The sequence below is a fragment of the Staphylococcus sp. HMSC056G08 genome, assembly GCF_001812305.1.
In the GTDB taxonomy this organism is placed as follows: domain Bacteria; phylum Bacillota; class Bacilli; order Staphylococcales; family Staphylococcaceae; genus Staphylococcus; species Staphylococcus simulans.
In genome coordinates this window covers 115343-173013 of sequence record NZ_KV808525.1, presented here as the reverse complement: position 1 = coordinate 173013, position 57671 = coordinate 115343, and the positions used below count along the sequence as shown (strand labels likewise).

The following is a 57671-nucleotide window of genomic DNA, read 5'->3' as shown; positions in this document are numbered from 1 at the left end:
AGAAAGTGCTGAAGCTGGCGTAGATGTCTTCCGTATTTTCGACTCGTTGAACTGGTTAGACCAAATGAAAGTAGCGAATGAAGCGGTTCAAGAAGCGGGTAAAATCTCTGAAGGTACAATTTGTTATACAGGGGATATTTTAGATCCGCAACGCTCTAATATTTACACATTAGATTACTATGTGAACCTTGCGAAGGAATTGGAAAAAGAAGGATTCCATATTCTTGCGATTAAAGACATGGCTGGTTTATTAAAACCTAAAGCTGCTTTTGAATTAATCGGAGAATTAAAAGCTGCAGTTGATTTACCAATCCACTTGCATACACATGATACAAGCGGTAACGGTATTTTAACGTATAAACAAGCTGCAGATGCAGGTGTAGACGTCATTGATACAGCAGTATCATCTATGAGTGGTTTAACAAGTCAACCAAGTGCGAACTCATTGTACTATGCTTTAAATGGCTTTGGTCGTGATGCACGTACAGATATCAATGGTCTTGAACGTTTAGGTCAATATTGGGATACAGTACGTCATTACTATAGTGACTTCGAAAGTGATTTCAAATCACCGAACACAGAAATTTACCAATATGAAATGCCTGGCGGCCAATACTCAAACTTAAACCAACAAGCGAAAAGTTTAGGCTTAGGCAATAGATTCCATGAAGTTAAAGATATGTATCGTCGCGTAAACTTCTTATTTGGAGACATTGTTAAAGTAACACCATCTTCAAAAGTAGTCGGCGATATGGCGTTATACATGGTACAAAATGATTTAACAGAAGAAGATGTCTTAAAAGACGGTTACAAACTCGACTTCCCTGAATCAGTGGTCTCATTCTTCAAAGGTGAAATCGGTCAACCAACAGACGGCTTCAATAAAGAACTTCAAAAAGTTGTGTTGAAAGGTCAAAAACCATTAACAGAGCGTCCAGGTGAATACCTTGAAGATATCGACTTTGAAGCGTTACGTGAAGAACTTCAAGCAAAACAAGAAAAACCTGTCACTGAACAAGATTTAATCAGTTATGCGATTTATCCTAAAGTTTATGAACAATACATCGCTACGAAAGAACAATTCGGTAATGTGTCATTATTAGATACGCCGACATTCTTCTTCGGTATGCGTACAGGTGAAACAGTTGAAGTGGAAATCGATAAAGGTAAAACGTTGATTATCACATTAGAAGCAATTACTGAACCAGATGATAAAGGTGTCAGAACAATCTTCTTCATCATGAACGGTCAAACACGTCAAATTAAAATTCAAGATGAAAATGTGAAAACGAATGCGACAGTAAAACCAAAAGCAGACAAAGCTAACCCTAACCATATCGGTGCACAAATGCCTGGTACAGTGTCAGAAGTTAAGGTTGCAGTGGGTGACCACGTAGAAAGCGGACAAGCACTTTTGATTACTGAAGCAATGAAAATGGAAACAACAGTACAAGCACCATTCAACGGTACAGTAAAACAAGTTACTGTCACAAATGGTGAAGGTATTCAAACAGGCGACTTATTAGTGGAATTAGAAAAAGATGAATAATCGTTAAAATATGCCGGAAGCTGATACTCTCTTCAGTTTCCGGTATTTCTATTCTTGAGAAGCCTATTTATAGTAAAAGTGATTAAGAAGTTTGGATGAAACAACAAAAAATAACCGCTGAACAGTGATGTTTGTTCAACGGTTATTTGTATTAATAAGCGTTATTTTTAACTTTTTCAACACGTTTTGTACGCAGCATCAATAAGATGAAGTAGGCGATTAAACCGAATTCAAATGTGATAATTAATGCGTGTAGTAAAGCGATGAATAAATTCACGCTTGTGAAGATTGATAAAGCACCTGTGATAATTTGCAGTACGATTAAAAGTAATGCTGCTGTGTAACCGTATCGGATGGTACGGTTTTCGTGATAGTGTCTGATTGCATAGTTAAATGCAAGGAACACACTGATTGTAGCGATAAGTGCTAATAATCTATGCATGAATTGTACCCAGTCTTGTTCTGTATGTGGAATCAAGTCTGCGAATGGTAATGGCCATGAACCATAAGATAATGATGAATCTGTATGACGTACTAAAGCACCTGTGTAAATGCCGACATATAAACAAATCGCCATTGTCCAAGTATAGATTCTAAGTTTAGGATCTATGTGTACTTTGTTCGCTTCGTATTTTTTATCTACATCGAAGATGATTAATGTCAATACGAAAACAGATGAGAAGCTGATTAATGAGATACCAAAGTGCAATGCAAGCACGTAATCATTTTGTTGCCAAAGCACTGCTGCAGCTCCGACTAATGCTTGGATAAGCAAGAAACCGACACTGATAATTGCCAGTGGTTTAACTTCTTTGATATACCCGATATTCTTCCAAGCTGTAATGACCAACCATAATACAACGATTAATGATAAAGCAGATGTTGCTCTGTGACTGAGCTCGATAATTGTACTAATAGGTAAGTTTTGCGGTAATAAAGCACCATGACATAACGGCCATGATGATCCGCAACCATCGGCTGAACCTGTTTTTGTTACAAGTGCGCCACCTAATTGAACCCATGCCATAATAACTGTTGCAAGAACAGCTAACCATCTAAGGTTACGTTTTTTAAACAATTTAAAACACCCCACTGATTAATTGACATAGATAAAGGCAGAGGAAAGGAGGGATTTGTACGAACAAGTATGTAAGACGAATCCGAATTCCATGCCTCAAGCCTATTTGTCATTTGATAAATTGTAAATATTTATAAACATTATATCAATAATGGCTATAAATTTTAATAGCATGTGGATTGAAAATGTGTCACAAAAATGACGATTTTTTGAAAATTAGTGTTGTCGCTAAAGTGTCACAAATTTGTCTTATTTAGCCTAGTCAACTATTACTTTTTGCTATATCATTGTATTATATGAATATTTTAAGGAGGGGCATTATGGATAAAGGACATACTTTGTCGCAAGCTTCTGGTCGTGTAACCCTTAAAGAACTGAAAGCAATTATTAAAATGGGGCTCGTTCAAGGGAACTTAATTCCTGCCTTCACAGGGGCATGGCTAGCGATTGTATTAACGAATCACTCCTTCCTATCATCTATACCGCAAATTCTGTTGATGATGATCGGTTCAACGCTCATCATGGGGGGCGCATGTGCACTCAATAACTATTATGACCAAGATATTGACAGCATTATGCCAAGCAAACAGTCAAGACCGACAGTTAATAACAGAATTTCAAATAAAAATTTATTGATTTTAAGTTTCGGAATGATGGTTCTAGGAGAAATCTTATTATTTATCCTAAATATACCATCAGGTGTCATTGGTTTAATGGGCATTATCGGCTACGTGTCATTTTATTCAATTTGGTCTAAACGCCACACAACTTGGAATACTGTTATCGGGAGCTTCCCAGGTGCAGTACCGCCTTTAATCGGCTGGACAGCAATTGAAGGCCAACTAAGCTTAACAGCAATTGCGTTATTCTTAGTGGTATTTTGTTGGCAACCGATTCATTTCTATGCCTTAGCTATTAAACGTCAAGACGAATATGCTTTAGCTAAAGTTCCTATGTTACCATCTGTTAGAGGTTTTAACCGTACACGTGTAGGTATGCTTTTATGGTTAGTCGCATTATTACCTTTACCATTATTATTTACAAATTTAGGTACGGTATTCGTTGTATTGGCAACACTTCTGAACTTAGGTTGGATGTATCTTGGCTTAACAAGCTTCAAGAAGAACTTCAATCAAAAGAAATGGGCTACGTTAATGTTTGTTTACTCACTAAACTATTTAGTGCTATTCTTTGCATTAGCAGTCGTAATTTCTTTAATCAATATGATTTAAATAAATTGAAGATAGGATGAGATTTATGAGTCTACCTATATTGCCGACGATAAGTACAAGCTGTATTCAAATTTGTGCGGCGTTAGTTATTGTTGGATGGTACTTGATTAAAAAACGTAAAATTGAAGCGCATAAGAAAGTAATGTTGACTGCAGCATTCTTCGCATTAACATTCTTTATCATTTATGCAAGTAGAACATTCTTTATCGGGAACACTGCTTTCGGTGGACCTGCATGGTTAAAAGGATATTACCATTTCTTCTTGATTTTCCACATCGCGTTATCAACGGTGGGTGGATTAATGGGATTATTCCAAATCATCACAGCGTTTAAAGACAAATTTAATCTTCACCGCAAGGTTGGACCTTGGGCAGCGATTATTTGGATTTTTACAGCGTTCACAGGTATTATCGTGTACATCTTGTTATATGTTATGTACCCAGGTGGAGAAACAACTTCATTATTTAAAGCAACTTTCGGCTTTTAAAATGTAAAACATCGACTGATGACGTTATCTGTTGTCAGTCGATGTTTTTACATAAAGACTATCCTTGCGAGTGTGCGTGTGAAACGTGTACAATGATAATTACTTAACATTGAGGTGGGCGGAGAATGAGGAATTTAATTATTAAAGTTATAGGCGTCTTGCTTCTCATAACTTTTCTTATCTATTTATTTTATTCGCCATGGCTGAAATTTGATGTGTTGGAAAATCCAAACAAGAAATCGTCGACAAAAATTGAACAAACACAGAAAAAAGGGCCGGAGACTGAAAATCCAAAACCTAAGTCAGGAATTGGAACATGGGTCAACAATGACATCAGCGGTTTGACGAAGAAATTCGGTCAAGCTGATCGTGTCTATGCATACGCAAATGACTATAAAAACTATGTCTTCAGAGTACAGAATCAATATTATATTGTGACGGCTAAGAATAATATCATTAAATCAGTCTATGCGACAGGAACGAAGGCGGATATTGAACCTATCAATATCTCTGAAGATGCTTCGAGTATTTTTGAAAACACGAGTATTAACCCAGAACCCCGTATTAAAGCTAACGGTAAGTCTTATGATATAGAACTTTCTGATGAAGATATGAAAACACAAATGCTGATAAAATATGGTGATGTGTATGCGCAAGTGTATATCGACCAACAAACCAATAAAGTGGTTGGTGTAAGATTCCTTGATGCTAATGCACTTGTCATGTTTAATCCATATCAAATGACACAAACATCAAATGAAAAAACTGTTAAAAATCAACATAAAGATGTCCCATACGAACAAAACGTCAACCAGTTAATGACGCTTTATGAAGTTACCAATCAAATCAGAAGCTTGAAGGGGCTTAAACCGTTCAAAGTAAATAATGATTTGAGTCACATCGCTTCAGTAAACTTATACGAAAGTACAAACAACAAAAATGTTGAATTTACTGAAGGTGCTTTGAAACAACAACTAGATGATCGTAATATAAAATTTGAAGCCGTAGGACAAAACGTTGGTTATGACTTTAATGACGTACCGACACTCTTGCATAGCTGGTTGAATTCAGACATTCACCGTTCTCGTTTATTGAATACACAATATACTGAAATGGGCGGAGATGTTATGGATGGCTACTATACATTAATATTTATTGGAGACTGATGGAAGGTGACAATATGATTAATTCTGAAATCATTGAGGTTTTAGATGGTGTAGATGAAGTCAGTGAAATGATTTTAAACTCAGAGATTTACCAAGAATATATAGCAGCACGTCAAGCAATGAACGAAGATGAAGCAGCGCAAACGCATTATCAAACGTTTATGAAATATAAAGAACGTTATGATGAAGTGATGCGTTTTGGTAAATATCATCCAGATTATCAATCAGTGACACGTGCAACGCGTAAAAGTAAACGAGCATATGACATGGTCCCATCTGTGATGGCGTATAAACAAAAAGAAACTGAACTTCAAAATTTAGTGGATGAAGTCATCACAATTATCGCAACTTCTATTTCAGATAATGTGAAAATTGAAGTAGGGAATCCATTCTTTAGAACAGATATGCATGGATGCAGTACAGGCGGAACATGCCAATGCCAAATCCACGCTTAATATAAAACACAAAGCAACACCCGCTACATAAGCTATAAAGCCGATGGTAGCGGGTGTTGCTTTGTTTATTAATTATTATAATTTGAGTGATCAGTCATATTAATGTTGAGCTTGGTTTTGACGATATTGGAATGCAAGGTCAGGTCTGTCAGTGACAATAGTATGTGTGCCTTTGTTAAATAGGTCACTCATTAAATCAATACTGTTGACACCGTAATAACCTGGAACGATATTACGAGAATTCAACCAATTGATTAATCGTTTTGAAGTAAGTGGCACACCATGATAACTTGTCGGCATTTGGAAAGTGTTGGCTTGCGCTTCAAACATATTGCCTAAGCCGCTGAAGAATTTAACGATACCTACAGTGACTTCTTCTTGGCTTGCGCCTACCGCAACTGTTCCTAATGCTAATTCAGAAAATCTAGCAATTTGTTCCTGATAGAAACTCGTCACTAATACGCGATCTTGTGCGTTATGACGTACGATAGATTTGTATAATAGTTCTGGTGCAATCGTACCTTCATAAGAGTCTGGACTATCTTTTAAATCCACATTAATGAGCATATCAGGATATAATTCTAACAATTGATCAAATGTCAGGATTTTCGCATCTGGGTGGTCACGATAAGGCGTCTCTTTATTGATGTCTTTAAAATGATAACCTGCATCCAGCTTTTGCAGTTCATCTAAGCGATGTTCACGTACTTTGCCTGAACCGTTAGTAGTACGGTCGACTGTGGCATCGTGAAAGACAATCAATTGTTCATCACTTGTGACCCGTACATCTGTTTCGAAACCATCCACTTCGTAAGATGCCGCTGTATCAAATGCGAGTTTTGTTTGTTCCGGACGTAATGCCATGCCGCCGCGATGGGCGAAGATATAATGGGGCTTACGTGTAAAGAATGCTGGAATAGGTTGAGGTTCTGGTTGTCCTTTTAATTTTGACAAAAAGATAAGTCCGCTGAATATACCGGCAGCACCTGCTACACTGTTTCTGATAAGTCTACTTATTTTTACCATGAAATTTCCTCCTCGTAGTTTATGAAGCTAACCAAAAGTGATATCTAAGAAGCGTGAATGCTTAGTGATACAGGGGTTTGGTTATTTCAAATTTAGTTCAGTCGTGATACTATAGATTAAAGTAATGGAGTGATCAAAATGACAGAAATCATACCAAGAACCAGTTTAATTATATACCTTAAACATATGAAGCATGAACGTCATATTAGAAAATACGGTCATATTGTCAATAGTAATCGTAATCGCAAATATGTCATCATGTATATCAATGAAAATGATGCCGATCATATTGTCAACCGACTCATGAAATTAAAGTATGTGCGTCACATTGAAGGTTCTCCTTATAAATATTTAAAGAAAACGTATGAAAAAGAAAAATACGAAATCAATTAATAGTTACACTACTGTATCAACCAATATAACCCTTATGTTATGACATTAAACGTTATTGTAATGGCGGTATCCAATGATATAAGCGTAAGACACCGACTAAATAGTTGAAATAGAGTTCTAAATCATGAAACTCGTCTGAAGATTTAACATCTAATTCGTTTAACGGTAATTGATAATCTTCAGCGAAGCCGCGAATCATTGCTGACTTTTTATTATCCTCTGGATGAGGGTAAGGAAAAGCATTCAACATGATATACATGGCTTGGAAGTAATTTCCTTCAGTCGGATTCATGATAATCGCTGCAGAACTTAAACCTTTGTCTGAACTTGGACTGTTAAAGAACACAATGCGATTAATGCGTTCATGATTATATTGAATAAGTGTTTTGAACTCAAATAAATCGGTGAGTCCTTCACCGAGTACAATAAAAGATTGTTTCATTTTGGGAATAGCCTCCTTATTACCCAAATTATATTATAGAACAAGAGGGGAAGTGAAGTATTAGATGAGAGTGATATCAGGCCAACATAAAAGTAAACCTCTAGAAAGTCTGCAAGGGCGTAATACACGTCCGACAACAGATAAAGTAAAAGAAAGTATCTTTAATACCTTGCATGATGTATCAGGTATCGGTTTGGATTTGTTTGCGGGAAGCGGTGCTTTAGGTATAGAAGCATTGTCTCGTGGTATGGACGAAATGATTTTTGTAGATCAAAATTTTAAAGCAGTCAAAGTAATCAAAGCAAATTTAAACAGCTTAGATTTGATGAAACAAGCAGAAGTCTATAAAAATAATGCTGACCGTGCCTTGAAAGCGTTAGCTAAACGAGACATTCAATTTGATTTAATCTTCTTAGACCCGCCTTATGATAAAGGATTAATTGATAAAGCATTAGCACAAATCGAAGAGTTTAACTTATTGAAGAAAAGTGGTATCATCGTTTGTGAGTTTAACCATAAAGAAAACATTGATACGCACTCTTTTGAAGTGATTAAACGTTATCATTATGGCTTAACGGATACTATGTTATTAGAAAAAGGAGAACATGATGGCTGAAACAAAAGCAGTAATACCAGGTAGTTTCGATCCAATTACATATGGGCATTTGGATATTATTGAACGTGTGGCACACCGTTTTGATGAAATCCACATCTGTGTATTGAAAAACCGTAATAAGTCAGGGACTTTTACTGTGGAAGAACGCATCGCTTTAATTGAAGAATCTGTCGCAAATATCCCGAACGTACAAGTGCACCAATTCAATGGTTTACTTGTAGATTTTTGTGATAAAATCGGCGCAAAAACAATTATTCGAGGATTACGTGCAGTCAGCGACTTTGAATACGAATTGCGTTTAACATCTATGAACAAGAAGTTGAATAGTGATGTCGAAACATTATATATGATGACAAGCACGAACTATTCATTCATCAGTTCTAGTGTAGTTAAAGAAGTAGCGCAATATAAAGCGGATATTTCTGAGTTTGTACCGCCTCCTGTAGAAAAAGCATTAAAAGAAAAATTCGGAAACTAATAAAACACGTTTCAACGTCTATTTGTATCATACAAAAGGTGTTGAAACGTGTTTTTTATTTGATATTAAATGTTTTGTAGTTATTGATTTAACTTTTCATAAGCACCGATGGCAACAGCTAAATCAAAGTAAGCTGCACCGACACATTTAAAGACAGTGATGGCATCATTATTTTTACGATATAGAGTCCCTTGTTGTGAAAGTGTTTTGAGTTCATCATTGATTTCTTCGAAAGTGAATGTTTTATTTTCATTCGCTTCAATCAATTCTCCTGACTCTTCTTTAGCTCCTTCAAGATCATCTACAACGACACTTTCTGCTTGCGTGAAAATATTTGCATCTAGTTCTTTCATATCCGGTTGGTAAGAGCCAATACCGTTGATATGTGTGCCAGGTTGTACATCTTCAGCGTTAAAGACAGGCTGTGTGGAAGGTGTTTGGCAGTTGATAATATCTGCTTGTTTGACCAGTTTTGATACATCTTCTAATACTTGAACATTTAAATCTGGATAATCTTTTAAAATACGTGTTTTAAAGTCTTGTGCTTTTTCTGTTGTACGGTTGTAAAGCAAGACTGTGTCAATAGGGCGGACCTCGATATTACCTAAGAATTGTTCGTAAGCCATACCACCTGTCCCAATCATACCTAATGTTGTCGCATCTTCACGGCTCATATATTTAGTCGCAATACCGCTCAGTGCACCAGTTCTCAATCTAGTCAGGTAACTGCCATCTAACATCGCTTTCGTTTCACCATTTTTAAGATTAGTAATCACGATTTGTGCTTGTGTAGTAGGTAGTTGCTGTTTTGGATTCTCTGGTGTGATAGATGTAATTTTGATTGTGCCGAGTTGTTTGGCTAAGTCAACACAAGGCATGTATAACATAGATTTTGCACCATCACCTGTAGGAATCACCGTGCGTGGTGCAGTTTTGATTTGGTTCAGCTTATTGAAACTTTCTTCAATCGCTGTAATCGCATCTTTCATATGATAACGTTCTTTTACTTCCGATTCTGAATAAACTTGCATGTTGATTTACCCCCTTATTGTGACTGTACCCTAATTACAGGTGTATTGAAATCATCAGCGGTTTGACCAGACAGTGCATTATAAATTTCAGTTGCTTTGATTTCTGGTTCAAAATAACTTGCGGTCGCTTTATTAACGTTCGTAATAAAGTGACGATCTGGAAAATCTTTCTTCAATTGTTTTAAGTACGCTTGTCCTTTTTCATTCATACCTAAGATGCGTACAGCGTCAATTTCATTTTGTTTATTTGCTTGTTTAAAGTTTAACAAGCAGTTCATTAACATACGCTGAATACGGGTATACGTATAGCGCTTAGTTTTAAGCAGCTGCATCAATTGATCGAAGTTGTGTGCAGATTGGATTTTTTCTTTTAAACGATACTCAAACCCTTCACTAACCGTATGCATCTCACGTAGTTCTTCAAGAGAGGCGCGTAATAATGTAAATTTCAGATAAGGGAACACTTCATCTAACGTTAATTGCGGTGATGTATACAAGTGTTTAACTGATGATGGAACTACTGTTTCAAAGCTTGCATCATTGTTTTTGAGCGCCTTTCTGATTGCGCTGCCGCTTGCGAAAGTTTGGTTGTCTATGGTTTGGTTATGATGGTTCGTTTGGTGTCGTTGTAATGTCAAAGGTGTGATGTGTGCTGCATAGTGTTGAATAGCTTGTACATAAGAGAGACCTAAGATATTATTAGGTGTCTGCAGTAAAGCAGGTTCATCTAATAATTCATGGATGATTCTAGGGTAACTTTTCCCTTCGTGCAGCTTTGTTTGAAATTCTGGATGTTCTTCGATATGGTTGAGTTGCATGGCAACATGTTCGAAATCTTTGATCCTGCCGGATTCACTTCCGAACACGAGTGCATCACAATTAAGATAGTCAGCAACTTTGACACCCATTTCTGCGAAGTATTCTCCAGCAGATAACGCTGCATAAGCAGGAAGCTCAACGACAAGGTCGCAAGCAGAGAGTGCCAATTGTGTGCGTAAAAATTTGTTGTAGATTGCGGGTTCTCCGCGCATCACAAATTGACCGCTCATAATAGCTACAGTGATATCTGCATCAGCGATTTGACGTGCTTGTTCTGCATGGTAGACATGCCCGTTATGGAAGGGGTTATACTCTGTAATCAGTGCAGCGCATTTCATTTGCAATCCGTCCTTTCAGAATTCATTATGATTATTGTATCAAAAAGTCAAGATGTTAAGAAAAAATCTTGACAACTTAACGCTAGAAAGTTAAAATAAATTTTGTGCTTGTTAGAGGTGAAGCCATATGAAATGGTCAATAACGCAATTAAGAAAATATCAAGGTCAGCCTTTTGAATTTGATCAAACAGTAAATTATAATCATTTAATTGATAAATTAGGACTTATAGATTTATCTGATATCCGAGTGAAGGGCAAACTTGATGTCAAATCAAATGAAGTTGTCGCTGATATCCACTTAACTGGTGCGTACACGATGGAAGATGCGCGTACATTAAAACCGGTTGAAGTGCCGATTGATGTGGAAACAACAGAAATATTTGATTTAGAAGGTCATGAGTTTAGTGATAGTGAAGAAGATGATGAACATTATCATCTTGCTACAAACGGAATGATTGATTTACGTGATATCGCAGAAGAGCTTGTCATCATAGAAAAGCCTATCCGAGCAGTGGCTGAAGACAGCAGTTTAGAAGACATGCTGCAGAGCGGTCAAGGTTGGGAAGTTATTGACGAAGACGAATTAGAAGAAAGTGAACAAGCAGAAGAAATCTCTTCTAAGAAAGTCGATCCAAGGCTTCAAAAATTGCAACAATTTTATGATGAAAAGCAATAGAAGTTGATGTACAATAGATAGTATTGTTATTAACATCTTAATCGCACAGTAACAAAGATTTTTGTGTTTGAAATTTAAGGAGGATTAAATCATGGCAGTACCAAAAAGAAGAACATCTAAAACTAGAAAAAATAAACGTCGTACTCACTTTAAATTATCAGTACCAGGTATGACTGAATGCCCTAACTGTGGTGAATACAAATTATCTCACCGCGTTTGTAAAAACTGTGGTTCTTACAACGGTGAAGAAGTCGTTTCAAAATAATTGATGAATAATGAGACCCATCGTATATAACGGTAGGTCTCATTTTTGTTTATGAGAAGCAACATGATAAAATAAGGAAAAATCGTAAATGAGGTAACCGACTATGGAACAAATTACGTCACCGCAAAATACGAAGGTGAAACAAGCGAATAAATTAAAGAAGAAAAAAGAACGAGATAAAACAGGACTGTTGTTGGTAGAAGGGACACATTTGATTGAAGAAGCGGTTCAAAGCCAATTATCAGTAAAGCAACTCTTTGTCGTTGAACCTGAACGCTTTGATGCACAATTAATTGAAGCTGCTGAAGAAGCGTTCCATATAAACTTCAAAGTAGCAGAAAGTTTGTCAGGAACTGTGACACCTCAAGGTATCTTTGCGGTCATTGAAAAACCAGAGGTTGCTTCACGTATCGCAGAGGCTAAACAAGTATTACTGCTTGATCGTATTCAAGATCCAGGTAATCTTGGTACGTTGATTCGTACAGCTGATGCAGCTGCGTTGGATTTGATTGTCTTGTCACCAGGAACAGCCGACGCGTATCAAGATAAAGTATTACGCTCAAGCCAAGGCAGTGTCTTCCATTTACCGATTGTCACTCAGCCGATTGAGGAATTTATTAATCAATTTGATGGGCCGGTATACGGCACTGCATTAGAAGATGCGGTGAATTTTAATGAAGAGGATGCACAATCATCTTTCGCGTTATTGCTTGGTAACGAAGGTCAAGGTGTCGATCCAGCATTATTAAGTCACACGACGAAACGTTTAACAATTCCGATGTACGGGACTGCTGAAAGTCTAAATGTAGCGATTGCAGGCAGTATCTTAATCTATAAATTAAAAGGTTGACCGGTCGGAAGGGATTACTTATAATTAAATGTGATTCAGAGTTTGAGCAGATGACTCAAACAGATAAATTAATACTTTGCCTATAAAAAGACGTAAATTATCAGAAGCAGACTGTTTAGGGAGAATAACCGTGACTGAAAGTTATTCCAGAATGCGATAATTTTTTTTCACCTTTTTGGCAACTTAAAGAAATTTAAGTCGGTTCATCACCGTTATCTATGATAAATCAAGTGTATGCGTATGCATAAATTTGGGTGGTACCACGGAAGACTTCGTCCCATATCTCAGGGATAGAAGTCTTTTTTTATTGGCAATATTATTTAGGAGGGGCAGATATGATTCAAACTGAAGAAATGAATCAGCTGAAATCAGAAGCTTTGGCCGATGTGTCACAAGCGTCAGATGAGAAAGCGTTACAAGATGTTAAAGTTAAATACTTAGGTAAAAAAGGTTCTGTTTCAGGTTTAATGAAACAAATGAAAGATTTATCAAATGAAGAAAAACCAAAATTCGGACAAGCAGTCAATGAAGTACGCCAAGCGATTGAACAAGCAATTGCTGAACGTAAAAAAGTGCTTGAACAAGAACGTTTAAATAAACAATTAGAAGAAGAAACAATTGATGTGACTTTACCAAGTCGCCAAATCAAACAAGGTGCAGCGCACCCATTAACACGTACGATTCAAGAAATTGAAGATTTATTCTTAGGTTTAGGTTATGAAATCGTGAATGGTTATGAAGTAGAACAAGATTACTATAACTTCGAAGCATTAAACTTACCGAAATCACACCCAGCACGTGATATGCAAGATACATTCTATATCACAGAAGAAACGTTAATGCGTACACATACCTCACCTGTACAAGCACGTACACTTGAGAAACGTAACGGCCAAGGGCCAGTTAAAATTATTTGTCCTGGTAAAGTATATCGTCGTGACTCAGATGATGCGACACACAGTCACCAATTCACACAAATTGAAGGCTTAGTTGTGGCAGAAAATATTAAAATGAGTGACTTGAAAGGTACGCTTGAACTTGTGGCGAAAAAATTATTCGGTGAAGAACGTGAAATCCGTTTGCGTCCAAGTTACTTCCCATTCACTGAACCTTCAGTAGAAGTCGATGTGTCTTGCTTCAAATGTGGCGGTAAAGGCTGTAACGTATGTAAAGGTTCAGGTTGGATTGAAATCTTAGGTGCCGGAATGGTGCATCCGAATGTTTTAGAAATGGCTGGTTTCGATTCTTCTAAATACACTGGATTCGCATTCGGTATGGGTCCTGACCGTATCGCAATGTTGAAATACGGTATTGAAGATATTCGTTACTTCTATACAAATGATGTCCGTTTCTTAGATCAATTCAAAGCTGTTGAAGATAGAGGTGAAGCATAATGTTTGTATCAAAAGAATGGTTAGAATCTTTAGTTGCGGTTAATGAACCGATTCAATCATTAGCTGAACGTATCACACGTACAGGAATTGAAGTCGATGACATCATTGATTACACAGCTGAAATTAAAAAATTAGTCGTAGGTTATGTGGAAAGTAAAACACAACATCCGAACGCAGATAAATTGAATATTTGTAAAGTGGATATCGGTGAAGAAGAACCCGTACAAATCGTATGTGGTGCACCTAATGTTGATGCTGGACAATATGTGATTGTCGCAACTGTTGGCGGTCGTTTACCAGGCGGCGTTAAAATTAAACGTGCGAAATTACGTGGTGAAGTTTCTGAAGGTATGATTTGTTCACTTCAAGAAATCGGCGTTCAAAGCAACGTGGTACCTAAAGCATTTGAAGAAGGAATTTATAACTTCCCGAATGAAGTTAAACCAGGTACTGATGCATTAGAAGCATTATACTTAAATGATCAAGTAATGGAATTCGACTTAACACCGAACCGTGCGGATGCATTAAGTATGGTAGGTGCTGCCTATGAAACATCAGCACTTTATGGTGCTCCGTTAACATTACCAGAAACACAACCTGACACGACTGAAACTTCAGCATCTGAAGAAATTTCAGTAACAGTTGAAAATCCAGATAAAACACCTTATTACAGTGCACGTGTCGTTAAAAACGTTAAAATCGGCCCATCTCCAATGTGGATGCAAGCACGATTAATGAAAGCCGGTATTCGTCCGATTAATAATGTCGTAGATATTTCAAACTATGTGTTATTAGAATACGGCCAACCACTTCATATGTTTGACCAAGATCATATCGGGTCTGACAAAATTGTCGTGCGCCAAGCTCAAGAAGGCGAAAAAATGACAACGTTAGATGATACAGAACGTGAATTATTAGCGTCAGATATCGTTATCACAAACGGCAAAGAACCGATTGCGCTTGGTGGTGTGATGGGTGGAGACTTCTCTGAAGTTACTGAACAAACACAAAATGTCGTGGTTGAAGGTGCAATCTTCGATCCTGTCAGCATTCGTCATACATCACGTCGTCTTAACTTACGTAGTGAATCTTCAAGCCGATTCGAAAAAGGAATTGCGACTGAATTTGTAGACCAAGCTGTTGACCGTGCATGTTACTTATTAGAACATTACGCACAAGGTGAAGTATTATCAGATCGGGTCGCATCAGGTGACTTAGGCGAATTTATTACACCGATTGAAATTACAGTTGATAAAATTAATAATACAATCGGTTCAGAAATGACAGTTGAAGCGATTGTGAAATCATTAAGTCAACTTGGTTTCAAAACTGAAAATAATGAAGGTAACTTAACAGTCTATGTTCCTTCACGTCGTAGAGATGTCAAAATCAAAGAAGACTTAATCGAAGAGGTGGCACGTATTTATGGTTATGATGAAATTCCATCAACATTACCAGTCTTCGAACAAGTTACAAGCGGTCAATTGACAGACCGTCAATCAAAAACACGTATTTTAAAACGTACATTAGAAGGTGCAGGCTTAAGTGAAGCAATTACGTATTCATTAGTAGACCGTGCACGTGGTAAAGCATTCTCAGTGAGTGACAAACCAAACATTGAATTGTTAATGCCGATGAGTGAAGCACACGCAGTATTACGTCAAAGTTTATTACCACATTTAATTGATGCGGTGGCTTATAACGTGGCACGTAAAAACACAAATGTATTCTTATATGAAATCGGTCGCGTCTTCTTTGCGAATGGCAAAGGTGAATTACCAGATGAGGTTGAATACTTAAGTGGTATTTTAACTGGTGAATATAGCAGCAACCAATGGCAAGGTAAAAAAGAATTAACAGATTTCTATCTTGCGAAAGGTGTCTTAGATGCAGTTGCGGAAAAATTAGATGTTACATTTGATTACGAGGCAACGCAAATGGATGGTTTACATCCAGGACGTACGGCAAATGTTTTATTAAATGGCGAAGTCATCGGCTTTATCGGTGAATTACACCCGCAATTAGCTGAAGAAAATGATTTAAAACAACGTACGTATGTCTTTGAATTAAACTACGATAAATTGATGAATGTTTCTGTGGGTTACATCAATTATGAACAAATCCCTAAATATCCTGGTGTAACGAGAGATATCGCATTAGAAGTAGATACAACAGTGTCAGCTGCTGAACTTATTAGCACAATCAAAGCACATGGCGGTAAAATCTTACAAGATGCGCAAGTTTTTGATGTCTATGAAGGCGAACATATGGAAGCTGGTAAGAAATCAGTTGCGATCCGTATCTCTTATTTAGATACAGAAAATACGTTAACAGACGAACAAGTGACAGCGGTTCATGATGAAATCGTGAATGCGTTAACTGCAGAAGGTGCAGTGATTCGTTAATTCGGTTCAATTAAAGAAAATAAAATATTAAAAAACAAGCTCTTTCTACACAAATCATGTGTGGAAGGAGCTTGTTTCATTTTATTTATATATAAAGTGTAAGCAATCTGTTAAGGTGATTAGTTGTTTAATTGTTTTTTACGATAAAGGTCTAAGGCTTTGCCTCTATTTTTAAAGTCAGCTTTTGATATAGAGTCTAATGTCTCTGTACCGTATTTATCAATTAAACGAGCCGCAAATAAATCTACTGTTTGACTTGCCCCTTTTGGAATCGTTTGGTTTATTTTTTTGCCCATATGTTCCATATGTTTCACGAAAGCATATCGGGAAAGGATACTTGCGGCTGCGATGGCTAAAGATTTGGATTCACCTTTTGTTTCGAAACAAGTTTTGTCTGGATAAGGCATAGCTGTCAGTGCGTAATTTTGATAAACACCGCGTACCGCAAATTGGTCAATTACAATATAGTCTAAAGGGAAGTTTTGTGCTTCGATACGGTCTACCACGTTTTCAATGGCATGATTATGCAAAACAGCTTTCATTTTAACTTGTGACCAGCCGAGTTGTTTTTGTTCATTATATCTTTTGTTATCTAATGTTTGTAGTGAGTAGGGAAGGAATGTCACTAATTGCTTAGCTAATTCAACAATTTTATCATCTGATAATTTTTTAGAATCATCGACACCTAACGTTTTTAATACTTCGACATGTTCTTTTGACACATAAGCCGCACAAACAGTAAGCGGACCGAAATAGTCGCCGCTGCCTGCTTCATCACTGCCGATACAGTTGGATGTATTGAATGGATAATCACTGGAATTGATGATTGTTGTTTTCTTCTTCTTTGAGGGTGCTTTAGACGTTGAGGCAGCATTACCTAGTAATTGTTGTGAAACTGCTTCTGCTTGAGTGCCTTGAAACATGACTTTGTCGGAATTATAAATATGAATTGTTGTACCTTGATATTTTGCGCGTGCGCGTGAGCCTTTGGGAAGATTCGTTGTGTCTGCGTTGATTTTGCTAAGTAATTGTTGAATTTGTTCTTCTGTTAATTTTAATACGACGTTCGCCATAGGGATGCTCCTTACTTGTAGTAGTATTCTTATTTTACTATAGGTGCCTGTCGCAATAAAAGGTTATATATTACAGTCTGTTTACATAACATTGGCAAAAAGCGTACACTACTTACATAATAAATGGCACTCGTGTATAATGGTTCGTGATGAATAAATAGAGTGGTTTTCAACAAATCAGTGTGAAAATCAGTTACGATTAATATAAGAGATACACTCATCAGTTGTCGTGGTGAATGAGTGAAAATAAGCAAGATTGGAGTTATCAAATTGGGCGAATTTAAAAATAGAATCAATGTTACGATTAATAACAAAAATTATACAATAGTCGGCGAAGATAATCCTGAGCATATACGTTATGTTGCGCATCTAGTAGATGAAAAAATTCAAGAATTAGGTCGTAAGAGTGCAGGGTTAGATACCACACGTAAAGCAGTATTAACTGCGGTTAACATTATGCATGAAAAGGTGTTATTAGAAGAAGAAAACCGTCGTTTGACACAAGAGTTGAATCGTTTAAAGCATGATGAACAGTAGGGTCTGCCTATGCTGCTAAATTTCTTTATCTTTTTTGTCTTTATTTTGATTGCCGCTATGGGATTTCGCAGAGGATTTTGGTGGAGTCTGCTTCATTTTATAAGTACGGTCGCTGCGTTTATCTTTGCGGCATTATGGTACGCACCGATTGCGAAGCAGTTAGAATTATATGTTCCGTTTCCTAAAACGAAAGCAGCGCAAACACATTATTTTATACAATATGATGATATTCATCTGCGCTTTGAAAATATTGTCGCGTTTATCATGATATTTCTAATCAGCAAGTTTATTTTATACCTTATTTTATCTGCGTTTGATAAAATAATGGTAACACAACCCATATCTATCTTGAATCGAAGTTTCGGTGTACTGCTTAGCTTGATCAGCTCTGTGGTCATTGTCTTGCTCGTATTATACTTATGCAGCTTATATCCGAGCTTTTCGATTCAGCAGCAATTTGCACAATCGATTATCGCAAATTTGATACTCTTTCATACCCCATATCTGTCATCATTTGTGATGGCATTATAATTCAATGAATACAAAGACTAAACAAAGAGGAGGCTGACACATTCGCCAATCTGTTACAGATATACGAATGCCATCAAGTTCCTCTTTTTAATTGGAGTGAATAAAGTGAGTCAACATATTACAAAGAAAGATGTTGTGCGTTTATTAGAGAAGATTGCCACTTACATGGAGTTAAAAGGTGAAAATACATTCAAAGTGTCTGCTTATCGTAAAGCAGCGCAAAGTTTAGAAACAGATGAACGTACGATGGATGAAATTGAAGATGTCACAAAGCTTAAAAACATCGGTAAAGGTGTTGGCGAAGTTATCAATGAATATTTAGCAGCAGGTGAATCTGAAACACTTAAAGCATTAGAAGAAGAAGTGCCTGAAGGTTTAGTGCCATTATTGAAGATTCCAGGTCTTGGCAGTAAAAAGATTCATAAACTTTATAAAGAGCTTGGCATTACGAATAAAGAAGAGCTTGCACGTGCCTGTGAAAATAAAGAAGTCAGTGCGTTAAGTGGTTTCGGTAAAAAGACTGAAGAAAATATCTTAGCGGGTGTCAAAGCGCTAAGTGCACGTAAAGAACGTTATCCTATTAACTTATTGATTAAATTGAATCAAGAAATTGAAGAATATTTAGAGACGATTGATGCGTTAGAACAATATCATGTCGCAGGCAGTTTCCGCAGAGTGAAGGAAATGAGTAAAGATTTAGACTATATTATGAGTACAAATGATCCTGAGACTGTGCAACAAGCCTTATTAAAGGTGCCGCATAAAGTCAAAGATGTGGCAGTAGGATTAACGAAAGTATCGGTAGAAGTTGAATTTGAAGATGAAACAATTGAAATCGACTTCAGAATTGTTGAACCAAGCGCATATTATCATACACTGCAACATTTTACTGGATCAAAAGATCATAATATCCGTATTCGTCAACTTGCGAAAGCACGCGGTGAAAAAGTCAGTGAATATGGCATTGAACAGCCAGATGGTTCTTTGCTGCAATTAGACAGTGAAGCAGCTATCTATGAACATTTCGGACATGAATGGATTGCGCCGCCAATGCGTGTAGACGGCAGTGAATTTGACCGAGACTTATCTAATATTGTGACTTTAGATGATATTAAAGGCGATGTGCACATGCATACAACCATGAGTGACGGTGCCTTTAGTTTGCGTGAAATGATTGAAGCTAATATTCAAAAAGGCTATGAATATATGGTTATTACAGATCATTCACGTAGTTTACGTGTAGCACATGGTTTAGAAATTGAGCGTTTATTACGTCAAAATGAAGAAATTAAAGCGATGAATGAGGAATATGATGAAATTGATATTTACTCTGGAACTGAAATGGATATTTTAGCAGATGGTACATTAGATTATCCAGATGAGATATTAGCTCAGCTTGATTATGTTATCGCATCGATTCATCAAAGCTTTAATCAAACGGAAGAACAAATTATGCATCGCTTAGAACAAGCATGCCGTAATCCTTATGTGCGTCATATTGCACATCCAACAGGACGTATTATCGGTCGCCGTGACGGCTATAAAGTTAATATGGATCGATTATTCGAGATAGCGAAAGAAACAGGCACCATTTTAGAAATCAATGCGAATCCATTACGTTTAGATTTAAGTGCAGAAGCGTTACGTCATCATCAAGATATTATGGTAACCATCAATACGGATGCACACCATATCGATAATTTAGAGTTGATGAAGTATGGTATCGCGACCGCGCAAAAAGCTTTTATTGATAAATCACGTGTGTTGAACACTATGAGCAGAGAAGATTTCAAATCATTTATAGAAAATAATAAAAAGCTAAAGAAATAGAGGGATGTCAGTGAGACAGAAGACATTAGATGTGCTTGATTTCGATAAAATCAAAGCACTTGTAGAAAAAGAAGCTGTCAGTGACTTAGGACGAGAAAAAGCAGCGTCAATGTCACCAGCTTCTGATTATCAAACTGTTGTTCATCAAATAGATGAAACAGACGAAATATCTCAAATTTATAATAAGCATCGTTTACCGAGTTTGAGTGGTTTATCTAAAGTGTCACCGCTTATTCATCGTGCGAAAATCGGCAGTATGTTGAACGTACGTGAATTGAACCAGATTAAGCGTTTGATTCAAGTTCAAAATCAATATAAAACATTCTACAGTCAACTCTTAGAAGAAGAGGAAGCTATCAATTATCCGATTTTAGATGAGCGTATGACTCAATTGCCGATTCTTTCGGATTTGTATCAAGAAATTAAACAAAAATGTGATGCTTATGATTTATTTGATGATGCAAGCTATGAACTTCAAAGTATCAGAAGTCGCATTCATAGTACGTCACAACGCATTAAACAAAACTTAGACCGTGTGGTTAAAAGTCAATCGAACCAAAAGAAATTATCAGATTCGATTATTACAGTCAGAAATGATAGACATGTAATTCCAGTAAAAGCGGAATATCGTCAAGATTTCAATGGTATCGTTCATGACCAATCATCTTCAGGTCAAACGTTATATATTGAACCTTCTGCTGTGGTAGAAATGAATAACAAGATCAGTCGACTCCGTAATGATGAGAAAGCAGAAGTCGAACGTATTTTGACGGAGTTGACGTTAGAAGTTGCTGGTGAAGCGGATGCTTGTTTAATTGCAGAGTCTGTAATGGGACAAATCGACTTCTTAACTGCGAAAGCACGATACGGCAGTTCTATTAAAGGTACAAAACCTGAATTTACAGAAGAACGTAAGGTGTATTTACCAAAAGCATTCCATCCATTATTAGATCCAAAAACGGTTGTTGCGAATACTATTGAATTTGTAGATGGCATTCAAACTGTGATTATTACGGGTCCGAATACTGGTGGTAAAACTGTCACATTGAAAACGTTAGGTTTAATCATCGTGATGGCACAATCAGGTTTATTAATTCCAACATTAGACGGTAGTAAGCTTGGTGTCTTTGATAATGTTTATTGTGATATCGGTGATGAACAATCGATTGAACAATCATTATCAACGTTCTCTTCTCATATGAAGAATATTGTAGAGATTTTAAAACATGCAGATCACAACAGTGTGATTCTCTTTGACGAACTTGGTGCTGGTACAGACCCAAGTGAAGGGGCAGCACTCGCAATGAGTATTTTAGATAATGTACAAAAACGCGGTGCATTAGTGATGGCTACGACACACTATCCTGAATTAAAAGCGTATAGTTATAACCGCGATGGTGTCATGAATGCCAGTGTGGAATTCGATGTGAATACGCTCAGCCCAACGTATAAATTATTAATGGGTGTGCCTGGACGTTCAAATGCCTTTGAAATTTCAAGTAAACTCGGTTTAAACGGCAAAATTATTCGTGATGCGAAAGCGATGATTGGACAAGATGAGCAAGAAATCAATAATATGATTGCTTCACTAGAGAAGAATACGAAACGTGTAGATAATCAACGTATTGAATTAGAACAATTATTACGAGAAGCACAAGATTTACACCGTCAATTGAGTCAGAAATATGATCAATATCAAAATTACGAAAAACAATTGATGGATGAAGCGAAAACGAAAGCCAATCAACGTGTTAAAGCTGCGACAAAAGAAGCAGAAGAAATTATTTCAGATTTACGTCAGTTAAGAGATGAGAAAAACGCTGATGTGAAAGAGCACGAGTTGATTGAAAAACGTAAACACTTAGATGAGCAATACGAAGCAACTGACCTTAAACAAAATGTGAAGAAGAAAAAATGGGATGAGATTAAAGCTGGCGACGAAGTCAAAGTCTTAACCTATGGTCAAAAAGGTGAAGTGCTTGAAATCTTGGATGATGAAGAAGCAGTGGTTCAAATGGGCATCATTAAAATGAAATTACCGATTGCCGACTTAGAGAAGAAACAAAAGACACAAGAACCACAAACGAAAATGGTATCACGTTCGAACCGTTCTCCAGTGAAAATGGAGTTAGACTTAAGAGGTTATCGTTATGATGAAGCGGTAACAGCTTTAGATCAGTACCTAGATCAAGCCATGCTCAGCAACTACGAGAATGTTTATATTATTCACGGGAAGGGAACAGGAGCATTGCAGAAGGCAGTGCAACAACATTTGAAACGACATAAAAATATTGCCTCTTACCGCACGGGTACACCAAGTGAAGGTGGCTTCGGTGTAACAGTTGCGACGTTGAAATAATACGATTATGAAAATAATATGAAGAAATATAAAAAAGAATGTGGTTATGAGCAAAGCCGATGCAATTACAAATCGTATCTGATATACTTTGTTCATCATTAAAATTCCTAAGGAGGAACGATATTTATGGCATTAATTAAAGTTACTGATTCAGACTTTAACGAACAAGTTCAAAATGGTGTTAAATTAGTAGATTTCTGGGCAACTTGGTGTGGACCTTGTAAAATGATTGCACCTGTATTAGAAGAATTAGCTCAAGATTTCGACGGTAAAGCTGACATCTTAAAATTAGATGTTGACGAAAATCCTAACACTGCAGCTAAATTCGAAGTAATGAGTATCCCAACTCTAATCGTTTTCAAAGATGGAGAACCTGTTGATAAAGTTGTAGGTTTCCAACCTAAAGAAAACTTGGCTGAAGTATTAAACAAACACCTATAATTTTAAAATAATGCCGAGTTTCGGCGATTATGGTTGAAACTTCACGTTAAATATCGAATCAATCATTACAATAATGCGAGACCAGAATATAGTGTTCTGGTCTTTTTCATATGGAAATTTAATGCGTTGGTTAAGCAAGCCAGTCGCTCGTATAAGCTGGTATTTGTTATAATAGTAAATTGAATTTCATAGTAAATCTATCAAACTTTAGGAGAAGGGAGGTTAATCGTTGGAAGATTATAAAGAAAAGATTAAACAGAAACTATCAGTGGTTCCGTTTGAACCTGGCTGTTATTTAATGAAAGACCGCAATGATCAAGTCATTTATGTCGGGAAAGCTAAACGTCTGCGTAATCGATTGCGTTCTTATTTCACAGGTGCGCACGATGCGAAGACGACACGTTTAGTAGGAGAAATCCGTAATTTTGAATTTATCGTTACAGATAGTGAAACGGAATCGTTATTGTTAGAGCTGAATTTAATTAAACAATATCAACCTCGTTACAATATCTTGTTGAAAGATGATAAGAGCTATCCTTTCATTAAAATTACGAGAGAAAAATATCCACGTTTGTTGGTTACAAGAACTGTTAAAAAAGGGACAGGTAAATACTTTGGTCCTTATCCAAACGCATATTCAGCAGTAGAAACGAAAAAATTGTTAGACCGTATTTATCCATTCCGTAAATGTGATAAAATGCCGGATAAATTATGTTTGTATTATCACATCGGTCAATGCTTAGGTCCCTGTGTCTATGACGTAGATGAACAACAATATGCGCAAATGATTCAAGAAGTGACTGAGTTCTTAAATGGTGAAGATAAAACAATTCTTAAGAACTTAGAAGATCGCATGATGGCAGCGAGTGAACAATTAGACTTTGAACAAGCCAAAGAGTATCGTGATTTGATTCAACATATTCATAACTTGACGAAAAAACAAAACATCATGTCGACAGATAATAAAGCACGTGATGTATTTGGTTATAGTGTGTCGAAAGGTTGGATGTGTGTTCAAGTCTTCTTTGTCAGAAACGGGAATATGATTCAACGTGATACAACAATGATTCCACTTCAACAAACAGAAGAAGAGGAGTTCTATACGTTTATCGGTCAATTCTATCAATTGAATCAACATCTTTTACCGAAAGAAGTGCATGTGCCGAAAAATTTGGATGCTAACATGATTCAATCGGTTGTAGATACAAAAATTGTGCAACCAGTCAGAGGCCAAAAGAAAGATTTAGTTGAGATGGCGAATCATAACGCTGAAATTTCATTAGAAAATAAATTCGAATTGATTGCGAGAGACGAGTCTAGAACAATCAAAGCGATTGAAGAGCTTGGAGAACAAATGGGAATTCAAACGCCGATTCGTATTGAAGCGTTTGATAACTCTAACATTCAAGGTGTTGATGCAGTGTCTGCGATGGTTACTTTTGTTGATGGTAAACCAGATAAAAAAGGATACCGCAAATATAAAATTAAAACGGTTGATGGCCCGGATGATTATAAATCCATGCAAGAAGTGATCCGTAGACGTTATACACGTGTATTGAACGATGGTTTACCGTTACCTGATCTTATTATTGTCGATGGCGGTAAAGGACAGATGTCTGTAGCTATTGATGTACTTGAGAATGAATTAGGATTAGATATTCCTGTCGCAGGCTTACGTAAAAATGATAAGCATAGAACGTCAGAACTGTTGTATGGTGTAAACGCAGAAGTAGTTCCGCTTAAGAAGAACAGTCAAGCGTTCTATTTACTGCAACGAATTCAAGATGAAGTCCACCGTTTTGCGATTACATTCCATAGACAAACAAGACAAAAACATGGTTTGACGTCTGTGTTAGATAATATTGATGGTATCGGACCAAAACGTAAAACGAAGTTGTTAAGAACGTTTGGTTCTGTGAAGAAAATGAAAGCAGCCACGGTTGCGGAGCTTCAAGAAATTGGTTTTCCTAAAAAGATAGCTGAGAATTTACTACAAGAATTAAATAAGGAAGAACAAAAAAGTTAGAAGCGGTATATTCTGAAGTGAAAGCTGAAGGAGGTGCCGCTTTCAGCTTAATTTTAAGTCTATTTGAAGCTGAATTTAAACTAAGATTGAAAAAAATCCATTGATAATAATTCTCATGCCCAAAAGGCTGTGAAAAAATGTTACAATATCGTTAACGAGATTTTATTTTTTTAGGTGCGTTTGTAAACGCTTTCTAAATGAAAACGATTCTCACTTAATGTGTAATTGAATACAATTGCCTCGATTGTAAGGGATTGCAGCGGTCATCGGTTCAGCATATACAGCTAAGATAGGGGTCCATACATAGAGAAAAATGGCGCTGAGCTGCCGTGCTGATTGCAGTGTTTTACAACTCCCAGCAGGGCTGTTCGTTGGTGGTTGAGTCATTTGTATTGATTTTACTTAATTTTGTGAGCATTTGGAGCATTTCAACAAACCTGAAAATGAAATCAATTAATATCATTTGTTTCACAGGGGGGACTTCCTTTTGGGTTATACTAAGAATCAATTTTATTTAAGACGCATACACTCGTTACTAGGGGTTATTCCGATCGGTGCATTCTTATTAGTGCATTTGACAGTTAACCACCAAGCGACTAAAGGAGCAGGAGCTTTCAACCAAGCAGCAGGATTTATGGAATCATTACCATTCTTGTTAGCACTTGAAATCTTCTTAATTTACTTACCAATTCTTTATCATGCGTTATACGGTATTCACATTGCATTCACGGCTAAAGAGAACGTCGGCCATTATTCATGGTTCAGAAACTGGATGTTCTTATTACAACGTATCACAGGTGTTTTAGCGTTTATCTTTATCGCAATCCACTTCTATCAAACAAAAGTGGAAATGTGGTTAGGGCATAAAGAACTAGGATTCAACATGATGCAAGACTACTTAAGCAATCCATTCTGGTTAATCTTCTACCTTGTTTTAACAGTAGCAGTAATTTTCCACTTTGCGAACGGTTTATGGTCATTCCTAGTAACATGGGGTGCCTTACAATCAGCTAAATCACAACGCGTATTTACATGGGTATCATTAGTAGTATTCGTTATTGTTTCTTACATCGGTGTAAGTGCAATCTTAGCGTTCGTATAAGAGCAATAGCATAGCGTAAATAAAGGTTATATTTTCAGGGAGTGACATTTATATGGCAGAGAAAAAAGTTATTGTTGTCGGTGGAGGACTTGCCGGTCTGATGTCAACAATTAAAATAGCAGAACAAGGTGTACATGTTGATTTATTCTCAGTAGTACCCGTAAAACGTTCGCACTCTGTGTGTGCGCAAGGGGGTATTAACGGAGCGGTTAATACAAAAGGTGAAGGCGACTCACCTTGGATCCACTTTGACGATACAGTTTATGGCGGGGACTTCTTAGCGAACCAACCACCAGTTAAAGCAATGGCGGATGCAGCACCGAAAATCATCCACTTATTAGACCGCATGGGTGTAATGTTCAACAGAACACCTGAAGGTTTACTTGACTTCCGTCGTTTCGGCGGTACGTTGCATCACAGAACGGCATATGCTGGTGCAACAACTGGTCAACAGTTATTATATGCATTAGATGAACAAGTTCGTAAGTTCGAAGTAGACGGTCTTGTGACAAAATACGAAGGTTGGGAATTCTTAGGTGTTGTGAAAGACGAAAACAACGCAGCGCGTGGTATCGTCGCACAAAACTTAACAGATGCGAAAATCGATGCATTCCGTTCTGATGCAGTAGTTATGGCAACAGGCGGTCCTGGTATTATCTTCGGTAAAACTACAAACTCAATGATCAATACAGGTTCAGCAGCATCTATCGTGTATCAACAAGGTGCAGTTTATGCGAACGGTGAATTTATCCAAATCCACCCAACAGCGATTCCTGGTGACGACAAATTACGTTTAATGAGTGAATCAGCACGTGGTGAAGGTGGACGTATTTGGACTTATAAAGACGGTAAACCTTGGTATTTCTTAGAAGAGAAATATCCGGATTACGGTAACTTAGTACCTCGTGACATCGCAACACGTGAAATCTTCGACGTATGTGTGAACCAAAAATTAGGTATCAATGGTGAAAACATGGTATACCTAGATTTATCACACAAAGATCCGCATGAATTAGACGTTAAATTAGGCGGTATCATCGAAATTTATGAAAAATTCACAGGCGATGACCCACGTAAAGTACCAATGAAAATCTTCCCAGCAGTTCACTATTCAATGGGTGGATTATACGTAGACTATGATCAAATGACTACAATTGACGGTTTATTCGCAGCAGGTGAATGTGACTTCTCACAACACGGCGGTAACCGTTTAGGTGCTAACTCATTATTATCAGCGATTTATGGCGGTACAGTAGCTGGACCGAATGCTGTAAAATATATCGACACTGTTGAACATTCATATACTGAATTAGACGACAGTCTTTACCAAGACTTAATCGATAAAGAACAAAAACGTTTTGACGATTTATTAAACATGAGAGGGACAGAAAATGCCTTCAAACTTCACCGTGAACTTGGTGAAATCATGACGAAAAACGTAACAGTTGTTCGTGATAACAAACGTTTACTAGAAACAGATGAAAAAATTCTTGAGTTGATGAGACGTTATCAAGATATTGACATGGAAGATACACAAACTTGGAGTAACCAAGCTGTATTCTTCACACGCCAATTATGGAATATGTTAGTACTTGCTCGTGTGATTACAATCGGTGCATATAACCGTAACGAATCACGTGGTGCACACTACAAACCAGAATTCCCTGATCGTAACGACGAAGAGTGGTTAAAAACAACAAAAGCGTTTTACGAAGGTATCGATAATCCACCAAGATTCGAATACGAAGATGTGGATATCAGCTTAATTCCACCACGTAAACGTGACTACTCATCTAAATCAAAATCTAGTAAAGAAGATTCAAGTAAGGAAGAAGGGAGCAAATCATAATGGCAGAAGAAGTTAAAGATGAAGCGGTTCAACAACCAGCTCAAAATAGCTCTAAAACTGTAACTTTAATCATTAAGCGACAAGATACTGCGGACTCACAGCCATATGAAGAAAAATTTGAAATTCCTTATCGTGAGAATTTAAACGTGATTGCTTGTTTGATGGAAATCAGACGTAATCCGTATAATACAAAAGGGGAAAAAGTTGCGCCGGTAACATGGGACATGAACTGTTTAGAGGAAGTCTGCGGTGCTTGTTCAATGGTTATCAATGGTCATGCACGTCAAGCATGTTCAGCGATTGTAGACCAATTAGAACAACCTATCCGTTTAGAACCAATGAGCACATTCCCAATCGTACGTGACTTACAAGTTGATCGTTCTCGTATGTTCGATAACTTAAAACGTATGAAAGCATGGGTACCGATTGACGGTACGTATGACTTAGGTCCTGGACCACGTATGCCTGAGAAAAAACGTCAAACAGCGTATGAATTATCTAAATGTATGACATGCGGTGTGTGTTTAGAAGTTTGTCCTAACGTAACAAGTAAAAACGAATTCGTAGGGGCACAAGCAATTTCACAAGTACGTTTATTCAACTTGCATCCAACAGGTTCAATGACTAAAGACGAACGCTTAGACGCTTTAATGGGCGGCGGCGGACTTCAAGAATGCGGTAACTCACAAAACTGTGTGAATGCTTGTCCTAAAGGTATTCCTTTAACAACTTCAATCGCAGCGTTGAACAGAGAAACTTCATTCTACATGTTCAAATCATTCTTTGGTTCTGACCACCAAGTACAATAATTTGATAATAAATCAAGAGGCAGGAGTGCGACTCCTTGCCTCTTTTTTAGTGGAAGAAAGGAAGTCGAAGATGAAAATCAGAACAGAACAATCAAATGATGAACAAGCTATAGAACGATTGATTCAAGCAGCTTTTGATACTGTTGAGATGAGTGATCAGACGGAACATCTATTAGTCCAACGTTTAAGAAAAAGTACCGCTTATGTACCTGAACTCTCTTTGGTCGCTCTATCAGAACAAGAGGAGATTATCGGTCATATTATGATGTCTAAGATTACTATTGGGTTTGAAACGCCGTCATTAGCGCTTGCACCATTAAGTGTAGCGCCGAATTATCAAAGACAAGGCGTAGGAACGAAGTTGGTTGAAACAGCATTAGAAACCGCAAGACAACTAGGTTATCAATCAGTTGTAGTTTTAGGTGACCCAACTTATTATCAGAAGTTCGGGTTTGAACTGGCTGCGGCTTATCATATTTTTGGACCAATGAAAGAGATGGAACCTTATTTAATGATTTTGGAATTGAAGGAAAATGTGCTAATGAATATGAGTGGAGAGGTACATTATTCTGAAGCTTTTAATCTTTAAAGCGTTTTCGTCTACATTTTGTCTCGTGAAACCAAATAACCATTCATGCAATCTAATTCAGGGTTATGATAAAATATAGTCTAAGAATGCTTTAGTGTGAGGATGAAAAAGACATGAATAAACCCATCGGAGTAATTGACTCAGGAGTCGGCGGCCTCACTGTAGCCAAAGAAATAATACGTCAGCTGCCAAATGAAACGATCTATTATCTTGGTGATAGTGCCAGATGTCCATATGGACCAAGAGATGGCAAGCAAGTATGTGATTTCACGGTACAGCTTGCGAATAAATTAATGGAATATGATATTAAAATGCTGGTTATCGCATGTAATACCGCAACGGCTGTCGCATTAGATACGTTGAAAGCCTTATTACCGATTCCGGTAATTGGTGTAATTGAACCTGGTTCACGTACTGCGATTATGACGACACAAAATAATAAAGTAATGGTGTTGGGTACTGAAGGGACAATTAAATCAGAAGCTTATACAAAACATATACAAGCGATTAATCCGCATGTTGAAGTCACAGGAGTTGCATGTCCGGATTTTGTACCTTTAGTGGAACAAATGCGTTATCATGATCCCGTCGCAACAAATATTGTGATTCATCAGACGTTAAAACAATATAGAAATAATGATGCTGATACGGTAATTTTAGGATGTACGCATTATCCGTTACTCTTCCAACCGATTTATGATTATTTCGGTGGTAATAAAACTGTGATATCATCTGGTTTAGAAACAGCACGTGAGGTCAGTGCGTTATTGACGTTCAGTCATGAACATGCGCATTATACCCCACATCCGAAACATCGCTTCTTTGCGACAGGGGATACAAAACATATCCAATACATCATTGGACAATGGTTAAAAATAGATAATGTTGAAGTAACACATGTGAAAGTGGATTAATATTGAGGTGAAGGACATGGAAGATTTAGTAATTGCGACAAACAACAAAGGAAAAATCAACGACTTTAAAGTCATCTTTCCTGAATACAATGTGATTGGTATCAGTGAATTAATTTCAGACTTTGATGTCGAAGAAACAGGGACAACATTTGAAGAAAATGCAAAATTAAAATCTGAGGCAGCAGCTAAAGCGTTAGGCAAACGTGTCATCGCAGACGACAGTGGCTTAACAGTGGATGCGCTAAATGGGGAACCTGGTATTTATTCAGCGCGTTATGCTGGAGAAGATAAAGATGATAATGCGAATATTGAAAAGTTATTAGAGAAATTAAAAGGTAACAGCCGCCACCGTACGGCAGAATTCGTTTGTGTCATCAGCATGAGTGCACCAGGCGAAGAAACTGTGACATTTGAAGGCACAGTCAGCGGTGTAATTACAATGGAAAAATTAGGTGAACATGGTTTCGGTTATGATCCGATATTCTATGTACCAAGAATGCATAAAACAATGGCACAATTAACGGATCAAGAAAAAGGTGAAATCAGCCATAGACGTCAAGCAATTGATAAATTAAAAGCTTATTTAAAGGGTGATCAAATTTGAGACGTTGGATTATTGTAAGTGACAACCACACAGAGTCTGGTATTTTATTTGAAGTGGTGAACCACTATGACCAAGTTGATGTTGCGTTGCATTTAGGTGATTCAGAGTTCCAATATGATGATACAGAATTAAGTTTATACCATCGTGTTAAAGGTAACTGTGATTTCTATCCAGAGTTTCCAAATGAAAATGTCATCAGTGATGAAGGTTTGCGTGTTTTCTATACACATGGACATTTATACAGAGTGAATACGACACGTCAACTTCTAGCTGAAAAAGCCAAAGAAGAAAATTGTCAGTTAGCCTTTTATGGACATACACATATTGCTCGTTATGAAGAAATAGAAGGGGTACATGTGATTAATCCAGGCAGTATTTCACAATCAAGAAGTATGATGGAAGAAACTTATGCTGAACTTTTAGTAGACAGTCAAAATGTCACATTGAATTTCAGAAATAGAAATCATGACATTATTGAAACAGTTGAATTTAAAGTAAACGGTTAAAATTGAAAAAATAACTAAAAATAATGATGCTGAAGGGTGAAAATTTACATCCTCCAGCATCTTTTTTATTAGATTTGTTTGACTGCGAAATAATTATTTTCATCATCCGCAAAGTTGAAGACTCTGCCTTGAGGCATGTCGACTAAATCACCGACTGTGATGTCTTTGTCTTGATAATCTTGATAGAGTTGTTCAATATCATCTGTCGCAAACATTAAAGAAGGTGTTTCTGTACTAATGCCTAAATCTAATGATTGTATCTTTTGTTTGTTGTGGAGGACAATGGCTGTTTGTGCGTCACTTGATGGTCGCAGTACAATGGTACGCATACCATGTTGTTCTGTATCGGATGAAACAGTGAAACCTAATTTTTCTGTCCAAAAAGCTTTGGCTGTTTCTTGATCATTCACATATAGCATGACTTCGTCTAAACGTTGAATCATTTTAACACCTCGAGTTTCTTTTTTTAACTTATCATCATATCCCCGCTTATTTGTTGTTTGAAACTACAAATAAAAGGTATGATTAGAATGCAGTACATTAAATAAAAAGGGGATTGATTATGACTCAATTATATCCATATTTAGCGTTTAACAATACTAAAGAGGCATTAAAATATTATGAAGAGGTTTTTGGCGCAACTGATATTCAACGTTTAGCTGTTGATCCATCACAAGCTGAAAACTTTGGTGTGAGTGAAGAAGAAGCGGACAATAAAACAATGCATTCTGAATTTACAATTGCAGGTGTGACATTATACGCATCTGATGCGTTCGGTAAAGATGTTCAAATCAACGAAGGTATTTCTTTATTAATTGATTATGATATTAATGATGAAGCGGATGCAAAACGTGTAGAAGCTTTATATGACAAAGTAAAAGATGATGAATCTGTACATGTAGATATGCCACTAGCAGAACAATTCTGGGGCGGTAAAATGGGTTCATTTACAGATAAATATAATGTACGTTGGATGTTGCACGGACAAGATCATTCAAAACAATAAAAGAAAATAATAGATAAAAGCTGAAATAAGCATCCATGTCTTAATAAAACCGACATGGATGCTTATTTTTGTTAAAGGTATGATAATTACCAGAAAAAGTTTTTGAGAATAAAATAACCAATCACACTTATAACGATTATCCACAAGATGATAATCAAAACACCCGCATACCAATTTTGTGAAAGGATATTTTTATTGAGTTTAGATGCTTTTCGACGATTATCTTGAAGAATAGGTTCAGGTATTAATTTTAAGCACAAGGCAATACCTAATGGCACAATAATAATATCATCTAGATAACCTAAAACAGGGATGAAATCAGGAATCAAATCAATCGGACTTAATGCATAAGCAACGATACAGACTGCAAGTATTTTAACGGTCATTGGTGTGCGTTGATCCTTCGATGATAAATAGAGTACTAGCAATTCTTGGTTCATTTTAGCGACAAATGATTTCAAAGCAGGTAAGAAATTGATATTCATAAATGTAGTCTCTCTTTATTGTTTTAGTTTATTTAGCTTCAAAGCAAGTTGACCTGTTACTATCGCATCGGTTAAAGCATCTTCAGGTTCATAGTTTTCTAAGTTAAAGTATGTCTTTAAAGTGTCGAATTTATGATTAGGTGTATCTTTCACTAACTTTCTCGCAAGAGGGAGTGTATCTAGCACAGTATATTCAGGCATATCTATATTAAAGTCGTCGAAATAACGTAATAGGAATTTCATAGAGAAAGTTGCCGCATGTGCTACGATTTGTTTATCTCCAATAAATGTACGAATGGCTTCTATATCTTCTTTTTCAATAAAATCTTTGTCTTCTAAGAACTCATTCGTAACACCTGTCATTTGTATCACTTTTCTTGTTAATAAGCGTGTAGGTCGAAAGTATTTCATATATTGGTTTATCATTTGACCATTTTTAAATTCGACGAGTGCGATTTGAAAAGCATCATGAAAATCAGAGCTTAAACCGGTTGTTTCAATTTTGAGTGTGACAAAGTGGTCCGCAAGTGTTTGTGATTTTATATAATGAATCGGCAATCTTTTGCGTTGTTTTAATTCAGCTTCTAATTCTTTAATATACTTTTCTTTAAGTCTTAATTTCATGACAAGTAATTCATTTTCTGTTTTTAAACGTTTCAATTCTTCTTCTTGATCCACATCGCCACCTCCATCAGTTAAAGTGTATAACTATTTTACAATAAAATAGTAGGAGGGTGCTTAGATTAAGGTCGTGAGAAAAGTAATCCATAAATTCGAACACAAAAAAGAGAAGACCTTATTAGATCTTCTCGCTAAAACAATATGGTGAATGTTTGGCTTTATATTAGATACCAAAGAGTTTACTTACAATGCTAGCACCGTTTGTGATGATGTCTACGATGTTTTTACCTAATTCTAAGTTTTGGCCGTTTTGAGCTGCTTCAATTGTAGCTTGGATTGCGTTGAATAAACCTTCCATGATTGTCACCTCAATATTTGTATTGTTTAAGGTTAAGTGGAATACCAACCTTTGATATCTCTACTATACAATCATCTTTTATCTAATTGGGCTAAATTCCTTAACTCACAATGTTCTATGCATACCCGTGGTATATCTGACAGATTCTTGACACTTAGGCATTCCTAACTGTTCTCTACTTGAGAAAAGTGATATACTTGTCATGATAAGTGCAATACAACTTCTAAAGTGAAAAATCATAACAGAAATTATTATGAATGGTATTGATTTAAATACTTTAATTAGATATAATAATTCTTGTGTTAAAAAATTATGTCCTGGTAGCTCAGCTGGATAGAGCAATGGCCTTCTAAGCCATCGGTCGGGGGTTCGAATCCCTCCCAGGACGTCACTTAAAGCCTGTAACCTTTGTGGTTATGGGTTTTTTCTTATTTATCAGCAATTTTTTTAAGTAATTCTATGATTTCATCATTTTGTTTGATTATCTTGTCTCTTTGCGCGATGTGTATAAAATTTTGCTTTTGTTGAGACATGTAGTAGTTAAATTGTGCTTGTTTCTCTATATTGAAAGTGAATTGTCCCATTACATGATAGAAGTTATCGAAATTAGCGAAAATTTGTTGGAACTTAAATGCTTCTATTGTTGTTTCGGTTGGATTAGGTATACCTTGTGTTCTAAAGAAATCAATCAATTTATCATGTTGTATTTGTTCTGGTGTCTTTTCCTCACCTAAAATTCCTCTTTCTTGAAATATATGTTCCAAGTCTTGATAAAACTTTTCTTTATTAAATTTAAAGATTTCCTTGTAAAGCTTTATAAAGTGGCGCTTATCTTCAATACTCAATTCTTTCCATTGTTTTTTCTGTTTTTTATCAAGTTCTGCAAGAATGCTTCCTTCAATGAAGCTTTCTCGAAATCCTAATTGTTCCATCTTAATACCTCCTAATTGATATGAGTATATTTTAAAAAAAGATGCACCAACTAAGGTACATCTTTTTAATAGATCGAATTTATCTCACTGGTATTTTTTTATAGTACTTATCATCAGAAAATTTTGTGTTTGTTCTGATACGTTGGTTGATGACTTCTTCTTGTTCGTATTCACTTAAAGTACTCATATAAGGTTTTGGTGGTTGTTCACCAAACTTCTCAATGTATGACTGATACGCGCGTTTTAAACGTGGATTCATTGAATTCAACTCCCTTTAAACATTAATACATCTCTTATAATGTATTTACCCTTAATCTATTGATTATAGTCTAAGGGTGATTTAAATACATGCGAACTTAATTATATGCCAGGTATAAACGATAGGCAAATGAGCTATTGGGGTGAGAGTTTCACTATAGGACGTCCTTTAATATAAATAATGTCTCCTTTATCGAGTGAAACAGACTTGGTGAAGTTCTTTTTTAAGATTTCATTATATTTAGGACCATCTTTTTTGCTGCTTGTGACGATAAAGTTCCCGCTGTTATCTGATTTGATTTTATACTTACCAGGTTTAACATCGGTACCGACGATATAAGTACTAGGTGTGAGACTTGTGCGCATCTTATGTTTTTCTGGTGCGACGATATATTCAGTGTGATTTGCTTTTTCTTTTTCATTCAATACGAGCGTGTGACCTTCGACAAGATACGTTGTAAATGAAGAGGGGCCAGAAGTTTTTGAAAGGAATTGACTCTCTGCTTCCTTATCAAAAGGGTTTTTCATTGTGATAATTCCAGACGACGATTTGCCGGTAGGAGTAATACGGTAATATCCAGGCTCAATGTCTTGGCCTACTTTTAATGCTTCAGCTTTTGATTTGATCGTTTTGCCTGAAGCGGTTGTAGGTTTAAAATCGACCGGGAAATAGTCATGTTCATATTCGTATCCTTTAGATTTTATCTCATCACGAGAATAGTGGTGTTCTGTATCTTGATTTTGACTTGTGTCTTGTTTTGGTTGAGGTGCAGGTTTTGGTTTATCTCTTTTGTCTAAGAAGGACAGTTTATCTTTGAAAGAAAACTTTGTATTGATGTTTTTGTAGAGTGATTGATCCGTGAAAATACCCACAAAACAAATGAGACCTAACAATAAAGAACTCAATGTAATAGTCAATTTGAATTTGTATCGAGCTTGTTTACCTAAAGCGTTTAATGTAAAGAATAAAAAGATAATAAAGACAAGAGTGAATAGCAGCCATAAAGTTAAAAAGGTAGTCGCGGTGAAGGTCATATTTTTATCCTCCCATACCCAAATAGGTGATTGATATTTGTTTATATTCTTTAGTATATCTAACAAAATATAGTTTCACAATTAAATGTTGGATGGGTTAATTGCTTAAATCTTGTAAGAGACGTATAGTGCTATTGCAAGATATTATAAATTCAACTACCATGAGGAATAATGGGGGTGAAACAATGAAGTATGAAACGATACTGTTAGATTTTGATGATACGATTGTGGACTTTCATGATGCAGAAGACCAAGCATTCTTTCATTTAGCCAAAGAATATCAACTTGATCCGACATATCAAAATTTAGCGTTATTTAAAGAAGTGAATCAAGCGCATTGGGAAGCGTTTCAAGAGAATAAGTTAACAAAAGAAGAAGTGCTGACTGAGCGTTTTATTAATTATTTTGATCGTTTTGGGATGCAGGTAAATGGACATGAAGCGGATGTGATGTTCCGTGATGGTCTTGCGACAGCACTGGTAAAGTATTTTCCCGATACTTTAGATGCCATTCAATATATGGCAGATCATGCGAAGCTTTATATCGTGACGAATGGTGTTGAAGATACGCAATTACGCAGACTGACCCAAACACCGCTTGAATCGATGATTAATGATATTTTTATTTCAGAAGTGACAGGTTTCCAAAAACCGATGCCGGAATTCTTTGATTATGTATTTGACCGTATAGATGCGGATCGTGAGCGTACATTGATTATCGGTGATTCGCTAACATCTGATATCCAAGGTGGTATTAATGCAGGTGTTGCGACATGCTGGTTTAACTATAGAGGTAAAGAAAATACAACGCAGATTCAGCCAGACTATGAAATTAAAAACTTAAATGAAATCAAATCGATTTTATAATAGAAATACGGCCTTGCATCACCACATGCAAGGCCGTATTTTTATGTTTTAATAGTGATTTTTATTAAATGCCAATGTTGTTTGTGTATCTTAGTGGCCTGGTTCCCAAATCAATACATCATAACCTTCTGGGTTCTTTGCTTCGACATCTTTGAAACCATGTCTGATAAAGAAATCTTTAGATTGGTTTCTTGCGATAGCTTTAATTGGTAAGTGTTTTTCTTTCGCAAAGTTTACTAATTCTGTGCCCAGTCCTCTTGATTGATAATTAGGTAATACTTCTAGTTTCCATAATACTAAGTAATGATCGTAGTCAGGGAAGTATTGTTCTTCAACTTCGCCATTTTCATATAACGCCATTCTCGCTGCAATTTTCTCCCCGACAAAAATGCCGTAAAATGGTGATTCTGAACTTGCGTCAATCATTTCACCCGCAAATTCATCAATAAAGGCGAGGTTAGGATTACTTGTTTCTCTAAAGTTCTCAAACAATTCATCCGTCTTATAGTTAATATCTAAGTGTTTTATGTTGCCCATTTTATTTCTCCCCCTTTTGTTTTCTTAAGTATATTATATATTAAATAGCGCTTACACGCATTGAATACGATAAGCCGTTAAATTGTGTTATATAGAAATAGACATTATACTATGATTGAGAAAACACAGTAGTTAAGGAGAAAAGTGTATGGATTGTTTAACCGCAAATATCAATGAGAATGATCAGTTTCTGACAAAATTAAAATCAAGCGATTCAGTGCTTAATTCATTTTACCAATATGATGCGATGTCTCCTGAAAGCTTTAAAGAAGCTTTAAACAAGCCAAGCAACGGCAGGGAGAAAGCATTAGCTTCTATTATTGGTGAATATATGTCAGATTTAGATTTATCTGATCAACAAAGAGAGAGTATTGATAAATTAAGTCGAGGAGCTAAAGTAGTCATCGGTGGACAACAAGCAGGGTTGTTCGGGGGACCGCTGTATACTTTTCATAAAATATTATCGATTGTTAATTTAAGTCTTCAAGTAGAAGATGAATATCAAAAAGAAGTAGTGCCGGTCTTTTGGATAGCCGGAGAGGACCACGACTTTGATGAAGTGAATCACACGTATGTCTTTAATCCAAAAAAAGCGATGTTGCAGAAGGTAAAGTATCATACTATGACACCGCCTGAAAGTAACGTTTCACGCTATACGCCTGATAAGGAAGCACTAATTGAAGCATTAGATCAATTTATGGGGCAGCTTCAAGAAACAGAACATACGAAAGTACTGCATGAGACAATGTTGTCTCTAATTCAAAAATATGAAACGTGGACGGATATTTTCAAAGCGTTATTACACACAGTCTTCAAAGATTACGGTGTACTATTCATTGATGCGCAAGATCCGAAATTGCGTCAGCTTGAACAACCGATATTAAAAGAAATGTTGAAACAACATGGAGCGGTAGATAATGCCTTTAGACAACAACAAGCACGTACAGTAGAAGCAGGGTTCAGTCAGATGATTCAAACTGACACGAATGTGCATCTATTCTTACATGAAGAAGACATGCGTCAATTATTGACTTTTGAAGATGATAAGTTCTATACAAGTAAGTCTCAAACTGGGTATACAGAAGCGGAATTACTTGAAATCTTAGAACAAGAACCTGAACGTTTTTCAAACAACGTGGTGACACGACCGATTATGGAAGAGTGGTTGTTCAATACGCTCAGCTTTATCGGCGGTCCAAGTGAAATTAAATACTGGGCAGAATTAAAAGGTGCATTTGATGTCTTAGATGTAGACATGCCGATTGTCTTGCCACGTATGAAAATAACTTATTTAACACCACGCGTTGAAAAACTATTGAATCGCTATGAAATTAATACTGAAGATGTGATTACCAATGGTATTGATGATGAGAAAGATAAGTTTATCAGAGCGCATGCATCTGATAATTTCCTAGAACAATTAGACGCGCTTCAAGAGAATCAGCAAGAAGTCTATAAGCAGTTATTAGCTGAAGTAAAAGATAATGAAGATAATAAGAATTTAGTGATTAAAAATAATCAAATTCATCATACGCAGTATGATTATCTTAGAAAACGTTATTTCCATAATATCGAGAGGGAAAATGCGATCAGCATGAAACATTTTAGAGAAATTAACGATGCTCTCCACCCAATGGGCGGTCTTCAAGAAAGAATCTGGAATGCGCTACAAATTATGAATGATTTTGGGATGGATGTGTTCAGTCCCTCCACCTATCCACCACTTCGTTACACTTTAAATCAAATTATTATCAAACCTTAGGGAATCAAGGGTTTAGCCCGTGCTCGCAGTCTTGAGCACGGGCTATTTTTATGCTAAAAATGAATTTTTTTCGATATGTTCACATAAATAGTGGAGGATAGTGGTGAGTTGTGGTAAATTATAAATAAGGTGAGGTGATATAAATGTTCATGGGTGAGTACGAACACCAATTAGACGCAAAAGGACGCATGATTGTACCATCTAAATTCAGATACGAATTGAATGAACGTTTTATTATTACCAGAGGCCTTGATAAATGTTTGTTCGGTTACACTATGGAAGAATGGCAGAATATTGAGGAGAAAATGAAGTCATTACCGATGACAAAACGAGACGCACGTAAGTTTATGCGTATGTTCTTCTCAGGTGCTGTTGAAGTGGAACTTGATAAACAAGGGCGTATTAATATCCCTAAAAATTTAAGGGAGTACGCTAATTTAACTAAGGAATGTACAGTGATCGGTGTTTCTAGCCGCATCGAAATTTGGGACAGATCTACATGGAACGCTTTCTATGAAGAATCTGAAGACAGTTTCGAAGATATCGCTGAAGATTTGATAGACTTTGATTTTTAAATGGAGGAATGAAAGTGTTTCATCACGTAAGTGTCATGTTAAAAGAAACCATTGACGAATTAAATATAAAAGAAGATGGTGTGTATGTAGACTGTACACTTGGTGGAGCAGGCCATGCCCTTTATTTATTAAATCAACTCAATGACAAAGGACATTTGATTGCGATAGACCAAGATATGACAGCAATTGAAAATGCGAAAGAGGTCTTAAAGGACCACTTAGATCGTGTCACTTTTGTGCACAGTAATTTCAGAGAAATCAATCAAATCCTTGATGATTTGAACATTGACAAAGTAGACGGCATTTATTATGACTTAGGCGTTTCAAGCCCACAGTTAGACGTGCCGGAGCGAGGATTCAGTTATCACCAAGATGCTAGATTAGATATGCGTATGGACCAGACACAACCTTTATCAGCTTATGAAGTTGTGAATGACTGGCCTTATGAAAGTTTAGTCAGAATCTTCTATCGTTATGGTGAAGAGAAATTCTCTAAACAGATTGCCAGAAGAATTGAAAAAACAAGAGAACATGAACCCATTGAAACAACTTTACAGCTGGTTGACGTTATTAAAGAAGGTATTCCTGCTAAAGCAAGACGTAAAGGCGGGCATCCTGCGAAGCGTGTCTTCCAAGCTATCAGAATTGCTGTAAATGATGAATTGAAAGCTTTCGAGGACTCATTAGAGCAAGCAATTGAAAGAGTCAAAGTACACGGACGCATTTCAGTGATTACTTTCCATTCGTTGGAAGACCGTTTATGCAAACAAATCTTCCAAGAATATGAAAAAGGCCCTGAAGTTCCCCGTGGTTTACCTATTATTCCAGAGGAATATACACCGAAACTAAAACGTGTTAACCGCAAACCGATTACAGCAACCGATGATGATTTAGCAGAAAATAACCGCGCTCGCAGTGCGAAATTGCGTGTAGCAGAGATTTTAAAATGATAGGAGAGTGACAAACTGCTATGGCTGTAGAAAGAATCTATGAACCTTATACCGAACAATATGAACCCGCCAGACAAACCCCAGAAGTCAATCCATCGCCGACTAAGAAAGTTAAGCGCAAGGTTGTCGTACAACTCACTAAATTTGAGAAGGTATTATACATATCTTTAGTCGCAGTGATTGCAATGATCAGTATTTATATACTTTCATTAAAAATGGATGCTTATGATACTAAGGGTAAAATTGCTGATTTAGATTATAAAATCGAACAACAATCAAGTCAGAACAGCGCATTAAAATCAGAAATCAAAAAGAACTCTTCTTATGAACGCATTTACGATAAAGCTCAAAAACAAGGCATGAGCTTAAAGAACGATAATGTAAAGGTAGTGCGTAATAATGCCGAAGCGAAAAATTAAAATTAAAAAAAATAAAATAGGGGCAGTCCTCCTCGTCAGCTTGTTCGGACTGCTCTTTTTTCTATTGGTTTTAAGGTATGCCTTTGTCATGTTGACGGGGCATTCTTCAGGACAAAACTTAGTGATGAAAGCCAATGAAAAATATTTAGTTCAAACACAACAACAACCAGAACGAGGAAAGATTTATGACCGTAATGGCAAAGTCCTCGCAGAAGACGTTGAACGCTTTAAACTGACAGCAGTTGTCAGTAAGAAAGCTGATGAAGGTTCAGACAAGCCACGTCATGTGGTTGATAAGAAAGAAACGGCTAAGAAGCTCGCAACTGTCATCGATATGGAACCTAAAGAAATTGAAAAAATGTTAGATAACAAAAAAGCGTTCCAAGTTGAGTTCGGCCGTAAGGGCAGCAACTTAACGTATCAACAAAAAGACAAAATCGAAAAAATGAAATTGCCTGGTGTTGCGTTATATCCTGAAACAGAACGTTACTATCCTAATGGAAACTTTGCTTCTCACTTAATTGGAATGGCACAAAAGAATCCAGATAATGGAGAACTAAAAGGTGCCATGGGTGTTGAAAAAATCTTTGACAGCTATTTATCCGGTAAGCGTGGGATGTTATCTTATGTACATGATATTTGGGGCTATATCGCACCAAATTCTAAACAAGAAGTAGCTCCGCAACGTGGAGATGATGTGCATTTAACGATTGACTCAAACATCCAAGTCTTTGTCGAGGAAGCCTTGAATAAATTAGATGATCGTTTCGCACCAAAAGATGCCTTTGCGGTAGTTATGGATGCACATACAGGCGAAATCTTAGCCTTCAGTCAACGTCCGACATTCAATCCTGAAACAGGAAAAGACTTCGGTAAGAAATGGGCGAATGACTTATATCAAAATACGTATGAACCGGGTTCTACCTTCAAGACGTATGGTTTAGCCGCAGCGATTCAAGAAGGTAAGTTCAAACCAGATAAGGAATATAAATCAGGTCATCGAGATATCATGGGTTCTGAAATCTCTGACTGGAACAATACAGGTTGGGGTAAAATTCCAATGAGTCTTGGTTTCACTTATTCATCCAACACCTTGATGATGCAGCTTCAAGATATGGTTGGATCTGACAAGATGAAATCATGGTATGAGAAATTCGGCTTCGGTAAACCAACAGGCGGTATGTTCGATGGTGAAGCAGCGGGCGGTATTGCCTGGGATAATGAATTACAACAAAAAACAACAGCATTCGGACAATCTACAACAGTCACTCCTATCCAAATGCTGCAAGCACAAACTGCATTCTTTAATAAAGGGAACATGGTTAAACCTTGGTTCGTAAGTAGTATAGACAATCCGGTTAAAAACGATACACTATATAAAGGTGAGAAAGAATTTGCAGGCAAACCAATTACGGAAGATACCGCGAACAAAGTGAAAAAAGAATTGGACTTAGTTGTTAACAGCAAGAAAAGTCATGCGCAAAACTTCAGAGTCAAAGGGTATCGTATTGGTGGTAAAACAGGTACTGCCCAAGTAGCTGACCCTGAAAACGGCGGTTACGTTAAAGGTCCTTATCCATACTTCTCAAGCTTTATCGGACATGCGCCAAGCAAAAATCCTGAAATTATTGTTTATGCTGGGATGAGCTTAGCTCAGAAAAATAAACAAGAAGCTTATGAAATGAATGTCAGCTCGGTATTTAATCCAATTATGGAAAACACATTGAAGTATTTAAATGTCGGTAAAGATAATGAAAAAGCAACTAAAGATTCATTCGGCAAAGTGCCAAATGTTTCAGGCGAGACTGTGGATCAAGCTGAAGAAGCTGTGAAAAACAAAGACTTGAAACCAGTAGTCATCGGTGAAGGCGATACGGTTGCACAGCAATTACCGCAAGCTGATGAAAAGACATTATTGCACAGTAAAGTCTTTATGAAAACAGATGGTGACATGACAATGCCTGATATGAAAGATTGGAGTAAAGATGATGTCTTAGCTTTCGAATCATTAACAGGAATTCGTGTTAAAATGAAAGGTAATGGCTTTGTTTCTGAACAATCTATCAGCCCGAATACGTCGTTGAAAGATAAAAAAGAAGTAGAAGTGAAATTGTCCGCACCACAAGCAGATTAGCATCAAGAGGTGATGGATACGTTTGGTATCCATCCCTCATCTTACATATAAAATTAAATTAAGATACACAAGGAGAACAATATGGTTTATGTTTTAGCAATTGTCGCATTTTTAGTTACAGCAGTATTAGTACCCATACTGATTCCAACATTAAAAAGGATGAAGTTTGGACAGAGTATCCGTGAAGAAGGCCCGAAAAGCCACATGAAGAAAACAGGTACACCGACGATGGGTGGATTAACGTTCTTAATCAGTATTATCGTCGCAACAATAATTGCGATTATCTTCTCAGATAATCCGAATCCGTTTATTCTATTGTTATTTGTGACAGTCGGTTTTGGTTTAATCGGCTTTATCGATGACTACATCATTGTCGTGAAGAAGAATAACCAAGGATTAACAAGTAAGCAAAAATTCTTAGCACAAATTGCGATTGCGGTTATCTTCTTTATCTTGAGTGATACATTTAACATGATTCATTTTGCGACAGGCATTCACATTCCGTTTACAACAGTACAAATTCCGCTTTCTGTCGTTTATGTCGTCTTCATTGTCTTCTGGCAAGTCGGCTTCTCTAACGCGGTCAACTTAACAGATGGTTTAGATGGTTTAGCGACAGGTTTATCTATCATTGCATTTTCTATGTATGCGATTATGAGCTTTATGCTTGGTAATCATGCAGTAGGTACATTCTGTATTATTATGGTCTTCGCATTGCTTGGTTTCTTATTCTATAACGTCAACCCAGCAAAAGTATTCATGGGAGACACAGGCAGCTTAGCTTTAGGTGGTATCATCGCAACTGTATCAATTATGTTAAACGCCGAAATTTCATTATTGTTCATCGGATTTGTATTTGTTGCTGAAACATTATCAGTTATTTTACAAGTCGCTTCATTCAAATTGACAGGCAAACGTATATTCAAGATGAGTCCGTTACATCATCACTTTGAATTATGCGGCTGGAATGAATGGAAAGTTGTGACAGTATTTTGGATTACAGGACTCATCACAGGCTTGATAGGTTTATGGATTGGAGTGCATTAATCAATGCTTAAATATAAAGGATTAGAAGGAAAACATGTATTAGTAGTTGGATTAGCGAAAAGCGGATATGAAGCGGCTAAATTACTACACCATCTTGGTGCAGAAGTTACTGTCAATGATGGCGGGGACCTTTCCAAAGATCCGCATGCGAAAGATTTAAAAGAAATGGGTTTAACTGTCATCGGGGGACATCATCCATTATCTTTATTGGATGACAATCCAATCATTGTTAAAAATCCAGGTATTCCCTATACTGTGCCATTGATTGAAGAAGCAGAAAAACGTGGTTTGAAAATATTAACGGAAGTCGAATTGAGTTATTTGATTTCAGAAGCACCGATTATTGCGGTAACTGGGACAAATGGTAAAACAACAACGACTTCGTTAATTGGCGACATGTTCGACAACAGCAGACAAAAAGGTCTGCTTTCAGGCAATATCGGTTTTGTAGCATCTAAAGTTGCACAAGAAGCAAAAGCTGAAGATTACTTAATTACTGAGTTGTCATCTTTCCAATTGCTTGGTATCGATACGTATCGTCCACATATTGCGATTATTACGAATATCTATTCAGCGCACTTAGATTATCACGGTACTTTAGAAAACTATCGTGATGCGAAACGACGTATTTATAAAAATCAAACTGAAGATGACTACTTGATTTGTAATTACAGTCAACGTCATTTGATTGAAACAGAAGGCTTAAAAGCCAAAACATATTATTTCTCTACAAATCAAGAAGTTAACGGCATTTATATGAAAGACGGATATATCGTCTTGAATGGTTTACGTATTATTCATAAAGATGATATTGTGCTTCCTGGTGAACATAACTTAGAAAACATTTTAGCTGCTGTACTTGCAGCAGTGTTAGCAGGTGTTTCCATTGATGCGGTCATTCATACACTAACAACATTCTCAGGTATCAAACACCGTCTGCAATATATTGGTTCGAACAAAACGAACAAATATTATAATGACTCGAAAGCAACGAATACTTTAGCAACGCAATTTGCGTTGAATTCATTCGAACAACCGATCATTTGGTTGTGCGGCGGGTTAGATCGCGGAAATGGATTTGATGAATTGATTCCATACATGAAGAATGTGCGTGCGATGTTGACCTTTGGTGAAACACAAGATAAGTTGACGAAGCTTGGTGAAAGCCAAGGCAAGTATGTGGTACGTGCAACAGATGTTAAAGACGCAGTGGAGAAAGTTCAAGATATTATTGAGCCAAATGATGTGGTCTTATTATCACCAGCATGTGCAAGTTGGGATCAATACAATACTTTTGAAGAACGAGGAGATGTTTTCATCGACAGTTTTCGTTCACATCTCCCTTCGAAGTAGGAGGGTGATGATGGATGGCAGACAAAGTACGAAAAATTGATTCAGAGTACTTAAAAGAAAAACGCCGAAAACGCAGAGCAAAACAGCGGCGCGTTCAACTTATAATATTTGGAACACTCATAGCGTTAATTATTCTGATAGTATTGTATATGTTCACGCCAATTAGTAATATTGACCATGTAGAGGTTAAAGGCAACCATTATCTTTCTGATAAAGAAGCGAAACAAGCTTTGGATTTAAAGAGAGATACTAAAATCTACATGTTCGGCAAAGGGAAAGCCATCAACAAAATGAAAGAAAATCCTTTCGTTAAAGACGTACAGATCAAGAGAAAATTGCCGAATAATTTAGAGGTGAATGTTTCTGAGTATCAATTGGTCGGATTGTTAGAAGATAAGGGCAAATATCATCCAGTGCTTTCAAATGATCATATTTTAAAAGATTATAAAGGACAAGTACCGAATGATGCGCCAGTGATATCAGGTTTTAGTGAATCACGACGCGATAAAATGATTCAAGCTTTATCGGAAATACCGACAGAAATCAGACAATCAATTTCTGAAGTAGAATATGCGGATGATAAAGACAACCGCAATAAAATCAGATTGTATATGAAAGATGGCATTCAAGTCATCGGCAATATACGCACGATTGCCGATAAATTAAAATATTATCCTGAAATGGTCAGCGCACTAGAACGTGATGACTCTGGTGAACTGAAAAAATCAGGTTATATTGATTTATATGTCGGTGCTTCATTTATTCCATACAAATCTTCTTCATCAACATCATCAGACAGCAGTGTGAAATTGAAAGAAGGTACAGCAATGGAAGATAAAGCGAAAGATGAATTGCAGAATACTTTGAACAAAATTAATGACCAAATGAAAGACGATAAGACAACAAAAGATAATTCTCAGAAAGAAAGTAGTACAAATAATTAAAAAAGTCTTGAATATCATGTGTTTATAGTTCACAACCATAGAAACGTATTGTAAACTAACTATAGTGTATTTTTTAAAGAAATTGTCAGGAGGTGCCTATCTATGGAGGAACATTACTATGTAAGTGTAGATATTGGTTCATCTAGTGTAAAAACAATAGTAGGCGAAAAATTTCATAATGGAATTAATGTGATAGGTACAGGACAAACCTATACAAGCGGAATTAAGAATGGCTTGATCGATGATTTCGATTTAGCTAAACAAGCTGTTAAAGATACAATTAAGAAAGCTTCAATCGCGTCAGGCGTTGATATTAAAGAAGTATTCTTGAAATTGCCGATTGTCGCTACTGAAGTTTATGATGAAACCAATGAAATCGAATTTTATGAAGATACTGAAATAAACGGAAGACACATTGAAACTGTGTTAGAAGGCATCAGAGATAAAAACGACGTTGAAGAAACTGAAGTGGTGGATACATTCCCAATTCGTTTCATCGTAGATGGCGACAACGAAGTTTCTGATCCGAAAGAATTGATTGCAAGACATTCGTTAAAAGTTGAATCAGGTGTTATTGCGATTCAAAAATCAATTCTTGTCAACTTGATTAAATGTGTAGAAGCTTGCGGTGTGGATGTATTAGATGTTTATTCTGATGCATACAACTATGGCTCAATCTTGACGCCGACTGAGAAAGAGTTAGGCGCATGTGTGATTGACATTGGCCAAGATTTAACGCAAGTAGCATTCTTCGAACGCGGCGAGTTAGTTGACGCTGATTCATTCGAAATGGGCGGACGTGATATCACTGATGATGTTGCGCAAGGCCTTAATACATCTTATGCGACAGCAGAAAAAGTGAAACATCAATATGGTCATGCATTCTATAACTCAGCATCAGATCAAGATGTTTTCTCTGTTGAACAAATCGATAATGATGAAGATGCACAATTCACGCAAAAAGATTTAGCAGATATTATCGAAGCCCGTGTAGAAGAAATCTTCTTCAATGTCTTTGATTTACTGCAAGAATTAGGATTGACGAAAGTCAACGGCGGATTTGTGGTAACAGGCGGTTCAGCAAACTTGTTAGGTGTTCGTGAATTATTGCAAGATATGGTTAATGAGAAGGTAAGAATACATACACCTTCACAAATGGGAATCAGAAAACCTGAATTCTCATCTGCAATTTCAACGATTTCTAGCAGTATCACTTTTGATGAATTATTAGATTATGTTACAATTAGTAATCATGATAATGAAGAATTTGAAGAGGAAGTAATCGAGTCAGAACCTAAGACGCATACTGAAAAAGCAAGCGGTTTCGACTGGTTCAAGAAAAAACAAGCTAAACCGACTCATGAAACACCTGCTTCAGGTGAATCAATTGAAACAGACGAAGTTTCTGAAACACCAGAAACACACAATACTAAGCAAGAAACTGATTATAACTCAGACCAATCTCATGAGAAACAAGAAGAAAGTAAATTTAAAAAATTATTGAAATCTCTATTTGATTGATTGCCCATTAAAACTAGGAGGAAATTTAAATGTTAGAATTTGAACAAGGATTTAATCATTTAGCGACGTTAAAAGTCATTGGTGTCGGCGGCGGAGGTAACAACGCTGTTAACCGAATGATTGACCATGGAATGAACAATGTTGAATTTATTTCAATCAACACTGACGGTCAAGCATTAAACTTATCTAAAGCTGAGTCCAGAATCCAAATCGGTGAAAAATTAACACGTGGTTTAGGTGCTGGCGCGAACCCAGAAATTGGTAAAAAAGCTGCAGAAGAATCTCGCGAGCAAATTGAAGACGCTATCCAAGGCGCTGATATGGTATTCGTAACTGCTGGTATGGGTGGCGGTACTGGTACAGGTGCTGCACCAGTTGTTGCTAAGATCGCGAAAGAAATGGGTGCATTAACAGTTGGTGTTGTAACTCGCCCATTCAGTTTCGAAGGACGTAAACGTCAAACTCAAGCTGCTGCAGGGGTAGAATCAATGAAAGCAGCTGTTGATACATTAATCGTAATTCCAAACGACCGCTTATTAGACATCGTTGACAAATCTACGCCAATGATGGAAGCGTTCAAAGAAGCGGATAACGTATTACGCCAAGGTGTACAAGGTATCTCAGACTTAATCGCAGTATCTGGTGAAGTAAACCTTGACTTTGCAGACGTTAAGACAATCATGTCTAACCAAGGTTCTGCATTAATGGGTATCGGTGTTTCTTCTGGTGAAAACCGTGCAGTTGAAGCAGCTAAAAAAGCTATTTCTTCTCCATTACTTGAAACATCAATCGTTGGTGCACAAGGTGTCCTAATGAACATTACAGGCGGAGAATCATTATCTTTATTCGAAGCACAAGAAGCGGCTGACATTGTACAAGATGCAGCAGATGAAGATGTAAACATGATCTTCGGTACTGTTATCAACCCTGAATTACAAGATGAAATCGTAGTTACTGTAATTGCGACTGGTTTCGAAGACAAACCAGCAACTCATGCACGTAAACAATCTAATACAGGTTTCGGATCTAGCGCAACAAGCACAAGTGCTTCAAGCGACGAAGGTATCGGTCATGCGCCAAGATCTCATAGTTCTGAATCATCAAGCGAATCAAGAACACACACTACTAAAGAAGATGATATTCCAAGCTTCATCAGAAACAGAGAAGAAAGACGTTCAAGAAGAACTAGACGTTAATCTCTTTCTATAAAGTTTGCATTGAGCAATCAACCATAGTATCACGCAAGATTAGATGCAACAGGTCATCGAGTGGTCTAGTGAGAACAATAATCTAAAGTGTCATCAGATCGATTGATCTGATGACACTTTTTATATATTTGAATATAAGCGCAATTAGCTTTACTATTAAATTGACAACCTAGTTTAAAAGGCATCAATCTATAAATAGGAGAGATTATTATGCCAGAGAATTTTAGCAAACAACCACATTATTTAGAAGATACGGGTGCGAAATCAGAAGGGATTACTTTAGGATTCACTACCAGAGAAGGTGGACAGAGTCCGTATCCAGAAAACGCGTTTAATATGGCATTATATATCGATGATGCTGCTGAAAATGTACATGCCCATCAACGTATCATTGCTGATGCCATCGGTTATGATAGAAAACAATGGATCTTCCCGATTCAAACACATGGCACAAATGTCGTTGAAGTGACAACAAATGACGCGAATACAAACATTGATACATTAACAGATGCTTTGCATGGAGTAGATGGTATGTACTCATATGATTCAGATGTATTATTAACGATGTGCTATGCCGATTGTGTACCTGTTTATTTCTATAGTCCAAAACATCATTTTATTGCATTAGCACATGCAGGTTGGAAAGGTACAGTTGGCCGTATTTCAGAAGAAATTTTAGAACATATCATTTTTGATTTGAAAGATCTGCAAGTTGTGATAGGTCCTGCGACTTCAAATAGTTATGAAATTAATGATGACATTAAAGCGCAATTTGAAGCCTTACCTGTTGATGCATCAACATTTATTGACACACGTGGCGAAGATCGTCATGGCATCGATTTAAAAGAAGCGAATCGTCAATTACTTATCCGAGCAGGTGTACCGAGTGAAAATATTGACGTAACAGATTATGCGACTTCTGAGAATTTGGACTTATTCTTTTCATATAGGGTAGAAAAAAGTAAGACTGGCCGTATGTTGGCATTTATCGGACAGTAAGAAGTAAGGAGTAATTGGAATGAATGTGAAACAAAATCTAGAACAAATCAACGAACATATTACGAAAAGTCTTGAGAAAGTCCATCGTGACACCAGACCGAACGTGATTGCTGTAACAAAATATGTTACAATAGAGCGAGCTAAAGAAGCATATGATGCTGGCATCAGACATTTTGGGGAAAATCGTTTGGAAGGTTTCCAAGCTAAGCGTGAAGCATTGCCAGATGACGTGGTAATGCACTTTATCGGTACATTGCAATCACGTAAAGTCAAAGAAGTCATCGATGACATTGATTACTTACATGCATTAGACCGTAAAAGTTTAGCGAAAGAAATCAATAAACGCGCATCACACGTCGTTAAATGTTTTGTTCAAGTGAATGTTTCTGAAGAAGAAAGTAAACATGGTCTTGCTTTAGAAGAAGTAGATGCATTTATCGAATTACTTGAACAATATGAGAACATTCAAGTCGTGGGTCTGATGACAATGGCACCTTATACAGAAGATGAAGCAGAAATTAGACAGATTTTTGAAACATTAAGACATAAACGTGATGAAATTCAAGCAAAACAATTAGATTATGCGCCATGCACTGAATTATCTATGGGCATGAGTAATGATTATGAAATTGCTGCAGAAGAAGGCGCAACCTTCGTACGAATCGGTACTAAACTAGTAGGGAAAGAGGAGTGAGCCAATTGGCTTTAAAAGACCTATTTAACAATTTTTTTGTCATAGAAGAAGAAGAGGAAGTTGCTGATCGTCAGCAACCTACAAAAAATACTGCACAAGCTGAACCAGAACCTCAAACACAAGCTACTACAACAGCGCAGCAAACGCAATCTACAAACAATAATAATTATTATAATGAAAGACAGCGAGCAATTAAGACTGTCCCTAAACGTCAAACACAAAGCAATCGATTGCAGACGTCTTCCAATGAAAGGAAGTATCAAATGGCTAATCACACAAACAATGACCCTTCAAGAAATGTAGTCAATATGAACGCTGGGAACTTGCACGAAAGTTCAAAAATGTGTTTATTCGAGCCACGTGTCTTCTCAGATACGCAAGATATTGCGGATGAGTTGAAGAACAGACGTGCGACACTCGTCAATTTACAACGTATTGACAATGTTTCTGCGAAACGTATTATTGATTTCTTAAGCGGAACAGTATACGCAATCGGCGGAGACATCCAACGTGTCGGTAATGATATTTTCTTATGTACACCAGATAACGTAGAAGTAGCTGGCAGTATTACAGAAGATATTGATACGTCTGAATTTGATTATGAATGAGGTAACCAGCTATGAGTTTAGTTAATGTTTTAGCGCTCTTATTTAATGCGATAGAGATATTGTTGACAGTGTATTACTGGGGTATGATTTTATACTTCTTTATGTCATGGATACCGAATGCGCAAGGTTCTGCATTTGGACGTTTCCTACGTAAGATTTACGAACCGTTTTTAGCACCATTTCGTAAAATTATCCCGCCAATCGGTATGATTGATATCTCAAGTTTAGCCGCTATCTTTGTGTTGATATTCTTCCAAAGAGGCTTACATGCAATATTCGTACTGATTCTGCAACAATTAGTTTAATAAATCATGAAAGGTATGCCGAATTTCATTGGAATCAGGCTGCCTTTTTCTTTTGTCAGGGGTGAATTCACATAGATATATATCAACACTTTAGAAGAGAAGAACAACCTATCATCACAATGTTGATGGATAAAGTACAACAAGCAGAACGCAATTATGCGCCGGTGTTAACACACTTTCTAGATCCAAGAGCACAATATATTTTAGAAGTCATCGTCAATAGCTTCGATGATTTACAGGTTTCATTTAATGGCGGCAGTCCATCTAGTGAACGTAAGCGTGCAGTGATTGCGCCAGATTACTTTGAACCGACTGAAGAAGATTTTGAGCTGGTGCTGTTTGATTTAGAGTATCCTGAAAAGTTTGCGTCAATTGATCATCGTAATGTGCTTGGAACGTTGATGTCATTCAGTATTGAACGCGATCAACTCGGTGATATTATTGTAGGCGATAAAATTCAGTTTATTTTGACAAAGAATATTAAATCGTATATAATGTTGGAATTAAAGCGAATCAAGGGTGTACCGGTCAAACTGCATGAAGTACCACTAGAAGATATGATACAATCAAAAGAGGATTGGACGCTCCATCAAGCAACGGTCAGCGCAATGCGCTTAGATGTTGTGTTGAAGGAAATGATTCGTAAATCACGTTCAATTGCGAAACAATATATTGAAAAGAAACGTATCAAAGTGAATCATACAATTATTGAACGTCCAGATTTCCAACTAGAACCTGGAGATTTGCTGTCGATACAAGGACATGGCCGTGCGAGAGTGACTGAAATCGGTCATAAAACAAAGAAAGACAAACTGCGCATAGTATATGAAACTTTATTCAAATAGTGTATGATTAAGGAGGACAATATAAGATGTCTTTTACACCGAATGAAATTAAAAACAAAGAATTTTCTAGAATTAAGAATGGCCTTGAACCCACTGAAGTCGCTGATTATTTAAGCCAACTCAGTCAAGAAATTGAACATTTAAAAGAACAGAAAAAACAACTTGAAACAGTTGTAGAAGAAAAAGAAAATAACTTAAAAGCGTACAAAGAAGTACAACAATCAGTAAGTGACGCTTTAGTTCAAGCACAATCAGCAAGCCAAGAAACAAAAATGGCTGCGACAAAAGAAGCAGAAGCGATTATTGCGAAAGCAAAAGCTGAAGCAGATCGTATTGTGAATGACGGTGTGGAAAAAGCAAGACGTTTATCTTTCCAAACAGAAGATATGAAACGTCAATCTAAGATTTTCCGTTCTCGTTTCCGCATGTTAGTGGAAGCTCAGTTAGATTTATTGAAGAATGATGATTGGGATTACTTATTAAACTATGACTTAGATGCACAACAAGTCACTGAAGAAAACTTCCAACATTTACATCAAAATGATGTGACTGAACAAGAGAAACAACAAGCACAAGCGCAACAAGCTGAAGCACAAGACGGCACACCAGCACAAAACGAAGCAGATAAAGAACAAAAATAATAATTGAATTTTGTAAAACAGACGCGTAAGAATTAAGTGAACATATCAACATAACAGCGAGTTAGGGATGGTGCGAGCCTAATATATGTTTAATTCTTATATCACTGTTTTATCCAATCATATAGGTAAGAATGAAGAGAACTCTAAGTTGAGTTAATCAGGGTGGTACCGCGGTTAATCGTCCCTGTTAATTGAACTTAGAGTTCTTTTTTATATTTTAAGGAGTGAAAATTAATGAACTACAAAGAAACGCTATTGATGCCGAAAACAGACTTCCCAATGCGAGGGGGATTACCAAAGAAAGAACCAGAAATCCAAAAACAATGGGACGAACAAGATTTATACCATAAAATCTTAGAAAAAAATAAGGGAAATGAAACTTATATTTTACATGATGGCCCACCGTATGCGAACGGTAACTTGCACATGGGACATGCCTTAAATAAAATTTTAAAAGACTTTATCGTACGTTATAAATCAATGCAAGGTTACTATTCACCTTATGTTCCTGGTTGGGATACGCATGGTTTACCAATTGAACAAGCGTTAACGAAAAAAGGTGTTAAGCGTAAAGAAATGCCTGTATCTGAATTCCGTGAATTATGTAAGGAATTCGCTTTAGAACAAATCGATATTCAAAAGAAAGACTTCAAACGTTTAGGTGTGAATGGTGACTTCAACGATCCATACATCACATTAAAACCTGAATATGAAGCAGCACAAATCCGTTTATTCGGTGAAATGGCTGACCGTGGTTTAATCTATAAAGGTAAAAAACCAGTTTACTGGTCACCATCAAGTGAATCATCATTAGCTGAAGCGGAAATCGAATATCATGATAAACGTTCACCATCTATCTATGTGGCATTTGACGTTAAAGACGGCAAAGGTGTTGTAGATGAAGATGCGAAATTCATTATCTGGACAACTACACCTTGGACATTACCTTCAAACGTTGCGATCACAGTTCACCCAGAATTGAAATATGGTCAATATAAAGTGAATGGTGAAAAATATGTTGTAGGTACTGACTTAGTAGAAGAAGTTGCTGAAGCATTAGATTGGGATAAAGACGCAATCGAACTTGAAAAAACATTCACAGGTAAAGAATTAGAATATGTTGAAACACAACATCCATTTGTTGATCGTGTATCATTAGTTATCAACGGCTTACACGTTACAACTGATGCTGGTACTGGTGCGGTTCATACAGCACCTGGACACGGGGAAGATGACTATATTGTCGGACAAAAATATGGTTTACCTGTTATCAGCCCATTAGATGATAAAGGGGTCTTCACTGAAGAAGGCGGCCAATTCGAAGGTATGTTCTATGACAAAGCAAATAAAGCTGTCACAGACTTACTTAAAGAAAATGGTTCTTTATTAAAATTACAATTCATCACACATAGTTATCCACATGACTGGCGTACGAAAAAACCGGTTATCTTCCGTGCGACACCACAATGGTTCGCTTCAATCAGTAAAGTACGTCAAGATATCTTAGACGCAATTGAAGAAACACACTTCAAAGTCGACTGGGGTAAAACACGTATCTATAACATGATCCGTGACCGTGGCGAATGGGTTATCTCACGTCAACGTGTATGGGGTGTACCACTTCCAGTCTTCTACGCTGAAAATGGCGACATCATCATGGATAAAGAAGTCATCTATCATGTAGCGAACTTATTTGAAAAATATGGTTCAAATGTATGGTTCGACCGTGAAGCGAAAGACTTATTACCTGAAGGCTTCACACATCCAGGCAGTCCAAATGGTGAATTCACAAAAGAAGAAGACATCATGGACGTATGGTTCGACTCAGGTTCATCACACCGTGGTGTATTAGAAACACGTCCGGAATTATCATTCCCAGCTGACCTTTACTTAGAAGGTAGTGACCAATATCGTGGTTGGTTCAACTCTTCTATCACAACTTCAGTTGCGACACGTGGTCAATCACCATATAAATTCTTACTTTCACATGGTTTCGTAATGGACGGAGAAGGTAAGAAAATGAGTAAATCATTAGGTAACGTTATCGTTCCTGATCAAATCGTAAAACAAAAAGGTGCAGATATCGCACGTCTATGGGTGAGCAGTGTAGACTACTTATCTGACGTACGTATCTCTGATGAAATCTTAAAACAAACTGCGGATGTTTATCGTAAAATCCGTAACACATTACGTTTCATGTTAGGTAACGTTAATGACTTTAATCCAAGCACAGATGCGTTGGATGAAGCGGACTTATTAGAAGTCGATCGTTATTTATTAAATCGTTTACGTGAATTCACAGCGAATATCATCAAACACTACGATAACTTCGACTACTTAAACATCTATCAAGAAGTTCAAAACTTCATCAACGTTGAATTAAGTAACTTCTACTTAGATTACGGTAAAGATATCTTATATATCGAAAAACAAGATTCACCAAAACGTCGTAGTATGCAGACAGTACTTTACCAAATCTTAGTCGACATGACTAAATTATTAGCACCAATCTTAGCGCATACAGCTGAAGAAGTTTGGTCATATATCCCTCACGTAGAAGAAGAAAGTGTACATTTAGCAAATATGCCTAAAGTGGTTGAACCAGACACAGCATTACTTGAAAAATGGAACACATTCATGAAATTACGTGACGATGTGAACCGTGCTTTAGAAAGTGCACGTAACGACAAAGTTATCGGTAAATCATTAGAAGCGAAAGTGATCATCGGAAGCAATGAACACTTCGATGCGACTAGCTTCTTAAAAGACTTTGAAAACTTACAACAATTATTCATCGTGTCACAAGTGGAAGTAGAAGATAAAGTTGAAGATGGTACTGAATACTATCACGGCGACATCAAAGTTGTTCACGCTGACGGTGAAAAATGTGAAAGATGCTGGAACTACAGCACTGAACTTGGTTCAGCAAACGGCTTAGATCACTTATGCCCACGTTGCCAAGCAGTTGTAGAAACTTTATAAGTCACACATTGTTAAAATAAAGCTTAAAGTAAAAATGAAGCACTCTGACTAACCCTCAGAGTGCTTTTTTCAATGTATAGACTGTGAGCCAATCCTGAGTAATTGAGTCGAAAACTCGGTATAATGAGTAATACGCTTATGGAACGTCAATGAAAATAGACAGAAAGGAGCGACGGCATTGCGTCAATTAGGAGAAAAACATTACGTCAATGGTGTGACGTTAAATGTGAGAGATAAAGAAAACTTAAAACACTTTTATGAAGAGATATTAGGATTTAATGTGATTAATGAAACGTATACTTCTATTCAATATGAAGTAGGAGATTCAAAACATCGCATTACCTTACATCAAATAGATGATGGCAGAGAGCCATTAGTATCAGAAGCAGGATTATTTCATATCGGTATTCGCTTAGGTTCGCACGCGCATTTAGCGGATTTAATGGCCCACTTAACGGAACATGAAATTCCGTTAAATGGTGCGGAACATAATGTCAGTACGTCATTATATTTTACAGACCCTGAAGGTAATGGCTTTGAATTTTATGCGGACCAACCGGAAGAAACCTGGGATTTTGATAAAGAGAATCGTGTGATTATGGATACAAGACATTTATATGCCTCTAAACTAATGAACTTACGTTCACGTGATGGATGGCAAGGTATTCCAGATGACAGTATGATTGGTAATTTACATTTGAAGACGGTACGTATTT

At 36.8% G+C, this 57671-nt stretch carries 60 protein-coding genes and 1 tRNA gene (2 of these 61 running past the window's edge); 47 read left to right on the top strand and 14 right to left on the bottom strand.

Annotation, left to right across the window (positions count from 1 at the left end):
* On the top strand, positions 1-1549 hold the final stretch of the coding sequence (locus tag HMPREF2846_RS11535; protein WP_002480544.1) for a pyruvate carboxylase. The gene continues 1901 nt to the left of window position 1, outside the view; only the last 1549 of its 3450 coding nucleotides appear in the window; the start codon falls outside the window, past its left edge; its stop codon occupies positions 1547-1549.
* 151 nt (positions 1550-1700) lie between these two features.
* Here the strand turns inward: HMPREF2846_RS11535 and HMPREF2846_RS11530 are convergent, their stop codons facing one another.
* Positions 1701-2627: a COX15/CtaA family protein gene (locus HMPREF2846_RS11530; protein WP_057510365.1), complete on the bottom strand. Its 927-nt coding sequence runs from the start codon at positions 2625-2627 to the stop codon at positions 1701-1703.
* A 320-nt stretch (positions 2628-2947) separates the two neighbouring features.
* Between HMPREF2846_RS11530 and cyoE the strand changes: the two genes are divergently transcribed.
* From cyoE to HMPREF2846_RS11510, 4 genes are all read left to right on the top strand, one after another.
* Positions 2948-3859, top strand: coding sequence for a heme o synthase (gene cyoE / locus HMPREF2846_RS11525; protein WP_002480546.1), 912 nt, complete (start codon positions 2948-2950; stop codon positions 3857-3859).
* A 25-nt stretch (positions 3860-3884) separates the two neighbouring features.
* Positions 3885-4346: a DUF420 domain-containing protein gene (locus HMPREF2846_RS11520; protein WP_002480547.1), complete on the top strand. Its 462-nt coding sequence runs from the start codon at positions 3885-3887 to the stop codon at positions 4344-4346.
* A 125-nt stretch (positions 4347-4471) separates the two neighbouring features.
* On the top strand, positions 4472-5512 hold the full coding sequence (locus HMPREF2846_RS11515) for a CAP domain-containing protein (protein WP_070626679.1): 1041 nt from the start codon (positions 4472-4474) through the stop codon (positions 5510-5512).
* A 14-nt stretch (positions 5513-5526) separates the two neighbouring features.
* The gene (locus HMPREF2846_RS11510) at positions 5527-5967 is read left to right on the top strand and encodes a YlbF/YmcA family competence regulator (RefSeq protein WP_031262763.1); all 441 of its coding nucleotides are present in this window, start codon (positions 5527-5529) and stop codon (positions 5965-5967) included.
* 99 nt (positions 5968-6066) lie between these two features.
* On the opposite strand, the gene HMPREF2846_RS11505 is transcribed toward HMPREF2846_RS11510, so the two are convergent.
* A complete protein-coding gene (locus HMPREF2846_RS11505; protein ID WP_057510366.1) occupies positions 6067-6993 on the bottom strand; it encodes a glycerophosphodiester phosphodiesterase family protein in 927 nt (308 codons plus the stop codon).
* 138 nt (positions 6994-7131) lie between these two features.
* Between HMPREF2846_RS11505 and HMPREF2846_RS11500 the strand changes: the two genes are divergently transcribed.
* Positions 7132-7386: a DUF2129 domain-containing protein gene (locus tag HMPREF2846_RS11500; protein ID WP_002480551.1), complete on the top strand. Its 255-nt coding sequence runs from the start codon at positions 7132-7134 to the stop codon at positions 7384-7386.
* A gap of 52 nt (positions 7387-7438) precedes the next feature.
* Here the strand turns inward: HMPREF2846_RS11500 and HMPREF2846_RS11495 are convergent, their stop codons facing one another.
* Entirely contained in the window at positions 7439-7828 is a 390-nt protein-coding gene (locus HMPREF2846_RS11495; RefSeq protein ID WP_002480552.1) for a DUF7147 family protein, read from the bottom strand.
* Between the two features lie 64 nt (positions 7829-7892).
* Between HMPREF2846_RS11495 and rsmD the strand changes: the two genes are divergently transcribed.
* Together rsmD and coaD are read left to right on the top strand one after the other, a co-directional pair.
* Complete coding sequence (gene rsmD, locus HMPREF2846_RS11490) at positions 7893-8444, top strand: 16S rRNA (guanine(966)-N(2))-methyltransferase RsmD (RefSeq protein ID WP_002480553.1); 552 nt, start codon at positions 7893-7895, stop codon at positions 8442-8444.
* Positions 8437-8922 (top strand): pantetheine-phosphate adenylyltransferase, encoded by a 486-nt coding sequence (coaD, locus tag HMPREF2846_RS11485; protein WP_002480554.1) that lies wholly within the window; start codon positions 8437-8439, stop codon positions 8920-8922. Before rsmD ends, coaD begins: the two co-directional genes overlap by 8 nt.
* Before the next feature lie 80 nt (positions 8923-9002).
* On the opposite strand, the gene HMPREF2846_RS11480 is transcribed toward coaD, so the two are convergent.
* Together HMPREF2846_RS11480 and HMPREF2846_RS11475 are read right to left on the bottom strand one after the other, a co-directional pair.
* Complete coding sequence (locus tag HMPREF2846_RS11480) at positions 9003-9953, bottom strand: ornithine cyclodeaminase family protein (protein ID WP_070626678.1); 951 nt, start codon at positions 9951-9953, stop codon at positions 9003-9005.
* A gap of 14 nt (positions 9954-9967) precedes the next feature.
* The gene (locus HMPREF2846_RS11475) at positions 9968-11110 is read right to left on the bottom strand and encodes a nucleotidyltransferase (protein WP_070626677.1); all 1143 of its coding nucleotides are present in this window, start codon (positions 11108-11110) and stop codon (positions 9968-9970) included.
* Positions 11111-11237: 127 nt separating this feature from the next.
* Here HMPREF2846_RS11475 and HMPREF2846_RS11470 point away from each other — a divergent pair, with 127 nt between their 5' ends.
* The 5 genes from HMPREF2846_RS11470 to pheT all read left to right on the top strand — a co-directional run bounded on the left by HMPREF2846_RS11470 (position 11238) and on the right by pheT (position 16700).
* A complete protein-coding gene (locus HMPREF2846_RS11470; RefSeq protein ID WP_002480557.1) occupies positions 11238-11786 on the top strand; it encodes a YceD family protein in 549 nt (182 codons plus the stop codon).
* A gap of 91 nt (positions 11787-11877) precedes the next feature.
* A complete protein-coding gene (rpmF, locus tag HMPREF2846_RS11465) occupies positions 11878-12051 on the top strand; it encodes a 50S ribosomal protein L32 (protein ID WP_002480558.1) in 174 nt (57 codons plus the stop codon).
* A gap of 103 nt (positions 12052-12154) precedes the next feature.
* On the top strand, positions 12155-12901 hold the full coding sequence (locus HMPREF2846_RS11460; protein ID WP_070626676.1) for a TrmH family RNA methyltransferase: 747 nt from the start codon (positions 12155-12157) through the stop codon (positions 12899-12901).
* A gap of 335 nt (positions 12902-13236) precedes the next feature.
* Positions 13237-14295, top strand: coding sequence for a phenylalanine--tRNA ligase subunit alpha (gene pheS, locus HMPREF2846_RS11455; RefSeq protein ID WP_002480560.1), 1059 nt, complete (start codon positions 13237-13239; stop codon positions 14293-14295).
* The gene (pheT, locus tag HMPREF2846_RS11450; RefSeq protein WP_023015927.1) at positions 14295-16700 is read left to right on the top strand and encodes a phenylalanine--tRNA ligase subunit beta; all 2406 of its coding nucleotides are present in this window, start codon (positions 14295-14297) and stop codon (positions 16698-16700) included. The genes pheS and pheT overlap by 1 nt, the downstream gene beginning before the upstream one ends.
* A 119-nt stretch (positions 16701-16819) precedes the next feature.
* Here the strand turns inward: pheT and rnhC are convergent, their stop codons facing one another.
* Positions 16820-17773, bottom strand: a complete 954-nt coding sequence (gene rnhC, locus HMPREF2846_RS11445; protein WP_070626675.1) for a ribonuclease HIII — start codon at positions 17771-17773, stop codon at positions 16820-16822.
* Between the two features lie 270 nt (positions 17774-18043).
* Between rnhC and zapA the strand changes: the two genes are divergently transcribed.
* From zapA to HMPREF2846_RS11380, 13 genes are all read left to right on the top strand, one after another.
* Positions 18044-18310: a cell division protein ZapA gene (zapA, locus tag HMPREF2846_RS11440; RefSeq protein ID WP_002480563.1), complete on the top strand. Its 267-nt coding sequence runs from the start codon at positions 18044-18046 to the stop codon at positions 18308-18310.
* A 9-nt stretch (positions 18311-18319) separates the two neighbouring features.
* On the top strand, positions 18320-18841 hold the full coding sequence (locus HMPREF2846_RS11435) for a CvpA family protein (RefSeq protein ID WP_002480564.1): 522 nt from the start codon (positions 18320-18322) through the stop codon (positions 18839-18841).
* A 117-nt stretch (positions 18842-18958) separates the two neighbouring features.
* Positions 18959-20671: a DNA polymerase/3'-5' exonuclease PolX gene (gene polX, locus HMPREF2846_RS11430; protein WP_070626702.1), complete on the top strand. Its 1713-nt coding sequence runs from the start codon at positions 18959-18961 to the stop codon at positions 20669-20671.
* 10 nt (positions 20672-20681) lie between these two features.
* Positions 20682-23030, top strand: a complete 2349-nt coding sequence (locus HMPREF2846_RS11425) for an endonuclease MutS2 (protein ID WP_070626674.1) — start codon at positions 20682-20684, stop codon at positions 23028-23030.
* A gap of 126 nt (positions 23031-23156) precedes the next feature.
* Complete coding sequence (gene trxA / locus HMPREF2846_RS11420) at positions 23157-23471, top strand: thioredoxin (protein WP_002480567.1); 315 nt, start codon at positions 23157-23159, stop codon at positions 23469-23471.
* A 229-nt stretch (positions 23472-23700) separates the two neighbouring features.
* On the top strand, positions 23701-25497 hold the full coding sequence (gene uvrC / locus HMPREF2846_RS11415) for an excinuclease ABC subunit UvrC (RefSeq protein ID WP_002480568.1): 1797 nt from the start codon (positions 23701-23703) through the stop codon (positions 25495-25497).
* A gap of 487 nt (positions 25498-25984) precedes the next feature.
* Positions 25985-26599, top strand: coding sequence for a succinate dehydrogenase cytochrome b558 subunit (locus HMPREF2846_RS11410; RefSeq protein ID WP_002480569.1), 615 nt, complete (start codon positions 25985-25987; stop codon positions 26597-26599).
* Positions 26600-26651: 52 nt separating this feature from the next.
* Complete coding sequence (gene sdhA, locus HMPREF2846_RS11405; RefSeq protein ID WP_023015921.1) at positions 26652-28448, top strand: succinate dehydrogenase flavoprotein subunit; 1797 nt, start codon at positions 26652-26654, stop codon at positions 28446-28448.
* Positions 28448-29257 (top strand): succinate dehydrogenase iron-sulfur subunit, encoded by an 810-nt coding sequence (gene sdhB / locus HMPREF2846_RS11400; RefSeq protein WP_002480571.1) that lies wholly within the window; start codon positions 28448-28450, stop codon positions 29255-29257. Before sdhA ends, sdhB begins: the two co-directional genes overlap by 1 nt.
* 70 nt (positions 29258-29327) lie before the next feature.
* Positions 29328-29846: a GNAT family N-acetyltransferase gene (locus HMPREF2846_RS11395; RefSeq protein ID WP_060803923.1), complete on the top strand. Its 519-nt coding sequence runs from the start codon at positions 29328-29330 to the stop codon at positions 29844-29846.
* A gap of 113 nt (positions 29847-29959) precedes the next feature.
* Positions 29960-30760 carry a glutamate racemase gene (racE, locus tag HMPREF2846_RS11390; RefSeq protein WP_002480573.1) on the top strand — a complete coding sequence of 267 codons (801 nt, stop codon included), beginning with the start codon at positions 29960-29962 and terminating at the stop codon, positions 30758-30760.
* 16 nt (positions 30761-30776) lie between these two features.
* Positions 30777-31364 (top strand): XTP/dITP diphosphatase, encoded by a 588-nt coding sequence (locus tag HMPREF2846_RS11385; RefSeq protein ID WP_002480574.1) that lies wholly within the window; start codon positions 30777-30779, stop codon positions 31362-31364.
* Positions 31361-31870 (top strand): YfcE family phosphodiesterase, encoded by a 510-nt coding sequence (locus HMPREF2846_RS11380; RefSeq protein ID WP_070626673.1) that lies wholly within the window; start codon positions 31361-31363, stop codon positions 31868-31870. The genes HMPREF2846_RS11385 and HMPREF2846_RS11380 overlap by 4 nt, the downstream gene beginning before the upstream one ends.
* Positions 31871-31938: 68 nt before the next feature.
* On the opposite strand, the gene HMPREF2846_RS11375 is transcribed toward HMPREF2846_RS11380, so the two are convergent.
* Positions 31939-32313 (bottom strand): VOC family protein, encoded by a 375-nt coding sequence (locus tag HMPREF2846_RS11375; RefSeq protein ID WP_023015784.1) that lies wholly within the window; start codon positions 32311-32313, stop codon positions 31939-31941.
* A 119-nt stretch (positions 32314-32432) separates the two neighbouring features.
* Here HMPREF2846_RS11375 and HMPREF2846_RS11370 point away from each other — a divergent pair, with 119 nt between their 5' ends.
* Positions 32433-32876, top strand: coding sequence for a VOC family protein (locus HMPREF2846_RS11370; protein WP_023015783.1), 444 nt, complete (start codon positions 32433-32435; stop codon positions 32874-32876).
* A gap of 86 nt (positions 32877-32962) precedes the next feature.
* Here HMPREF2846_RS11370 and HMPREF2846_RS11365 read toward each other — a convergent pair whose 3' ends face one another.
* From HMPREF2846_RS11365 to HMPREF2846_RS11355, 3 genes are all read right to left on the bottom strand, one after another.
* Positions 32963-33361, bottom strand: a complete 399-nt coding sequence (locus tag HMPREF2846_RS11365; protein ID WP_070626672.1) for a YkvA family protein — start codon at positions 33359-33361, stop codon at positions 32963-32965.
* A gap of 15 nt (positions 33362-33376) precedes the next feature.
* Complete coding sequence (locus HMPREF2846_RS11360) at positions 33377-34039, bottom strand: 3'-5' exonuclease (RefSeq protein ID WP_070626671.1); 663 nt, start codon at positions 34037-34039, stop codon at positions 33377-33379.
* A 166-nt stretch (positions 34040-34205) separates the two neighbouring features.
* Positions 34206-34340: a beta-class phenol-soluble modulin gene (locus HMPREF2846_RS11355; RefSeq protein WP_002480580.1), complete on the bottom strand. Its 135-nt coding sequence runs from the start codon at positions 34338-34340 to the stop codon at positions 34206-34208.
* Between the two features lie 314 nt (positions 34341-34654).
* Between HMPREF2846_RS11355 and HMPREF2846_RS11350 the strand changes: the two genes are divergently transcribed.
* A tRNA-Arg gene (locus HMPREF2846_RS11350) sits at positions 34655-34728 on the top strand.
* A gap of 40 nt (positions 34729-34768) precedes the next feature.
* On the opposite strand, the gene HMPREF2846_RS14810 is transcribed toward HMPREF2846_RS11350, so the two are convergent.
* From HMPREF2846_RS14810 to HMPREF2846_RS11335, 3 genes are all read right to left on the bottom strand, one after another.
* Positions 34769-35272, bottom strand: a complete 504-nt coding sequence (locus HMPREF2846_RS14810; protein ID WP_023015780.1) for a hypothetical protein — start codon at positions 35270-35272, stop codon at positions 34769-34771.
* A 79-nt stretch (positions 35273-35351) separates the two neighbouring features.
* A complete protein-coding gene (locus HMPREF2846_RS11340) occupies positions 35352-35531 on the bottom strand; it encodes a hypothetical protein (protein ID WP_002480583.1) in 180 nt (59 codons plus the stop codon).
* Positions 35532-35665: 134 nt separating this feature from the next.
* Positions 35666-36565 carry a hypothetical protein gene (locus HMPREF2846_RS11335; protein ID WP_070626670.1) on the bottom strand — a complete coding sequence of 300 codons (900 nt, stop codon included), beginning with the start codon at positions 36563-36565 and terminating at the stop codon, positions 35666-35668.
* A gap of 185 nt (positions 36566-36750) precedes the next feature.
* Between HMPREF2846_RS11335 and HMPREF2846_RS11330 the strand changes: the two genes are divergently transcribed.
* Positions 36751-37431: a YjjG family noncanonical pyrimidine nucleotidase gene (locus tag HMPREF2846_RS11330; RefSeq protein ID WP_070626669.1), complete on the top strand. Its 681-nt coding sequence runs from the start codon at positions 36751-36753 to the stop codon at positions 37429-37431.
* Positions 37432-37521: 90 nt separating this feature from the next.
* Here HMPREF2846_RS11330 and HMPREF2846_RS11325 read toward each other — a convergent pair whose 3' ends face one another.
* Positions 37522-37968: an N-acetyltransferase gene (locus tag HMPREF2846_RS11325; protein ID WP_002480586.1), complete on the bottom strand. Its 447-nt coding sequence runs from the start codon at positions 37966-37968 to the stop codon at positions 37522-37524.
* 148 nt (positions 37969-38116) lie between these two features.
* Here HMPREF2846_RS11325 and bshC point away from each other — a divergent pair, with 148 nt between their 5' ends.
* The 18 genes from bshC to HMPREF2846_RS11235 all read left to right on the top strand — a co-directional run.
* Positions 38117-39730, top strand: a complete 1614-nt coding sequence (bshC, locus tag HMPREF2846_RS11320; RefSeq protein ID WP_070626668.1) for a bacillithiol biosynthesis cysteine-adding enzyme BshC — start codon at positions 38117-38119, stop codon at positions 39728-39730.
* A 143-nt stretch (positions 39731-39873) separates the two neighbouring features.
* Positions 39874-40305: a division/cell wall cluster transcriptional repressor MraZ gene (gene mraZ, locus HMPREF2846_RS11315; protein ID WP_002480588.1), complete on the top strand. Its 432-nt coding sequence runs from the start codon at positions 39874-39876 to the stop codon at positions 40303-40305.
* Between the two features lie 14 nt (positions 40306-40319).
* Positions 40320-41255: a 16S rRNA (cytosine(1402)-N(4))-methyltransferase RsmH gene (gene rsmH, locus HMPREF2846_RS11310; RefSeq protein WP_023015776.1), complete on the top strand. Its 936-nt coding sequence runs from the start codon at positions 40320-40322 to the stop codon at positions 41253-41255.
* A gap of 20 nt (positions 41256-41275) precedes the next feature.
* Positions 41276-41674: a cell division protein FtsL gene (gene ftsL / locus HMPREF2846_RS11305; RefSeq protein ID WP_023015775.1), complete on the top strand. Its 399-nt coding sequence runs from the start codon at positions 41276-41278 to the stop codon at positions 41672-41674.
* A complete protein-coding gene (locus tag HMPREF2846_RS11300) occupies positions 41655-43808 on the top strand; it encodes a penicillin-binding protein (RefSeq protein WP_070626667.1) in 2154 nt (717 codons plus the stop codon). The genes ftsL and HMPREF2846_RS11300 overlap by 20 nt, the downstream gene beginning before the upstream one ends.
* An 81-nt stretch (positions 43809-43889) precedes the next feature.
* Entirely contained in the window at positions 43890-44855 is a 966-nt protein-coding gene (mraY, locus tag HMPREF2846_RS11295; RefSeq protein WP_002480592.1) for a phospho-N-acetylmuramoyl-pentapeptide-transferase, read from the top strand.
* 3 nt (positions 44856-44858) lie between these two features.
* Positions 44859-46208, top strand: a complete 1350-nt coding sequence (murD, locus tag HMPREF2846_RS11290) for a UDP-N-acetylmuramoyl-L-alanine--D-glutamate ligase (protein ID WP_070626666.1) — start codon at positions 44859-44861, stop codon at positions 46206-46208.
* A gap of 14 nt (positions 46209-46222) precedes the next feature.
* Positions 46223-47152, top strand: coding sequence for a cell division protein FtsQ/DivIB (locus HMPREF2846_RS11285; RefSeq protein ID WP_057510999.1), 930 nt, complete (start codon positions 46223-46225; stop codon positions 47150-47152).
* 102 nt (positions 47153-47254) lie between these two features.
* Complete coding sequence (gene ftsA / locus HMPREF2846_RS11280; protein ID WP_070626665.1) at positions 47255-48673, top strand: cell division protein FtsA; 1419 nt, start codon at positions 47255-47257, stop codon at positions 48671-48673.
* A 29-nt stretch (positions 48674-48702) separates the two neighbouring features.
* Positions 48703-49869, top strand: a complete 1167-nt coding sequence (gene ftsZ, locus HMPREF2846_RS11275; protein WP_002480596.1) for a cell division protein FtsZ — start codon at positions 48703-48705, stop codon at positions 49867-49869.
* A gap of 222 nt (positions 49870-50091) precedes the next feature.
* Positions 50092-50880, top strand: coding sequence for a peptidoglycan editing factor PgeF (gene pgeF, locus HMPREF2846_RS11270; protein ID WP_070626664.1), 789 nt, complete (start codon positions 50092-50094; stop codon positions 50878-50880).
* Positions 50881-50899: 19 nt separating this feature from the next.
* Positions 50900-51574 carry a YggS family pyridoxal phosphate-dependent enzyme gene (locus HMPREF2846_RS11265; RefSeq protein ID WP_002480598.1) on the top strand — a complete coding sequence of 225 codons (675 nt, stop codon included), beginning with the start codon at positions 50900-50902 and terminating at the stop codon, positions 51572-51574.
* A 5-nt stretch (positions 51575-51579) separates the two neighbouring features.
* Positions 51580-52182, top strand: a complete 603-nt coding sequence (locus HMPREF2846_RS11260) for a cell division protein SepF (protein ID WP_002480599.1) — start codon at positions 51580-51582, stop codon at positions 52180-52182.
* An 11-nt stretch (positions 52183-52193) separates the two neighbouring features.
* A complete protein-coding gene (locus tag HMPREF2846_RS11255; protein ID WP_002480600.1) occupies positions 52194-52487 on the top strand; it encodes a YggT family protein in 294 nt (97 codons plus the stop codon).
* Positions 52488-52558: 71 nt separating this feature from the next.
* On the top strand, positions 52559-53332 hold the full coding sequence (locus tag HMPREF2846_RS11250) for a YlmH family RNA-binding protein (protein ID WP_070626663.1): 774 nt from the start codon (positions 52559-52561) through the stop codon (positions 53330-53332).
* Positions 53333-53358: 26 nt separating this feature from the next.
* Positions 53359-53973, top strand: coding sequence for a DivIVA domain-containing protein (locus HMPREF2846_RS11245; RefSeq protein ID WP_023015769.1), 615 nt, complete (start codon positions 53359-53361; stop codon positions 53971-53973).
* 234 nt (positions 53974-54207) lie between these two features.
* On the top strand, positions 54208-56955 hold the full coding sequence (gene ileS, locus HMPREF2846_RS11240; protein ID WP_057511002.1) for an isoleucine--tRNA ligase: 2748 nt from the start codon (positions 54208-54210) through the stop codon (positions 56953-56955).
* Positions 56956-57133: 178 nt separating this feature from the next.
* Positions 57134-57671, top strand: partial view of a VOC family protein gene (locus HMPREF2846_RS11235; protein ID WP_002480605.1) — the 5' portion only. The gene runs 257 nt beyond the window's last position; the window shows 538 of its 795 coding nt (coding positions 1-538); its start codon is at positions 57134-57136; the stop codon falls past the right edge of the window.

What these genes read in the sequence shown, in the direction of transcription:
- HMPREF2846_RS11500 (WP_002480551.1), top strand. Translation starts at nt 7,132, where the DNA reads ATGACAGAAATCATACCAAGAACCAGTTTAATTATATACCTTAAACAT.
- cyoE (WP_002480546.1), top strand. Translation starts at nt 2,948, where the DNA reads ATGGATAAAGGACATACTTTGTCGCAAGCTTCTGGTCGTGTAACCCTT.
- HMPREF2846_RS14810 (WP_023015780.1), bottom strand. Translation starts at nt 35,272, where the DNA reads ATGGAACAATTAGGATTTCGAGAAAGCTTCATTGAAGGAAGCATTCTT.
- HMPREF2846_RS11340 (WP_002480583.1), bottom strand. Translation starts at nt 35,531, where the DNA reads ATGAATCCACGTTTAAAACGCGCGTATCAGTCATACATTGAGAAGTTT.
- rsmD (WP_002480553.1), top strand. Translation starts at nt 7,893, where the DNA reads ATGAGAGTGATATCAGGCCAACATAAAAGTAAACCTCTAGAAAGTCTG.
- HMPREF2846_RS11460 (WP_070626676.1), top strand. Translation starts at nt 12,155, where the DNA reads ATGGAACAAATTACGTCACCGCAAAATACGAAGGTGAAACAAGCGAAT.
- HMPREF2846_RS11255 (WP_002480600.1), top strand. Translation starts at nt 52,194, where the DNA reads ATGAGTTTAGTTAATGTTTTAGCGCTCTTATTTAATGCGATAGAGATA.
- HMPREF2846_RS11285 (WP_057510999.1), top strand. Translation starts at nt 46,223, where the DNA reads ATGGCAGACAAAGTACGAAAAATTGATTCAGAGTACTTAAAAGAAAAA.
- racE (WP_002480573.1), top strand. Translation starts at nt 29,960, where the DNA reads ATGAATAAACCCATCGGAGTAATTGACTCAGGAGTCGGCGGCCTCACT.
- HMPREF2846_RS11505 (WP_057510366.1), bottom strand. Translation starts at nt 6,993, where the DNA reads ATGGTAAAAATAAGTAGACTTATCAGAAACAGTGTAGCAGGTGCTGCC.
- rpmF (WP_002480558.1), top strand. Translation starts at nt 11,878, where the DNA reads ATGGCAGTACCAAAAAGAAGAACATCTAAAACTAGAAAAAATAAACGT.
- rnhC (WP_070626675.1), bottom strand. Translation starts at nt 17,773, where the DNA reads ATGGCGAACGTCGTATTAAAATTAACAGAAGAACAAATTCAACAATTA.
- HMPREF2846_RS11475 (WP_070626677.1), bottom strand. Translation starts at nt 11,110, where the DNA reads ATGAAATGCGCTGCACTGATTACAGAGTATAACCCCTTCCATAACGGG.
- HMPREF2846_RS11245 (WP_023015769.1), top strand. Translation starts at nt 53,359, where the DNA reads ATGTCTTTTACACCGAATGAAATTAAAAACAAAGAATTTTCTAGAATT.
- HMPREF2846_RS11470 (WP_002480557.1), top strand. Translation starts at nt 11,238, where the DNA reads ATGAAATGGTCAATAACGCAATTAAGAAAATATCAAGGTCAGCCTTTT.
- ftsA (WP_070626665.1), top strand. Translation starts at nt 47,255, where the DNA reads ATGGAGGAACATTACTATGTAAGTGTAGATATTGGTTCATCTAGTGTA.
- HMPREF2846_RS11510 (WP_031262763.1), top strand. Translation starts at nt 5,527, where the DNA reads ATGATTAATTCTGAAATCATTGAGGTTTTAGATGGTGTAGATGAAGTC.
- trxA (WP_002480567.1), top strand. Translation starts at nt 23,157, where the DNA reads ATGGCATTAATTAAAGTTACTGATTCAGACTTTAACGAACAAGTTCAA.
- HMPREF2846_RS11375 (WP_023015784.1), bottom strand. Translation starts at nt 32,313, where the DNA reads ATGATTCAACGTTTAGACGAAGTCATGCTATATGTGAATGATCAAGAA.
- pheS (WP_002480560.1), top strand. Translation starts at nt 13,237, where the DNA reads ATGATTCAAACTGAAGAAATGAATCAGCTGAAATCAGAAGCTTTGGCC.
- coaD (WP_002480554.1), top strand. Translation starts at nt 8,437, where the DNA reads ATGGCTGAAACAAAAGCAGTAATACCAGGTAGTTTCGATCCAATTACA.
- murD (WP_070626666.1), top strand. Translation starts at nt 44,859, where the DNA reads ATGCTTAAATATAAAGGATTAGAAGGAAAACATGTATTAGTAGTTGGA.
- HMPREF2846_RS11265 (WP_002480598.1), top strand. Translation starts at nt 50,900, where the DNA reads ATGAATGTGAAACAAAATCTAGAACAAATCAACGAACATATTACGAAA.
- sdhA (WP_023015921.1), top strand. Translation starts at nt 26,652, where the DNA reads ATGGCAGAGAAAAAAGTTATTGTTGTCGGTGGAGGACTTGCCGGTCTG.
- HMPREF2846_RS11385 (WP_002480574.1), top strand. Translation starts at nt 30,777, where the DNA reads ATGGAAGATTTAGTAATTGCGACAAACAACAAAGGAAAAATCAACGAC.
- HMPREF2846_RS11355 (WP_002480580.1), bottom strand. Translation starts at nt 34,340, where the DNA reads ATGGAAGGTTTATTCAACGCAATCCAAGCTACAATTGAAGCAGCTCAA.
- mraY (WP_002480592.1), top strand. Translation starts at nt 43,890, where the DNA reads ATGGTTTATGTTTTAGCAATTGTCGCATTTTTAGTTACAGCAGTATTA.
- HMPREF2846_RS11515 (WP_070626679.1), top strand. Translation starts at nt 4,472, where the DNA reads ATGAGGAATTTAATTATTAAAGTTATAGGCGTCTTGCTTCTCATAACT.
- HMPREF2846_RS11335 (WP_070626670.1), bottom strand. Translation starts at nt 36,565, where the DNA reads ATGACCTTCACCGCGACTACCTTTTTAACTTTATGGCTGCTATTCACT.
- ileS (WP_057511002.1), top strand. Translation starts at nt 54,208, where the DNA reads ATGAACTACAAAGAAACGCTATTGATGCCGAAAACAGACTTCCCAATG.
- bshC (WP_070626668.1), top strand. Translation starts at nt 38,117, where the DNA reads ATGGATTGTTTAACCGCAAATATCAATGAGAATGATCAGTTTCTGACA.
- HMPREF2846_RS11300 (WP_070626667.1), top strand. Translation starts at nt 41,655, where the DNA reads ATGCCGAAGCGAAAAATTAAAATTAAAAAAAATAAAATAGGGGCAGTC.
- HMPREF2846_RS11325 (WP_002480586.1), bottom strand. Translation starts at nt 37,968, where the DNA reads ATGGGCAACATAAAACACTTAGATATTAACTATAAGACGGATGAATTG.
- HMPREF2846_RS11365 (WP_070626672.1), bottom strand. Translation starts at nt 33,361, where the DNA reads ATGAATATCAATTTCTTACCTGCTTTGAAATCATTTGTCGCTAAAATG.
- HMPREF2846_RS11520 (WP_002480547.1), top strand. Translation starts at nt 3,885, where the DNA reads ATGAGTCTACCTATATTGCCGACGATAAGTACAAGCTGTATTCAAATT.
- ftsZ (WP_002480596.1), top strand. Translation starts at nt 48,703, where the DNA reads ATGTTAGAATTTGAACAAGGATTTAATCATTTAGCGACGTTAAAAGTC.
- HMPREF2846_RS11435 (WP_002480564.1), top strand. Translation starts at nt 18,320, where the DNA reads ATGCTGCTAAATTTCTTTATCTTTTTTGTCTTTATTTTGATTGCCGCT.
- HMPREF2846_RS11480 (WP_070626678.1), bottom strand. Translation starts at nt 9,953, where the DNA reads ATGCAAGTTTATTCAGAATCGGAAGTAAAAGAACGTTATCATATGAAA.
- ftsL (WP_023015775.1), top strand. Translation starts at nt 41,276, where the DNA reads ATGGCTGTAGAAAGAATCTATGAACCTTATACCGAACAATATGAACCC.
- mraZ (WP_002480588.1), top strand. Translation starts at nt 39,874, where the DNA reads ATGTTCATGGGTGAGTACGAACACCAATTAGACGCAAAAGGACGCATG.
- HMPREF2846_RS11370 (WP_023015783.1), top strand. Translation starts at nt 32,433, where the DNA reads ATGACTCAATTATATCCATATTTAGCGTTTAACAATACTAAAGAGGCA.
- pheT (WP_023015927.1), top strand. Translation starts at nt 14,295, where the DNA reads ATGTTTGTATCAAAAGAATGGTTAGAATCTTTAGTTGCGGTTAATGAA.
- pgeF (WP_070626664.1), top strand. Translation starts at nt 50,092, where the DNA reads ATGCCAGAGAATTTTAGCAAACAACCACATTATTTAGAAGATACGGGT.
- HMPREF2846_RS11330 (WP_070626669.1), top strand. Translation starts at nt 36,751, where the DNA reads ATGAAGTATGAAACGATACTGTTAGATTTTGATGATACGATTGTGGAC.
- HMPREF2846_RS11395 (WP_060803923.1), top strand. Translation starts at nt 29,328, where the DNA reads ATGAAAATCAGAACAGAACAATCAAATGATGAACAAGCTATAGAACGA.
- HMPREF2846_RS11495 (WP_002480552.1), bottom strand. Translation starts at nt 7,828, where the DNA reads ATGAAACAATCTTTTATTGTACTCGGTGAAGGACTCACCGATTTATTT.
- sdhB (WP_002480571.1), top strand. Translation starts at nt 28,448, where the DNA reads ATGGCAGAAGAAGTTAAAGATGAAGCGGTTCAACAACCAGCTCAAAAT.